The following is a 57,671-nucleotide window of genomic DNA, read 5'->3' as shown; positions in this document are numbered from 1 at the left end:
AGCAGATCGGGCCGCCCGACCGCTCCGACGAACAGCGCGTCACCGGAGAACAGCATCGCGGGCGCAGCCGTATCGGACGTATCGCGCACGAGGAAGCACAGGTGCTCGGGCGTGTGGCCGGGCGTGAGCAGCGCCTCGATCTGCAATTCGCCGACCGTCAGGACATCGCCATCGTTGAGCGGCTGATGCGCGAACTCGGTCTCGCCAACCGCGCTCAGGCAGGCGGTCGCGCCGCTGCGCGCAGCCAGCTCGCGTGCGCCGGAGGCGAAGTCGGCATGGATGTGCGTCTCCAGAACATATCGAATGGTCAACTGGTGAGATTTGGCATATGACAGATAGACATCGACGTCGCGACGCGGGTCAATGACGACAGCCTCATCCGTGGATTCCGACCCCAGCAGGAAGGACGCTTGTGCGAGACCATCGGTATAGATGCGCTGAAACAGCAACTGCCACCTCGCCTTCAATTCAAATTTCGTCCGTGCTGCCGCCATGATACAGGCACTTGCGCGATGATAGGCTTGCAGGAAGATGACAACACCTGAAGTGTCACGATCAGGAATTGAGGACAATCACGGGCCGTTGCCGGTCGGACCGGGCGTCGTGGTTGCGTTTCTTGCCGTCCTGCTGATCGTCGTCGTCGCCATCGGCATCTGGCTGAATGGCCGCGAATCAACCCCGACGAACGCGACCGTCACCATCGCCGACCTGCGCGCCGACCCGACGCGCTTCGACAACGCCATCGTCACGATCGTTGGCCGCGTCGAGGGCGTCCGCTCGCTCCCGATCCTCGAGCAGTACGCACTCTACACGTTCCGCGACGACACCGGCTCGATGTCGGTGCTGACGCAGCGCGGCGCTCCGCCGAGTGGCGATGTCGCCGTCCGCCTCGTCGCGACGTATCACGCCAGCGTCACGCTCGGTGATGAACTGCGTTCGATCGTAACCGATCGGCTGGGCAGCATCCCCGGCGAGCTGGTCCGGCTGATTCCTGACTTCCCGCTGAACGTCGTCTTCCTGGAGCAGGAGCGCTACGAGCTGCCCGAGCCATAGACACAGCGAGGGCGGGGAACAGTCCCCGCCCTCGCCAGCCACACTCGCTCCGGTTGGATGCTAGACAACCTCGTCGCCGACATCGGCGAGCATCTTGAATTCGGTCTGTCCGATCGTCACGAGCAGGTCATCCCCACGCGTCCCGACGATGACGTCAACCGGCAGGCGCTTCGCGTGGCGCCCGAGCAGGCCGTGCTTCACGGTGAACGCCGCGATGGTGCCCTCTGCCGAGACTTCGACCTGGTCAACACTGCCGAGCTTGTCGTCATCAGCGCCAACAACATTCATACCCTGCTCAATGTGGATCGCAGGAGCGGAAGTCGCCTCGTCGGCCGCGGACATCGACTGCAGCGGTCGGGTCGCGGCGTCAGCCTCCACGCCGCGCTTCATGATCGCGGTACGCGGCACTTCGCCGATCAGCACGCCCGAGTCATCCACGACCGGCAGCTGATCGAAATCAACATCCGAGCCAGCCAACATTGTGGCAGCGTCGTCGATCGACATGCTGTCCGTCAGCGCCGGAATGCCGGCCTGCATAACCTGACGGATCTGCGCCGAGCCATCTTCCTGACCCAGGCCGCGCCAGCTGACCAGACCGATCGGTCGATCGCCTTCGACCACCAGCAGCGAGCGGATCGCTTGCGATTCCATGCGGCGTCGAGCTGTCATCACCGTTTCGTCGGGTGAGATCGTCTCAGCCGTCGGGTTGACGAGGTCACGAATCATTGAGCCAGACATGCTTTCCATGTTCAAGTTTTCCTTCCATGTCGGCGGCGGTTCCCCGATCTTGCCGATTCAGGAACCTGCCGCGGCACGACAGTTGGCCGGTATGACGCAAGGGTCGTGCCACTCCGCCGGGCACAGAAAAACCCGGCTCGATAGAGCCGGGCCTGGCAGATCGTGGCGAATTCCGCGCTGAACTAGCGCGATTGCGGTGCCAGAGGGTTCACCGTCATGGCGGCCGGATCGTTGACCTTCTCGCGGAAATAGCCGCGCAGCTCGGCCTCCTTGGCCGCCTTGGCATCCTCACCGGCCAGGCGCGCAGCTTCGAGCCGACCCTTGATCCGGTCGGCGAACCCGGGCTGCGGCTCCGACTGGCCGACGACCGTCGCAACGCCGTCTGCGCGATTGATCTCCAGCTCGACGCCCGTCTGCTGCTCAAGAACGCGCGAGATCGCCACGCCGACACCCGCACCGAGCGCGGTACCGATCAGGACTTTGAACAGGTTGTGCATGAGTCGCTCCTTCGGTTTGGGATGTGTCGAACTCTACCGCGAACGGGACTTGAAGATCAGCAGCAACACCGCCAGCACGGCACCGAACGCACCGCCCAGCGCGGCAGCCGTCACCGGCGTCAGCGCCGCGTTGACCGGCCCCTCGGCAGTGCCGGCGAACAGGAAGATGCGCGAGTCCTCGACAGTCGCGTGGTCGGCGGTCAGCAGCACGACGGCGCTGTCCTTCACCCGGGCCTCGTCGGCCACCACCTGCACGGCGGACGACTTCAGCAGGACCACGTTCTCGGCGCTGATCGTAACTGCGCCGGACTGGTCGAGTTGTGCCGACTTTGTCTCCAGCGACTTCGTGCCGGAGCGGTCCATCGTAACCCGCTCGGCTTTCACGCTCTCGGCCCCCGAGCGATCCAGCATAACGTTGGACGCCGCAATATCACCGACGTCCGTCTTGCTCGCCTGCGTTGCTGGTGCCTGCTCGCGACCGCCCGGCTGCTTCCAGGTAACGTCCCGCACACCGGCGGCGTCATTGCCGTTTGTTGCCTTGTTACTCATACCAGTACTTTCACGACAGCAAGCGCCGCGCAATCGTCCGCCACACCGGGGACAACCCGATCTTACGGAGATAGACCGCCGGGCGTCAACGCGAGGCACGCGTCGAGCCGATGCCTCTCCGGGTCGATAGCGGCAAGCGACGTGCCAGAGCGCGGTATGCTTTGATCGACATTGACGTTAGCCGGCCGGCACGGCTCGGCAAGGAGGAAGCTCGACACATGGCTCGACCGCGAATGCGCGCAATCCCCCTCGGCGGAATCGGCGAGGTAGGGAAGAACATGATGGCCGTCGAATATCGCGGCGACCTGGTCCTGATTGACGCTGGCGCAAAGTTTCCCGAAGAAGAGCAACGCGGGATTGATCTGGTCATCCCCGATGCCAAATACATCACCGACAATCTCTCTCGCTTCCGGGCAATTTTGCTGACCCACGGTCACGAGGACCACATCGGGTCGCTCCCTTACCTTATTCCACAGTTGGAGGAGATTGCGCCGGTACCCCTCTATGGCTCACGCCTGGCGCTGGCGTTTGCACGCAACAAGCTCGAAGAGGCCAAAGCCGCTCACCTCGTCGACTTCATGCCGATCGAAGCGGGCATCGAGTACCGCATCGGCCACCATATGGAAGTCGAGTTCATCCCGGTCACTCACTCGATCCCCGGCTCGATGGCCATCTCGGTCAAGACGCCGGTCGGTCGCATGGTCCACACCGGCGACTTCAAGTTCGATCCCACACCGCCGCTCGGCCCGCACACCGATGAAGATCGGTTGCGCGAGATGGGCGACGAGGGCGTGCTGGCGCTGTTCTCGGACACCGTCCGCGTCGAGCGCGAAGGCAGCACGCCGAGCGAGGCGATCGTCTCCGAAACGCTCGATCGCATCATCGGCGAGGCCAGGGGCCGCGTCATCCTGACCTCGTTCGCCTCGAACATCCTGCGGCTGGAGCAGGCGATCGAGAAGGCCGCCCACCACGGGCGCAAGGTCGCAGTCGTTGGCCGCAGCATGGTGCAGTCGGTCGACGTGGCGCGCGACCTCGGCTATATCAACCCGCCTCCCGGCGTTATGCGCCCGGTCGAGGAAGTCACCAAGCTGCCGAAGAACCAGGTCATGATTCTCACCACCGGCTCGCAGGGCGAAGCGTCGGCGGCACTGGCACGCATGGCCAGCGGCGATCATCCGCAGCTGCGCATCGCCGAAGGTGACACCGTCATCCTCTCGGCCACACCCGTCCCGGGCAACGAGGAGACGGTCTCGCAGACGATCGACAACCTGTTCCGCCGCGGCGCGAACGTGTGCTACTCGGCGATCGAGCCGGATGTCCACGTCTCCGGCCACGCTGGTCGCGACGAGCTGCGCCACATGATCGAGCTGCTGAGGCCGAAGTTCTGCGTGCCGATCCACGGCGAATATCGCCACATGCACCTGTACAAGCAGATGGCGATCCGCAATGGCATCCCCGAGCAGAACATCATCATTCCTGAGTCCGGCGTGCCGATCTCGTTCTCACGCGGCGATGCCCGCAAGGATTCGGCGGTCGCCGGTGGCTCGGTACTGGTTGATGCGCTCGGCAACGACCGCTACCGCAACGTCGTCCTGCGTCGGCGCGAGGAGTTGCCGACCGTGCAGGTCATCATCGCGACCGTCGTCGTCGATCTTGTCAACGGCTCAATCATCGCCGGACCCGAACTGACCGGCATCCGCTTTGATGACGAAGACAGCCGCAAGCTGATCGCCGGTGCGGAAGCCGAGCTGCGCAGCTACCTGGAGCGTCAGCTCCGGCGCGGCGGCATGTCCTACGGCTACATGGTCACCAAGGTAAAGGACATTGTCGCTCGCTACATCTACCAGAAGGCGAAGCTGCGACCGATGATCCTGCCGGTCGTCACTGAGCTATAACCAGCGCGTGGGTTGTCGGGCCATGGCGTCGGCAACCCACGCCAGAACGCGAACCGAGATCAAGGGGCTGAAATCACGATGAGCACGCCACAAACGTTCCTGGTCACCGGCGGTGCCGGCTTCTTCGGCATCAACATGATCCGCTACCTGCTCGAGCACGGCCAGCGCGCCGTCTCGCTCGACCTGGAGCCGTTCGACTATCCCGAGAAGGACGCTGTCCGCGTCATCACCGGCGATGTCCGTCGCCCAAAGGACCTGGATGCGGCACTCGAAGGCGTCGACGTCGTCATCCACGCCGCCATGGCGCTGCCGCTTGCTCCGCCCTCCGAGATCCTCTCGACCGGCATCGGCGGCGCGCGCACCGTCCTCCAGACCGCCATGCAGCACGGCATCAACCGCGTCGTCCACATCTCGTCGACAGCCGTCTATGGCGTGCCGGATCACCACCCTCTGCTCGAAACCGACCCCTTGAAGGGCGTAGGGCCCTACGGCAAGGCCAAGGTCGAGGCCGAGAGCATCTGCCAGGAATTCCGCGACAAGGGCATGGTTGTGCCGATCCTGCGGCCCAAGACCTTCGTTGGCCCGGATCGCCTCGGCGTCTTCGCCATGCTCTGCGAGTGGGCCCAGGAGGGCTATCGCTTCCCGATCATCGGTGCCGGCAACAACCCCTACCAGCTGCTCGACGTCGCCGACCTTTGCGAAGCCGCGTACCTCGCCGCCACGCTGCCGGCCGAGCAGGCCAACGACACCTTCAACATCGGCTCGGCGTCGTTCACGACCCTGCGCGAGGACTTCCAGGCCGTGCTGGATCGGGCGGGACACGGCAAGAAGATCGTCGGCCTGCGACCCACCAGCGCCGTCATCGGCGCGCTCTGGACGCTGGAGAAGCTGCACCTCTCCCCCCTCTACGAGTGGATCTATCGCACGATGGCCGAAGAGAGCTTCGTCTCGACCGACAAGGCCCGTGACAAGCTCGGCTTCCAGGCGCAGTACTCCAACAAGGACGCGCTCATCCGCATGTACGACTGGTACGCCGCCAACTCCGCCAAATTCAGCGGCCAATCCGGCGTCACCCACCGCGTCCCCTGGCAACAGGGAGCATTGCAACTGGGCAAGTTCGTCTTCCGGTAGAGCGCGTTAATTCTTCGATCGGGACTGCAATGTCGGGGCGGTTTGCCATTGCCATGGCCGTGGTGGCCAGCCGGGCGTATGCGATACGCCCCTACACTGGACAAGGCACCGCACGTGTCGTCACGTTCCGCAGGACGGCAGACAACCACGCAAATGCAGGGGCGTATCGCATACGCCCGTTCAGCACCCCGACCTGCCCAAACGGCAACCAGACACTGCATTCACCCGCCCACACGCCCCCAAACCTTGACCTTCCCGCCCATCCCTGATTGAATGCGAACAACAACTGAGACGCTCCGGGGGAGCGACGGGGGCTTGGGGAGCCAGGCTGAGAGGGTGACCATTCCGTCACCGACCGTAGGACCTGACCTGGGTAATGCCAGCGTAGGAATGTCACCATCCGCGATCTCTCGCGGGTGCATGCTTCGGGCACCACTAACGCTGGGCAGCCGCACCGGCGTTTTTTCATCTCCGCCGCTGCGACCGCCCCGGTCCACAATCCGCGTCGCCCCCACGGCATTCGAACCGGAATACACATGGTCGATGACATGTCGCGCGCGGCGGTGACTCTCCGCGCTGTCAGCAAACAATTTGGCGAGACGCAGGCGATCGCACAGGTCAGCCTGTCAGTCGACGATGGCGAGATCCTCGCGCTCGTCGGCCCGTCCGGCTGCGGCAAGAGCACCGTCCTCAACATCATCGCCGGACTCGTCGAGCCGGACAGCGGCGAGGTGCTGATCGGCGGTCTGCCAGCACCGAATCGCCTCGGCACCGCCGCGCTCATGCCGCAGCGCGACGCTCTGCTGCCCTGGCGGACGGTCATCGAGAACGCCATCCTCGGACCCCAGCTGGCCGGTACAAGCAGCAAGGACGCCCGCCAACGAGCGCGCGCACTCCTGCCGCGCTTCGGCCTGGAGGGCTTCGGCAATCACTACCCGTCGGCGCTCTCGGGCGGCATGCGCCAGCGCGCCGCCTTCCTGCGCACGATCTTATCGGAGCGCTCGATGCTGCTACTCGACGAGCCGTTCGGAGCGCTCGATGCCCTCACCCGCCGCTCGATGCAGGAGTGGCTGCTCGACCTGTGGGAGGAGATTCGCGGCACGATCGTGCTGGTCACGCACGACGTCGAGGAGGCACTGCTGCTGGCCGACCGCGTCGCCGTCATGACCGCCCGGCCCGGCACGATCAAGCTCATCGAGCGCGTCGATCTGCCGCGCCCACGCGAGCCGGGCATGGTCGATCTGCCGGTCGCCATCGCCCAGAAAGCCCGCCTGCTCGACGCGCTGCACAACGAGGTCGCGCTATCGATGGGAGTGCTGTCATGACCGGCATCCCGCGTCGACGGACGCTGGCCGAGTCGTCATCTGCTGAGCACCGCAGCTGGTCGTTCTCGTGGCGCTCCCTTCTGAGCTACCTGCTGCCAGTGCTGGTCGTCTGCGCGCTGATCGCCGCCTGGGAGATCGGCGTGCGGATCGACAACACGCCGCGCTGGTTCCTACCGAAACCCAGTGACGTCGCCCGTGAGCTTTTCCACTCCCGCCAGCTGCTCTGGGGGCACACCTGGACGACGCTACAGGAGATGCTGGTCGGGCTGGCGATCGCGTTCGTGCTGGGCATCGTGCTGGCCGTCGCCATTGTCGCCTCGCAGGTCGTCGAGCGCGCCATCTACCCGCTCGTCATCGCCAGCCAGGCGATCCCGATCATCGCGCTCGCCCCGATCCTGCTGGTCTGGTTCGGCTACGGACTGACGCCCAAGGTCATTGTCGTCGTGCTGACCTGCTTCTTCCCGATCGTCGTCGCCACCGTCGGCGGCCTGCGCGCGGTCGATGGCGACGCTATCGCGCTGCTGCGTTCTATGGGTGCGAACCGCTGGCAGGTCATGCGCATCGTCCGCATTCCGTCGGCCCTGCCGTCGCTGCTGGCCGGCACGCGCATCGCGGCGGCATGGTCAGTCATTGGAGCGATCGTTGGCGAGTGGGTCGGCGCGTCGTCGGGCCTCGGCTACCTGATGACCCGCTCGGCGTCGCAGTTCCAGACGCCACGGCTCTACGCCGCCGTCGTCATCGCAGCCTGTCTCGGCATCGGCCTGTTCTGCCTCGTGTCGCTGATCGAGCGCTTCGCGATGCCGTGGCACGCCGCTGCGCAACGCAACCGCTAACGAGTGAACGTTTTTGATCGGATTGGAAGAGTGAGGAAGATGATGATGCAACGAACTCGGTGGGTTTCGATCCTGTTGGTGCTCGCGCTGGTCGGCGCGCTGGCCGCTGCCTGCGGTAGCGACGACGAAACGCCAACCTCTACGACTGCCGCAGCGTCGTCACCGGAAGCGACGACCGACGCCGGCCAATCCGCCACCCCGACGACGACCGACAAGGTCAGCATCGCACTCGACTGGTACCCGTGGTCGAACCACACCGGCCTCTACATGGCGCAGGCCACCGGCGCGTTCGCCGATCAGGGCATCGAAGCGAACATCTACGTCCCGGCTGACCCAACCACCGCGCTCCAGCTCGTCGCTGCCGGGCAGGACGACTTCACCGTCTCCTACCAGACCGACGTGCTGCTGGCCCGTGAACAGGGGCTGGACGTCGTCTCCGTCGCCGCGCTCGTCCAGCACCCGCTCAACTCGATCATGACGCTGCAATCCTCCGGCATCACCGAACCGTCGCAGCTGAAGGGCAAGACGATCGGCATGACCGGCGTGCCCAGCGATGACGCGCTGCTGGCCACCGTGCTCGACTCCGCCGGCCTGACCATCGACGACGTTGAGACGGTGACGGTCGGCTTCGACCTGATGCCTGCCCTGCTCGGCAAGCGCGTCGATGCCATCATCGGTGCCTACTACGTCCACGAAGCGATCCTCGCTGAGCAGCAAGGCCAGCCGGTCAACACGATCGACGTGGTGGATTACGGCGTGCCGGACTACTACGAGCTGGTGCTGGTCACCAGCGGCGAGATGATCCGCGACCATGCCGACGTCGTCCAGCGCACCATCACGGCAATCGTCGCTGGCTATCAGGCCGCAACCGATGATCCAGAGCGCGCCGTCGACGAGCTGGTCAAGGCCTATCCCGAGACGGACGCTGAGGTCGAGCGCAAGGGCATCGAGCTGATCATCCCGCTCTGGACTGCCGATGGCTCCGTCGCATTCGGCACGCAGACCGAAGAGCGCTGGGTCGATTTCGCCGCCTGGATGCGCGATCACGATATCCTGACGACCGACATCGACGCGACCGAAGCGATGACCAACGAGTTCATCGAGCACGCTCACGCCGGTCACTAGCGCTCCGAACCGCGCCTGTCTCCTGTATGTAGGGGCGTATCGCATACGCCCAGCCAGATTGACATCATTTCGGCGCGCGTCTCCGGGCCGGGTCGGCGATTGCGGAGAGTGGACATCCTGATGACGATTTCGATGACAACGACGACCGTAAACGATCTCCCCAACGTCATCCACGCGCTGCGGGCGTGGCAGCTGGACGACACACCGTTCCAGCTGCACCCCGGCGACATCGGCTGGTTCTGGCGCGCCGGTGCCGATCAGACGGCGACAGCGCTCCGCACCTGGCGGCGCGACGGTGAGCTCGTCGCCATCGGTCTCCTCGATGGTCCGGAGGTGCTGCGGCTCGCGATCATGCCCGGTGCAACGCACGATCGCGAGCTGGCGTTGACCATCGCTGGCGACGTGTCGGACCCCGAGCGCGGCGTGCTGACCCAAAGCGAAGCGAACGTCGAAGCTGCAAATGGCACGCTCATCCGGGATGTCTTGATCGACGCCGGCTGGACGACTGGTGAATCGTGGACGCCGCTCGGCTGCGATCTCAGTGAGCCGGTCGAGATCCCCGAGGTCCGCATCGCGGTCATCGACGCCGCGACCGCCGAGGAGCATGTCGCGATCGTGCGCTCCGCATTCGCGCGCTCGACTTTCTCATTCGAGAAGTGGCGCACCATGGCGGCGAGCCCAGCGTTTGACGACGCTCGCTGCCTCGCCGTCTACAACAGCGATGATGACATGGTTGGAACGGTCACCGTCTGGTCAGCAGGTCCCGGCAGACGCGGCCTTATCGAGCCGCTAGGCGTCCACCCCGACCATCGCGGCCACGGGTATGGCCGGGCGATCACGCTCGCCGGCGCAATAGCGCTTCAGCAGCTCGGTGCATCCAGCATCACCGTCGCCACCCAGAGCGCCAACGTCCCGGCCGTGGCAACCTACAAATCCGCAGGCATGCACCCCCTCGGCGTACGCCACGATCTGCATCGGCCAACATGAGTAGATCGTCAACGTCAGCTTCTCAGAAAGGCAGCCACGCGCCATTGCCAGCAATGACGAGTAGTCTGGGCCGACAGCCTACCCCGTCCTCTGTCATTTCACGCCCAGAGGGCACCCGCGCAGCCGAGAAATCTCTCCTGCGTTGGACTCAGTCCAACGGGTGGGAGATCTCTCACTGCGGTTCGAGATGACAGGACAAGAGGGAGGCTGCCAATTCAGCGGGCCGCCATTGCCAGCAATGACGAGTAGTCTGGGCCGACAGCCTACCCCGTCCTCTGTCATTTCACGCCCAGAGGGCACCCGCGCAGCCGAGAAATCTCTCCTGCGTTTGACTCAGCCAACGGGTGGGAGATCTCTCACTGCGGTTCGAGATGACAGGACAAGGGGCAGGCTGCCGATCTGACGACTTGACATTGACAACGTGCTCGGAAACATAGAACAAGAGGGATGCGACCGATCGAGCAGTCACACATTCCAACGTCCAACCATCGCGCTCGCAGACCGGTACCCACGATCCGAATGTAGGGGCGTATCGCATACGCCCGTTTGGCTCCCCGACCCGCACAACCGGCAGCCACAATGCCCCGGCGAACCTACTGGATGGCCGCGTATGTGGCGTATCGCATACGCCCGTTTGGCTCCGCGACCCGCTCAACCGGCAGCCACAATGCCCCGGCGAACCTACTGGATGGCCGCGTATGTGCGAAACACCCCAACATCAATCTGTTCGTCTGAAAGCTCACCCCGCACGCCGAAGCGCGATGCGGTTCGTCGCCGTTTAGCGATCGATCTCGCGCGCTGCGCCATCGAGCAGGGCGATCGCCTCGTCCAGCTCCTCGGCGGTGACGATCGCGAAGTCGCCGGCGATGGTCATCTTGAGCGACGCCAGTGCCACGCCACTGCGCAATGCCGCCGCAAGGTCGTCGCGGTCGTCCAGCCAGCGGTGCAGGAAGCCGGCAGCGAACGCATCGCCCGCCCCGACCGGATCGACTGGCTCGACCGCAGAGGCGTCCTGATACACGACCGCATCCGGCGCATCCCGGCTCACGGCCACCGCGCCGCGCGACCCAGCGGTGACGACAACTACCTGCGCCGCTGAGCGGTCCAGGAACGTGCGCGCGACATCGGCTGGTTCGCCAGTGATCCTCCAAATGGTGGCAGCGTCCTCCATGCCGCAGAACAGCACAGTCGCGCTGGCCAGCAACGGCTCCAGCCCGGCGCGAGCCGCTTCGGGGGTCCAGAGCCGACTCCGATAGTTCACGTCGAGCGTGATCGGCACCTGCGCCGCACGGGCAGCGTTTGCCAGCTTGTAGCAGCAGGCCGCGGCAGCATCCGACAGCGCCGGTGTGATGCCAGTCAGGTGCAGCGCTCGCGCTGAGCGCACGAGCGCCGCGTCGATCAAATCGGGATTGATGCGTGCGATGGCTGAGTCGGTGCGGTCGTAGACGACGCGCGTTGGACGAGGCGTGCTACCGGTATCCACGAAATAGACACCGGCCCGCGTATCGTCGGACCACAGCACCGGCGTCACATCGACGCCGTGCATCGCGATGTCATGCGCGATCCGCAGCCCGAGTGCGTTGCGTGGCAGTGCAGATGCCCAGGCGACCGGGCGACCGAGGCGCGCCAGCGCGACGGCGACGTTCGACTCCGCCCCGCCGATCGTCACAGCGAGCGAGACCGCCGACTCCAGCCGGATACCGACCGGCGTCGACAGCCGCATCATCGACTCGCCAAACGTCAACAGATCCCAAACCGGCCGGTTCGGTGCGTGCTCGCGGTCGCTCAGGCGGACGCCGCCTCTCGCGGTTCCACGCCAGCCAGACCTGCGTCACCGTCGCTGTCGGCAACATTGGACGTGAGGTCCGTGGCCCATTCATGTGATTTTTTCACCACGCGCATGCACACGGACGTCTCGATCCGCGAGATGCCCGGTACGTGCGCCAGCTCGTCGGCGACGAACGTGAACATCTCCTCCTGATTGTGGAACGAGGCGGTCAGGACGAGGTCGCTCGCCCCGGTGGTGATCGCCAGCCACATCACCTGCGGCATCGCGGCGATGGTGTTCGAGGCTTCAACGAAGCGGCGCGGCTCGACTGACACGGAGATGACCGACGTCAGTGCGTAGCCCAGATGCTCAGGATCAACCGACGCGGCGATCTTCAGCACGCCGCTATCAGTCAGGCGACGCACTCGATACCGCACCGTCGCTTCGGGGACGCCGAGCCGTCTGGCTACCTCACGGTTCGATCGGCGACCATCCTCGCGCAACAGGGATATGATCTGGCGATCAAGGTCATCAAGTTGCACGATTGAGCGCGTGCGCGTCGGCGCTTCGGCTGCTTCGTTTGCGCGGCGCTTCGGCGCGCGCCGTCGATCCAATGTCCCCTGCTTCGTGCGCGACGACGCGCGACCCGTTCTGGCCTCACTCATGTTTTTCGCAACCCGCGTTTCTGCATTTTCATGATTGCGTGCGCCACCGAATGCCGCACGCGAGAACACGCCCGACCCCTCACGGACGGATCCTCTTCTGCCGCAAGTCTACCGTGCCAATCAGCAATCGGCAGCCGCCTCTCGACGAATCGCGCCCGATTCATCAAAGCTGCGGGGGTTGCTCTTCTCACCTGCGGTAAATGGATTGTTCCAGCTTACGGTCGGTCCGCTGAAGCGATTCGGATCGAACGGCTGCAGGCCAAATGGCACGGCTTCCCCGGCAATCATTTGCGCAAGCGCTGCGCCGCCGGCCACGGCAAACGAGAATCCACCGCCGTTGAATCCTGCGATGATGTGCAGCCCATCGGCGGCAGCATGTCGACCAATCAGCGGCAGGCCATCGGCGGTGAAGCCCATGATGCCGGCCCAGGTGCGCACAATCCGCACCTGACTGACCGTTGGAGCCAACCCGGCCAGGCAACCTGCAATGCCGTTGATCACGTCGGGCGTCACTCGCTCTTCGTAGTGCCCGAGCCCCTCGTCGAGATCGAGTCGGCGATAGCCGCCGCAGAGTAGCTGGCCGGTGACAGTCTGGCGGCCGTACTCCTTCTCGTAGTTCAGGCCGAACGGCAGCGGCAGCACCGGCCCGACCGGTTGCGTCACCAAAATCTGCCCACGTGCCGGAACGATCGCGCCCTGCGGCAGGTCCGGCACAACTTTCGGCGTCCAGGCGTTCGTCGCAACAACGACACAGTCGGTCGCGACCGACCCTGCCGCCGTCTGTACGCCGCGCACGCGACCCCCAATGATCTCCACCTGCTCAACTGGCGTCCACGGCATCACCCGAGCGCCGTGCTGGCGCGCTCCGCGAGCCAGCCCGTGCACCAGCGCGAACGGCCAGAGGTGACCGCCCATGCGGTTCAGCGACGCACCGCGTACCTCGGGGCCGATGACCGGCATCAGCTCGCGCAGGTCGTCGCGATGTAGCAGCACGACTTCATCACTCGCCGCCACAGCCTGCGCGTGCTGAATGTGCGCCCACTGGTCGTCGGTCGTCGCGATGTCGAGCAGGCCATCGACGCGCAGATCGAAATCTTCGCCCAGCTCGGACGGCAGCTCGTCGCGCAGCAGACGGAGGTTGGCCTGCGACAACGCGTGCACCGCCCGCCCGGTGTCGGTCGGCACGAGCGTCTGGCCGCCGGTCAACCCGCCGTTGCGGCCCGACGCACCCGAGCAGATGCCGCGCATCTCGAAGAGCACCACCGAGAGCCCGCGTTTCGCCAGTTGGTAGGCAGTCGCACATCCTGCAACGCCCCCGCCGATCACGACGACATCTGCGGCGCCTGGCAACGCGCTCCCTGCGTCATACAACGCTCCCTCGCGACGCCGGTTGGCTTGCAGATTCACGCGCCCTCCCTCCGCGACAGGATCAATCGTCGGTTTCAGGGTCCTGAGTCGTGACGAGCACCTTATCGACCCGGAGGCCATCCATGTCGACAACCTCGAACTGGAAGACGCCCCATCTCCAGATATCGCCAGCCGTTGGCACCCGACCAAGTTGCGCCATCATCAGGCCACCGACGGTGTGATATTGCCCCTCAGTTTCGCCCGGCACAACGGGAACGTCCAGCAGGTCGCGAAGCTCAACGATGTCGAGGCTCCCGTCGACGAGCCACGACCCAGCGCCACGCGCGACAACCTCTGGGTCGGCGATACCTGCCAGGACGTCGAGGTCTCCAACGATCGTCTCGAAGACATCGGTGAGCGTGATCAGCCCCTGCACCGAGCCAAACTCATCGATGACGAACAGCCGGTGCGCCCCCGTCTCCGTCATCTGCGTCAGCACACGCAGCAGCGTCGTCGTTTCCGGGACGTAGTTCGGCGGCTCGACCTGCTTCAGATCCGGCGGCAAGCCGCTCGCCAGGCTGGCCGCCAGCGTGCGGATCGTCACCAGCCCGACCATTTTGTCGAACTCACCATCGTAGACTGGGAACGAGTCGAAATGCGCCGCACCGATGATTGCGCGAATCTCCTCCGGATCGGCGTTGATGTCGATCCCAACGACCTCGTGCCGCGGCGTCATCACCTGCCCGGCTGTCAGGTCGCCGAGATCCAGCACGCGATCCAATAGCTCGTGTTCGTCCGCGTCCAGCACGCCAGCCTCGGTCGCCTGATCAATCAGGTGCTCGACCTCTTCCTCTGTCACTTCAGATTCGGTGGACGGCGTCACCCGCAGGATCTTCAGCAGCCCTTCGGTCGAGGCACTCAGCAGCCAGATCACCGGACGCCCGACCATCGAGAGACCTCGCATCGGTCGCGCAACCGCCGAAGCGATTGCTTCCGGAAAGTGCAACGCCAGCCGCTTCGGTACCAGTTCGCCGACGACAAGCGTCATGTAGGTAATCGATGCGACCACCAGCGTCATCGCCGCCGCGTCGCTATGCCCGCCGACCAGCGGCAAGTCAGTCAGATGCGGCGAAATCAGCTTCGCGATGCGAGCGCCGCCGAATGCACCGGCCAGAATGCCGACGAGCGTGATGCCGACCTGCACCGTCGAGAGGAAGCGGTTGGGGTGCTCGGCGAGCTCGATCGCAGCCTCGGCACCGCTATTGCCAGCCTCGGCGCGCTGGCGCAGGCGGAATGGCCGCGCCGAAACGACCGCCAGCTCTGACATGGACAACGCGCCATTGATCAGCACTAGCACCAGCACCAGCAAGATTTCGAGCCAGATCGAGCTCATTCAATGCCCTTCACGAAGTCGATTGCGGGTTCAGGCGATGAAGCCGCCGATAAGCATTGGCAGCACAAAGATGACCAGCACGAACGCGAGGACCAGCAGGGCAAACGCCGCAGCCGCCGAAAGGATCTGGCGCACGGCAGAGTTGTAGGCGCGGCGACGCTCGCGCACGACGTGCGGGGCCGGTGGCTTCGGCGAGGCATGCGCCAGGCCGCTCTGCCCCGGTCGCATCGACGTGTAGCGCTGCATGATCGTGTCGGCCACGACGGTCGATCGCATCTGCTCATCGTATTCGCGGCGGATCTCCGGCTTCGACAGGACACCGTACGCCACGTTGATGAGCTTGGTGCGCTCTTCGGCCTTGGCCCGCTGGCGGGGATCCTGAAACCGATCGGGGTGGGTCATGCGCATGAGCTGCCGATAGGCGCGCACGATCTCATCCGAAGTCGCGCCATAGGCGACATCGAGGATCTGATAGTAATTGACCGTGGGGTCAAATCGCGGTCGTGCCGCCGGCACTTGTTGTCATTCCTCCGCCCGCAGGTGCACAGCACGTTGCCGTAGACGGGCGGAGAAAGTGTAGCGCAAGTTCATCGACGGCTAGTCGAAGACACGCAGCAGTCGGCGGATCAACGCGGTGTCGAATGTGCTCTCGCCGGTCGAGGCGGTGTGTCGCGACGCGTCCCCGGCCTCAACCAGCGGTGTGCCGTAGCGCCACTGATAGTAGTGCTGGCCGACATTGCCCATCTCCACCCGCCATTCGGCATCGTTCGACGGCGTATAAGTCAGGCAGCGACGCTCAAAGCACTGAACGAGAACGTCGGTGTAGACGCCCTTGAGCTTCACCTGCGACCAGAAGGCCTCGGTGATCGGATAGCCGGTCGCGTAGAACCACGGATCGAACAGCAAGCCCTCCTGCGTGCCATCCGGCGTTGCAATCAGCCCGCTGCTGTTGAGGTAGTCCCAGAAAACACCAGCGACGGAGTGCGACGTCGTGTCGATCCACGGGCCGGCGACGACGCCGTATTCCGCATAGCGCTCATCGATTCCAGTCGTGCCGTCGCGCGCCAGCGTGGCGTCAACGACCGTGCCGGTTTCGGCAGCCGCACCATTGAGCAGGTTCGCGAATGACGCGTAGGTTGGGCCGAGGTCGTCGTCCGGGTCACCGGCCACGCCAACCTGCGCCGGTGAATACGGCTGGAACGCCGCGTCACCGATCTGCATCTGGCCGGAGATGAGCTCCTTCACCAGCAGACCGTTGGTGACGTACCAGGGGTTCGAGCGGTCGGACAGCGGATCGGTGATCTCCATGCGGCTCTTGTCGAAGTAATAGACGAGGCGGCTGCCGTGCTGTGTGTCACTGTACGCCTCGTACTCGGACGTCTGCGGCTGATCTCCCCACAGCCAGGTACGGGTCGCTTCGCCGTTGGCGACGACGCTGTCGGTACGATCCCAGGTCGACTGAATCTCGCCGTAGACCGCGGCGCGCAGGGCAGCTTCCAGGTCCAGCAGACCAGCGCCAGTACCTGCCTGCGGCCCCGGATCGCCACTGTCGCTGGCCGTGCTCGTCAGGATCGTGCGCACGTCTTCAGCACCGATCCCCGGCTGGACCGCCTTGATCAACGCAGCAGCGCCCGAGACGATCGCCGACGAGAACGACGTGCCAGAGACCGGCTTGTTGTTCGAATAGAACACATCGGCCCAGTAGTCACCATACAGCGCATCCCACCCCGGTGAGAAGAGCGAGACGCCCGGAGCGGCGATGTCGATCCGCGAGACGCGCGAGGTGAAGTTGGCCGGGTTGCCATCCGGAGCAACGACACCAACCGCGATCGCTTCACTGTAGTTGGCCGGATAGCTGATGACGCTGACGCTGTTGCCACCCGCCGCAACGACGACAACGCCGTTGTCGCGCGCGTAGCGCACGGCGTCGCGCTCGGCCTGGACGTACTCATCCGAGCCGAGGCTCAGGTTGATCACGTCGGCACCATTGTCGACCGCCCAGTAGATCCCGGCGATTTCCAGGGCAACATCAATCGACCCGTCGTCGGATACGACGCGGATCGGCATGATCCGCACGTCCATCGCGACGCCGGCCGTGCCGTAGTCGTTGCCACCCTGAGCAGCAATCAGACCGGCCACATGTGTCCCGTGGCCATCCATATCAGCCGTGTTGCTGGAGCCATCGATAGCGTTGTAGCCCTCGACCAGCCGGTTGACGAGATCGGGTTGTGTCGGACTGACGCCGCTATCGATCACAGCGACGATGACGGGATCGGTGCGATCCGGGTCGTTCGCATCACCGGTGGTGATGTCCCACGCCTGCGGCGCGCGAATCTGCTGCAGCCACTCGCTCTGCTGCGCGTAATCGGGGTCGCTCGGCTCCCACGATAGATAGCGCTTGACGTTCGGCGCGGTGTTCAGCACGCCCGAATTCGCTCGCAGTCGGCGCGTCGCAGCCGCCGCGTCCGCCGCACTGGCGTAGTCAGCAACGACAACTGTGCCGCTCGCATCGAGCGCACGCACCGAACGCGCACCGTCGAGCGCCGCCGCATCCTGTGGCGAGCGAAGCTGGATGACGAGATCGGAAGATGGGAATGACAAATCCGCGGCAGACGCCGATGACGGCGAAACAAGCGAAAGGAATACACCAGCGACAAGGACGGCCACTAGTGCCAGCTGCGATCGCCGGATCAATCCCGGCGCGTAGCGTCGCACGATCAATTGCTCCCTGCCCCGTGTCCGTTTCCACCCCGCACAGCACTCCTCCCCCTGCTGGGAGACGCTGGCAGTGGACGCGGATGATGTACCAAATATCGGCGGTCGATGCTAGCCGGCCCGTTGCTCGCCAGCGTCAAATCGGCGCGCGACGGACTTCTCTTCGCTGATCCAGCACTGATTGTCATAGCAATCAGCAATGACTGCACAAGCCTCGTCAACCGAGTCCGTTACGATCAGGCGCTCAAGGTCTTCCGCGGCGATCTTTCCCTCTGCCAGCATCGTCTTGCCGATCCAGTCCAGCAAACCAGACCAGTAATCCGTGCCGAACAGGACAACCGGGAAATTGTGGATCTTGCCGGTCTGAATCAGAGTCAGCGCTTCAAACAGCTCGTCCATCGTGCCGAAGCCGCCGGGGAAGATGACGAACGCCTCGGCGTACTTCACGAACATGACCTTGCGCACGAAGAAGTAGCGAAAGTTAATCGCGATGTCGACGAACTCGTTCATGCCCTGCTCGAAGGGCAGCTCGATGTTGCAGCCGATCGACTGCCCGCCAACATCGACCGCGCCACGATTGGCCGCTTCCATGATCCCCGGTCCGCCACCAGTGACGATTGCAAAGCCCCTCTCGGCCAGCGCCGACGAGAGCGATCGCGCAGCCTGGTACATCGGATCGTCCTCATCGACGCGCGCCGAACCGAAGATCGTGACCGACTTGCCGACATCCGCCATCGTGTCAAAGCCGTGGACGAACTCACCCATGATCCGCAGCACCCGCCACGGATCGGTATGCACGAACGCCGAAGCGTCCGGCCGACCGGTCTGGCTGGCCAGCAGCAATTCGTCTTCGGTCGCTCGCCCCATTCGCTTCCCACGGTTCAGCGATGGGTTGTCGGTCATACGCGCCATTTGCGCCCACTCGGGCGATGGTTCGGCGTGTCCGGGTCGCGGTCGCTGTCCATCTGCCATTCAGCCGTCCAATCGTTTGTCGCGCTGTTGCTCCGCTTCAACTGTGGTCACAATCATGTCAGAACTATGGAACAACACTCGCTGCTCCGCTGTCGTGACTACTCAGCGCGCCCGAGTCATGGGATACTCCTACTCTGCCGGCCTTCGACGGAATACGAGGTGTCTGCGCGGCGTTCGAGACTGCGGCCGGTATGCTGCGCCAGGGGGTGTGCGGCCGGTCACCTCGACTAACATTGTGACGCAAGTGAGGATGGGCGCGCTGGTGAAGCTTTACGACACGCTGTCCGGCACGAAGGTGGACTTCGAGCCGCTTGACGGACATACCGTGCGAATGTATGTCTGCGGCGTTACGCCATATGACACAACGCACGTCGGTCATGCGATGACCTACCTGACGTTCGATGTCCTGAATCGCTACTGTCAATACCTTGGCTGGCGAGTTAAGTACGTCCAGAACGTGACCGACATCGACGATGACATCCTCAAGCGCGCCGCCCGCGACCACGACCGCTGGGACACCCTCGGCGATCGCCACACCCGCCGCCTCGTCGAGGACCTTTCGGCGCTCAGCGTCCTCTGGCCAAATCATTATCCGAAGGCCAGCGAGGAGGTCGAGCAGATCATCGAGCTCGTCAGCTCGCTGGAGCAGGGCGGCTTCGCCTACAAGGCCGGCAACAACGTCTACTTCCGCACCAGGGCCGACGAGGACTACGGCGCACTCGGCAAGTACAGCCACAGCGAAATGGTCGAGCTCTCGGCCGAACGCGGCGCGAACCCGGACGACCCCAACAAGGAAGACCCGCTCGACTTCATCCTCTGGCAGGGTCAACAGCCGGGCGAGCCGGCGTGGGACAGCCCGTGGGGACCGGGACGACCGGGCTGGCACATCGAGTGCTCGGCGATGGCGACGCGCTACCTCGGACCGCAAATCGACATCCACGGCGGCGGCTCTGACCTGATCTACCCACATCACGAGAGCGAGATCGCGCAGTCGCAGCACGCCTGCGGCGCGGCACCGTTCAGCCAGGTCTGGATGCACATCGGCATGGTGCGCTACCAGGGCGAAAAGATGAGCAAGTCGCTCGGCAACCTCGTCCTCGCCCGCGATGTTCTGCGCGTCCATAGCGCCGACGCCCTGCGCCTCTATCTGCACTCGAACCACTATCGCGACGCCTGGAACTACCGCGACACCGGCCCGGCCGAGTATGAGGGCGTCGCCAGCCTGCTGCGCGAGGCCGCCCGGCTCGACTCCCGCCACGGCGACGATTTCGACGCCTCCGGCTTCAAGTCTCGCTTCCTGGCCGCGCTCGATGACGACCTCGATACGCCGACGGCACTCAAGTGCCTGACTGAGCTGGCCGGCGAGATCATCAACCACGCAGCCGAGGGCGACAACGTCCGTGGAGCGCAGACGATGCTGCGCGAACTGGCCGGCCTCTTCGGCGTCCAGGGAGTCCGCTAGCAGGTATCGCACTCCAGAAGCTCATGTGCCTCAGTGGTACGCTTGCCGTCGGAATCGGTCGTCCTTTGACCGAACTGGCGGCAAGTTCACTATTGGGCAGGACAATGAGCACAGACAGCCAGATCCGGCTTGCACTCCCGCAGGAGCAACGCGATCCACGCATCGTCCGCCGCTGGAAATTCATCATCGCCATCAGCATGATCACGATTCTGATCGTTTCAGCAGTCAACGTCTATCTCATCAACCGGCGCCCGAGCATCCCGGATGAGATCGAGGGCGTGACGCATTACAACAATCTGCCGAATGGGATCGTTGCCGGACCGATCGAGTACGATCACACGCCGCCCGTCGGTGGCATGCACGACCAGTACGCGCAGCTCTGCGGCTATTACCGTGTGCCGGTCGAAGATCGCAATATCGTCGCATCGCTCGCCACCGGCGCGGTCTGGATTGCCTATCGGCCGGACCTCTCAGAGCATGACTTCCAGACTCTGCGCAGCGAGTCGGATGGCGTGCTCGACGTGTTGCTCACGCCGTATCCGGGCCTGCAAGCGCCAGTCGTCCTCACCGCCTGGGGCCGCCAACTGGAGATTCAGGACCCCAGCGACGAACGGGTGAAGCTGTTTGTCTATGTCTACAAGAACCGCGAGTGGGCACCAGAACGAGACAAGTCCTGCTCAATCGGCGTCGGACTCCCCGGCCCGGAGTAGTCGCATCGCCCCGCATCGCGTCCGGCTCGTCCTGGCTCTCGCCTTAGGGGTTGTCTTCCTCGCGCTCTGGTGGGGACTCGTCCCGCAGTCATCGCCCGGCGATCTGGTCCTCTATTTTGATTACGCCAACCACATCAAGGACGGCCACGTTCCCTACCGCGATTTCCAGATAGAGTACCCGCCGCTGGCGCTCGTCCCGATCCTGATCGCGTTCGTCCCCAGCCACATCGTCGGCGGCTTCTTCTCCGGCTTCGCCTTCCTGTTTGCACTGCAGAACTATCTGCTGGCGCTCGGCTGCGGACTGATCGTCTGGTCGCTCATGCCGCAGGTTCTGCCGGATGAGGACGAGGACACACACATCCTCCGTCTGGCCGTCTACGTCCTCGGGTTCCTGCTGCTGGGCCAGATCACGATCGCCCGCTTCGACCTCATGCCGACGTTCCTGACTCTCGCCGCCGTCGCCCTCTGGCTCCGTCGGACACCGCGAGCCGAAGTCAGTGCCTGGCTGGTACTGGCGCTGGCGGTTGGCGTCAAGCTCGTGCCGGCGATCATTGCACCAATCCTGCTGCTCGATCTGCTGGCGCGTCGCGGCCTGCGAACGACAGTCATGCAGGGCGCACTCTTCGGCGGAGTGTTGGCGATCCTGCTCCTGCCGCCGCTATTGATCGATCCTTCGGGCTACATCGCAGCGTACACATATCAAGCAGATCGCGGCATTCAGGTCGAGTCGATTTACGCCAACGTCCTGTTGCTGCTCAGCAAGGCCGGGCTGGTCGATATCGTCACCGCCCACGCCTGGGGATCGTTCGAGTACGTCTCGCGCTGGACAGCGCCGCTGCGCTCACTCTCGTCGGTCATTCAGCTCGCGGCACTCGCTGCATCGTACGTCGTCTATGCGCTCGTGCGGTTACACACACGCGCCGACGAATCCCGCGTCCCTGCTGTCCTGCTGACCGCCACCACCCTCACCCAGCTCGCATTCATCGCCACCGGCAAGGTGTTCTCCCCGCAGTACCTGATCTGGCTGATGCCGTTTATCGTGCTGCTGCCCGGGCATCTGGCGCGTCGCACCATCGGCGTCTTCCTGGCAGCACTGGTCGCGTCGCAACTCATCTTCCCGCTCTTCTATGGCTCGCTTCGCAACCAGACAGCATGGGGCGCACTCATCCTGACTACTCGTAATCTACTGATCGTCGGACTGGTCGTGCTGGTGTTCGCGACGCTTCAACGCCTTCGTCGTAGCCAATCTGCGGATTGCGCGACACAATAAGCAACACAAACGTTGATACAGTCCAGATGACGAAGATCCGAAGCGATCAGGGAGGTCAGATGTCCGCGCCCGTACTCGAATACCCCGGCCAGCAGACACCCGACCCCAGCGCCGATGAAGTGCTGGCGATCTGCCATGATCAAGATGTCCGCTTCGTCAACCTGCAATTCACCGACATCATGGGTGTCGTGAAGATGGTGACCATCCCGATCGAAGTCTTTCCGGACGTGATCGTCAACGGCCAATGGTTCGATGGCTCGTCCATCGCCGGATTCGCGCGCATCGCCGAGAGCGACATGTTCCTGATGCCGGACCTCTCGACCTTCCGCGTGATCCCCTGGGAGCGCGGCGAGAACACGACCGCCCGGGTCATCTGCTGGGTGCATCGCCCGGATGGCGAGCTCTTTCCCGGTGACCCACGCGCCGTCCTGTTGCGCCAGCTGCTGCGACTCGCCGAGCTTGGCTTCGTCTACCACACCGGCCCGGAGGTCGAATTCTTCTTGCTGCGCAAGAACGGAGACGCCCTCGCCGTCCTGCCATCCGACCGCGGCGGCTACTTCGATCTCTCAACCGACATTGCCGCCGAAGTCCGCAAGGACATGGTCCGCGCGCTGCAATCCATGGGCATCGCCGTTGAGGCGACCCACCACGAGACCGCCGTCGGCCAGCACGAGATCGACTTCGAGTATGCCGACGCGATGACGACCGCCGATCAGGCCATCACCTTCAAGTTCACCCTTAAGGCCGTCGCCCAGCGGCACGGGCTCCACGCGACATTCATGCCCAAGCCGTTCGAGGGCATGGCTGGATCGGGCATGCACACGCATCAGTCGCTGGCGCGCCTCGACGCCGACAACTCCGTCGGGGAGAACGTCTTCGTTGACCTCGGTGATCCGTACGGACTGTCGCAGATCGCGCGCCAGTTTCTCGCCGGGCAGTTAGCGCATATACGCGCCATGACCGCGGTGCTCAACCCGCTGGTGAACTCGTACCGCCGCCTCGTCGCAGGGTTCGAAGCGCCGATCTACGTCTCCTGGGCGCGACAGAATCGCTCGGCGCTCATCCGCGTGCCAACTACGCGCACCGGTCGGCACGCCGCGACGCGCATCGAGCTGCGCTGTCCCGATCCATCCTGCAATCCGTACCTCGCGTACGCTGTGATGCTGGCAGCCGGACTCGACGGTATCGAGCAAGGCATGGAGCTGCCCGAGCCGGTCGAAGAGAATCTGTACCTGTTCGGCGACGAGGACCTGGCGCGCCGGAATGTCGGCACGCTCCCGACTACCCTCGGTGAGGCCATCGCGGAACTGGCCAATGACGAGGTCATTAAATCCGCCCTCGGCGAGCATATCTACGAGCGACTGACGGAAGCGCAAACGCGCGAGTGGCGCGCCTTCTGCCACCACGTAACCAACTGGGAGCGCGATCGCTATCTGGAGATCTACTGATCCGCGCTACGCCTGCAATCGCTCGGTGCTCGTCGCCTGCGACGGCTGGATGACGCGGAAGCGCGTGCGGCCTATCTCGTTGCCATCGACGCTGACCGACACGACATAGCCACCGGCCTTCGGAAACGACAGATTCAGTCCGGCCGCCAACTGGACACGCTGCGGGAGTTCCGGGTCAGCATTGGCGACACGCCCCGCCTGAAACTGGATTTCAGCCGTCGCGATCGTGGATGTCCCCTCCTGGTCAAATATCTGGATGCGGGCCATCTTGCGCTGCATCGTCCCTGCGCCCGGCATTCGGAACGCAATCGCCAGCCCGCACGGTCGGTTCACCGGGAATGGGCCATTCACGATCAGCGTGTCCCAGCCGCCGCCGAGCACGTACAGCTTGCCGTTCACGATCTGTGCTGAATCGGCCAGCATTACCCAGTCGATCTGCATCCGCCCCGCCAAATCGTCCATGCGCGCTCCCTCACAACCACCATGCCCGATCATCTTTCCGGTCGACACCATACTCGAATTCGAGTGTGACCCGGTGGAACAGTCTCGCCGCAGCCGTTATGCTTGCGCCTGCGTCCGCACCGTGGGGCAGTGAGCCACCATCCGCAATCGAGGGGAATTCTGGTGCAGAGACTCGCCACCCGTAGTCCATTCACATTCATTGTGCTCTGCGTCCTGTTGCTGGTGAGTGGGCTTCCCGTTTACGCAGCCACTTCAGCGAACGGTTCGGAGTCCAGCAATTTCAGCGCGGAGTCACTGAAAGATCCGGTGCTCGATTCTGAGCTGGTTCGGCTCGCGCGCGCCGCAGATGCTGGCCGTCCGAATGCTGAAGGATTCGGCACGTCTGACGAATCCGGGCGCATCGCCGTTTCTATCACCATCGACGGCAGCGCAACCCAGACAGCGCAGGTGCTGACCGCGCGCGGCATACACGTCGCCAACGTTGGCCAGGAGACCGTCGAGGCGCTCATAGATCCAGCCGATCTCAGTAGTCTGGCGGACATCGCTGGTGTGCAGCAAGCGCGGGTGCTAGAGCGTCCGGTTCCGCTAGCCGTCGTCAGCCAGGGTGCCGAGATTCACGGCTCACCCGAGTGGAATGCTCACGGGCTCACCGGAACCGGCATCAAGGTCGGCGTCATCGACCTCGGCTTCTCCGGCTACAGTTCTCTGATCGGCACTGAACTGCCCAACCCCGTCGTCTACTGCTTCGCATCGCTTGGTCAGGCGTCTGACGAGCTCAGTGCCTGTGAACGCGGCGGCGTGCATGGCACGGCAGTCGCAGAAACGCTGATCGACATCTCGCCGGACGTGACGCTCTACATCTCCAACCCGCAGTCGCTGCTCGACCTGCATAACGCAGTCGACTGGATGATCTCGCAGGGTGTCACGATCATCAATCACTCGGTCGGTTGGACGTGGGAAGGACCCGGCGACGGCACGTCACCCTATGCGGACGGCGCGCTTGCCGCAGTCGATCAGGCCGTCGCAGCCGGCATCACCTGGATCAACGCAGCCGGGAACGAGGGACTCTCGACCTGGACCGGTCCGTGGGCAGATGTCGACGCGAACGGTTATCTCGAGTTCTCGAATGGCAGCGAGCGCAACGCGATCTCCTCGCTTGCCGGCCAGGAAATCATTCTTCAATTGCGCTGGGACGACAGTTGGGCCAACGCCACGACCGACATCGACCTGTACATCGTCTCGGCATCTGGCGAAATCCTGCGCGGCTCCGAAAAGCCCCAGAACGGCCTCGCCGGGCAGAACCCGTTCGAGTTCATCCGCTTCACGCCAAGCACGCCCGGCCCGTACTACGCCGTCGTCCACCTGTATGGCGGCGCTGTGCCTAGCTGGATTCAGATCCAGGAATTCAACGGCTGGCAGCTTAGTTCCAGCACCGCGACCGGCTCGATCGCCAACCCGGCCGAGAGCGCCAATGCCGGCCTGCTCGCTGTCGGGGCGACCGCCTGGAGCCAGCCGACACTGATCGAGCCATACAGCAGCCGTGGTCCAACCCGAGACAATCGCATCAAGCCGGACGTGGTCGGCGTCGACTTCGCCAACACCGCCTCTTACGGATCGTCGGGATTCTCCGGCACCAGCCAGGCCTCGCCACACATTGCAGGACTCGCTGCGCTGGTCAAGCAGCGCTTCCCCGACTACGGTCCAGCCGAGATCGCGGCATTCCTGAAGGCGCACGGTGATCACAGCGCCGCGCCGGATAACACCTGGGGGGCAGGCCTGGTCCGCCTCCCGGAGATTGTTGACGGCGAGAACCCGATCCCGGCGCTCGTCAGCGCATCGCCCACGTCGCTATCGTTCGGCGCATTTCCGATGAACCTGACCATCTCTGGCGCAGGTTTCGCAGCAGACGCAGTCGTACGCGTGAATGGCGATGATCGCGTCACGACGTTCGTCTCGCCAACCGAGCTCACTGTGGCGCTGCTGGAACGCGACACCGCCGACCTCGCGCCACTATCGCTCACCGTCTTCAACCCGAGCCCCGGCGGCGGTGTGTCGAACATCATCAATGTCCCAATCACCGGCCAGCCGGATGTCGACACAACTGCCTTCGGTCGCACCTGGGAACGCACCGATGAGCCGGTGCGCGAGCTGATGGTCACTCGCACCTGGATGTGGGGCGGCGAACCATTTACCGATCCGCTCACCGAGGAGTACGCCGATTCGCCAGGCGGCCAGCGCACCGTCCAGTACTATGACAAGAGCCGGATGGAGATCACCAACCCATCCGACGATCCCATCGAGCTGTGGTACGTCACGAACGGCCTGCTTGTCCGCGAGCTGATCACCGGCGAGATGCAGGTGGGCGACGACGCGTTCCAGACGCGCTCGCCGGCCGACGTCAACGCCGCCGGCGACCCTGACGGCACGAGCGGCCCGACCTACGCGACGTTCGGCCCGACGCTCGACGACCCGGCAGTGCCGGACGGCGCAACGATCGTCCAGCAAATCGACCGTGCCGGCAACATAACGGTCGACATGGACCTCGCGAGCTACGGCGTCACCGCCGCCTATCGCGTGCAGGAGCCGGGACTGAATCACCAGGTCGCGTCCGTCTTCTGGGATTTCATGAACTCAGAGGGACTGATCTACAGCGACGGCGACTACCTCACCGACCGCCTGTTCGAGAACCCGTTCTACGCAACCGGCTTCCCGATCACCGAGGCCTACTGGACATGGGTGCGCGTCGGCGGCGTTGAGCAGAACGTCCTCATCCAGTGCTTCGAACGCCGCTGTCTGACCTACACACCCAGCAATCCGGACGGCTGGCAGGTCGAAGCCGGCAACGTCGGCCGCCACTACTATCAGTGGCGCTACGGGGTGAAGCCGCCGGAGTGAGTAGCAGGATCATTTGAGGTCGGCAGTCACTCACGCGTGCTAGTTGCCAGCCCATGATGCCCCGAAAGCGCTAACTATCCGGCCTGAACTGCCAGGCTTCAGGAGTGGCTACCCGCGTCAAATGCCTCATTCCCGGCGACAACTATGCGATACTGACAATCTGAGATAAATCACTATTTGAAAGGCAGATGCGAATGCGCGCGCGGGCATTGCTCGTAGTGGTGATGATCCTGTCTCTTTCAGTGGGCTCAGCGGCAACGTTCGCCGCCGATTCCACCAATACCGTCAACCGGCTCACGATGTCCTACCCGGAGCTGGATGTACCAGTTGCGAGTGACAGCGGTCCACCGACAGTCGTCGCCGAGGCCACGATTCCGCCCGATATATCAGCCACCGAACTCGCCCAGCATCTGCGTCAGACTCCCGGCACGAAAACAGTATTCTTCCCAGACGAACGCCAGCGCGTTTCACCAGCCTATGTCGAGTTCGCGTTCCTCATCGCGCTCGACAACGTCGGTGATCCGCTCTGGTCCTGCACAGGTACGATGATCGGTCCAGACACTGTCGCGACTGCTGCACACTGCCTCTATAGCCACGACTTTGGTTGGGCGAGCAGCATCCTGGTGGTTCCCGGTGCCGATTCGGACTACGCGCCGCTCGGCTCCTCGTACGCACTGCGATTCGTCGTTTCCAGCGACTGGATCGACTCCGCCGACTTCATCTTCGACTATGGACTGATTCTTCTCGAAGAAGCCATCGGGTACGACACCGGCTGGTTGGAGCTTGGCGCATTGACCACTGCGTCGCTGAACGACCCGAACCTCGGTATCGATACCATCGGCTATCCGGGCGACAAGCCGTTCGGTACGCAATGGTGGACTTCTGGGGCATCTCTTCTGTTTGTCACTGACTGGTACGTCGGCACCGATCTCGATGCGTACGTTGGGCAGAGTGGCTCTGCGCTAATTCGCGCGCACGACGCCCTCGTCTTCGGCATCCTTAGCAACGAGACGCCCAACACCAACTATGCCGTGCGGGTGCATCAGATGTTGATCGAGATGTACTCGAATGCGTGCGCTGAGTGGGGATGCCAGTTCTCGTACTGGATCGAGCCGGAGACTGAAACGCCCGATCCATCATTCCCATGGGATGCGTTCGACCGCACCTGGGCGCGCACGGACTGGCCGATTGCCGATGGCGTTATCAGTCGCACCTGGATGTGGGGGCCGGAGTACCTCGACTGGGGATACGAACCGTACACGGAAGCACCCGGTGGTGAGCGCGCGGTTGCCTACCTCGACAAAAGCCGCATGGAGGTGACCTACCCGGGCAGCGACCAGTCCTCACCATGGTACGTCACTAACGGCCTGCTCGTGATGGAAATGATGAACGGCGTCGTCCAGAACGGTGACTCCACATTTGAACCACGCACGCCATCCCGTGAGAACGTCGCCGGTGATCAGGGCGACCCAAATGGGGTCACCTACTGGTTCATGGGTTTGCTGGATGACCAACCGCCAACGCCAGAGGGCGCAGTCATCGACAAAATACTTACACCAGGTGCCGCCAGCAATCTCTACCTCTATAGCCCCGACCTGGGCGCTCTCGGCGTGACGGGTGCATGGTACGTCCCCGAGACAAACCACACCGTCGCTGCACCGTTCTGGGATTTCATGAACTCCAGCGGCGTCATCTTCGATGGCAACAGCACAACCTGGGCACAGCTCTTCCAGAACCCGTTTTACGCAACCGGCTTACCGGTTACTGAAGCTTATTGGGCGAACGTGAAGCTCGCCGGTGTCCAGACCAGCGTGCTCGTGCAGTGCTTCGAGCGCCGCTGCCTGACCTACACCCCAAGCAATCCGGAAGGCTGGCAGGTCGAGGCTGGCAACGTCGGGCAGCATTACTACATCTGGCGTTACGGGCGCATGCCGTAACCGCGAGCAGAAAGCAGGAGATCGACTCATCAGAGGCGTCATGCACGACGCCTCCGAGGCTTTTTGTTTTCCACCGTGTATCATCACTCTTTACCGTAATCGGCCGTGGGGCCGGTTGGCGATCTCAGGAAGTGATCTGATCCCATGGTGATCTGCCTGTCGTCCTTGTCGAAGCGTTGCTCGATCGAGTGGTGGACCGGTTTCTCCTCCAGTCTTTAGGCCGAGGACCAGACGTTTGTCGATCCTCCGGCCCAACTGGAATGAGAACTTCACCGCGTCTGTTGCAAGCGACGACGACCCGGAAGGCAGGCTCCCCTGATGACTGAACGACCTCGCCAGACAACCAGGCTGGCAATTGACCTTGATGGCGTCCTGACAGAGCATCCAGAAGCACTCGCGCGAGCAGCGAACCAGCACTTCAATCTCTCGCTGCCCGATTCGGCGTTTGTCGATTCGACCGGCCACGCCGTCTCGCTGGCTGTTCGTGAATGGGTCTATGGACCCAATGGTCCCGCGAAAAGGCTCAAGCCGAATCCGCAAGCGCGCGATTTCCTGACGCGCGTCGTCGAGCATTTCGGCTATGAGAATGTCCAGATCGTGACCGCGCGTCCGGCCTCGTCGCACGAAATGACGGCAGACTGGCTCAAGCGGTATGACCTCGACCTGTGCGGCGTCACCTTTGCCGATGACAAGGTCGCGGTCGCTCGCGAGCTGGGGATCACCCACGCCATCGAGGACTCGATCCGCCACGCACGCTCGTATTCAGCGGCAGGCATCACTTGCTATTTTCTGCCGAATGGCCTCGGCGTGCATCCGCGTGGCATCGACCACCCGGCTGTCGACCTGAACGAGATCGCCGAACGGCTGGTAAACGATGTCGAGCGCGAAGCAACCGTCGCCTTGCCGCGCATCGTCATCAGCGATCAGATCGACGCGAACGCGCGCAAGCGTATTGCCGCCGCGGCTGAGATTGTCGACGTGAACGGCACTGACGTCCCGGCGCTGCTGGCCGCAGTTGCCGACGCCGACGCGTTGATCGTGCGCTCCGAATCGCAGGTCAACGAGGCAGTGTTCGCCGCCGCGCCGCGCCTGCGCGTTGTTGCACGTGCGGGTGTTGGCGTTGACAACATCGACGTTGAGGCCGCGACGAAGGCGGGTGTGCTGGTGCTCAATGCGCCCGGCGCAAATAGCACGTCGGCGGCCGATCACACGCTATCGCTTATCCTCACCATCTCACGGCAGATCATCGACGCCAACGCCACCCTCCACGCTGGGCGCTGGGAGCGCAAGCGCTACCGGCCATTTGATCTCGAAGGCAAGACCATCGGGATCGTCGGTCTGGGCCGCGTCGGCAGCAAAGTCGCCAAGCGGCTGGCGGCGTTCGATGCGCGCCTGCTGGGATACGACCCGTTCATCCCCGCCGAGCGCTTCCAGGAGCTGGGCGTTCGGCCCGCCTCCTACAAGGAGCTGCTGGCCGCCAGCGATATCGTCACCTTCCACGTCCCATCGACTGAGTTGACTCGCCACATGCTGGGTCGAGATACGTTCCCCCTGCTACAACGCGGCGCGATCGTCATCAACGCCGCACGCGGCGATGTCGTCGACGATCAGGCGCTGGCCGATGCCCTCGACGCCGGCATCGTCGCCGCCGCCGGTGTCGACGTGTACCCCCACGAGCCGGTGACTTCATCGCCGCTGTGGGGCCGACCGAACGTCGTGCTAACGCCACACATCGGCGGCAGCAGCGGCGCGGCACTGGCAGCTGTCGGTGAGGTCATCTCGCGCTCAACACTGGCTGCGCTGCGCGGCGAGGCGGTCGCAAACGCCGTGAACCTGCCGGCCGCGACGCTGGAGAGCGCCGAGCTGGCACGCCTGACGCGCGTTGCCGGGGCAGCCGGCCACCTCCTCGGCGTCCTGTCATCCTCCATCCCGGAAGCGATGATCATGCGCATTCATGGCGATGTCGCAGCGCCGGTCGCCGAGCACGTCTTCCTGGCCGCGCTGTCCGAAGGTCTGCAGCACTGGACGACAACGCGTGTGACACCGGTGAACGCACGCATCGTCGCCGAGCAGCATCGCATTGCAGCACGGATCGTCTCTGTCGATGAGCGCTTGCCGAATCAACGCGTTGGCGAAGTGGACTTCACCTTCGAGGCGACCGGCGATAGCGCCCACGTCGTCCGTGTGCGCTGGATCGACGACTCGGCCGGCATCGTCGAAGTCGATCGCTTCTCACTCGATCGCCCGCTCGCCGGCGACATGCTGATTACCCACCATCGCGACCGACCCGGCATGATCGGTTACATCGGGATGATCATGGGCAAGCACGATTTCAACATCGCCGGCATGCAGGTCGGGCGGAACTTCCGCGGCGGCGAAGCGATCATGGTGCTGAACGTCGATAACGTCATCCCGCAGGAAGCCCTGCTGGAGATCCTCGCGATCGACGATGTCCACAGCGCCTGGGTCGTGTCGCTGCCCGAGTCGGAAACACCGTGGGTCCAGGAGGAGCTCGCGTCGAGCGTCCTCGTCGGCAAGACCAGCTGACCGAATCTACAGATCAGTCAGGGCTGAGCGGCCTTCTCGGGCGTCGTTGCGCGACGCTGCCGCCGAGAAGGCCGCTTGCCATGCCCTGCGCTTGCCGGCCATCAAGCAACGAAGACACAACGGCCACGCAGAAACCTGAAGCTCAGTGGGCCGCCAGGATGCGCGCTATCGCTTGTCGCAGTGATCCATTGCTGATGAGGGTGTCGCCTGACGGCGAGGACAAGCCAAGTTCTGCCCCGTGGAAACATCGGCGGCGGCTCTCTCGCCCGACATCATCACTACGGTCGAATAGTGAGTCGGTTGTCAATGCCGGATTGTTCGATCGGAAGCCATCTCTATGTTATGTTATCTCGACCCGCAGTGAGAGGTCTCCCACCCGTTCAGCTCATTCCAACCCAGGAGAGCGTTCTTCAATGTGTGCACGATCTGCTGGTGATCTTCAATGCACATATGGGATTTACGATACGATGTCGCGACAAAGAATCCCGACCAGCAGACACGCGACGCGAAGGATTGGTCGATGGACGATCCGGCTGCCCACGCACTCCACAAATCAGCAATTGTCGCCGACGCGCATTCGGACGTGTTCTGCGACGTCGCTCGACGCAGGCTCGTTGGTGAGACTGAAGTCCTGGCGCGCCTCCACGTTCCAGCATGGAGATCCGGTGGCGTTAACCTCGTCGTGACAACCCTGTTCACCGAAGAGGAACACAAGCCAGACCGCGCCTTGCGCCGCGCTGTGACGCTGGTTGGCTCGGCATTGGCCGACATCGACGAGACGCCCGACGTATCGCTCTGCCGCACCCGCGCCGAGATCGACGCCACGATCGCCGATGGTCAGATCGCGTTTGTCCTGGCGATGGAGGGCGGCGAGCCGATTCAGGACGGCGTTGCGTCATTGCGCATGTTCTACGAGCTGGGAATCCGTGTCCTCGGCCTCACCTGGAATCAGCGCAACCTGCTGGCCGAAGGGATTGGCGAAGCGCGCGCGAACGGCGGGCTGACCGAGCTGGGCCGCGAGATCGTCGCGGAAGCCAATCGCCTCGGCATCCTCCTCGATGCCTCGCACCTGTCAGTCCGCTCGTTCTGGGATCTGATCGAGGCGAGCGAGCGTCCCGTCATCGCCTCGCACTCCAACGCGCTGGCGCTCTGCGGCCACCCACGCAACCTGGACGACGACCAGATCAGGGCGATCGCGCAGAGCGGCGGGATTATCGGCATCAACGCTGTCGCGCAGTTCATCGACGACAACCGCGACGCCGCGAGCCTGGAGCGTATGCTCGATCATCTCGACCATGTCGCTTCGATCGCCGGGGTTGAGCATATCGCTCTCGGCCCGGACTTTGTCGACTACATGCGGTCTGGACCCGGTGAGCCACTTTCCCATGCGCCAGACGGCATACCAACTGGATTCTCAACAATCAGCGAGTTCCCGAATGTGACGGCCGGATTGCTGGCTCGTGGTTATGACGAAAATACGATCCGCGGAGTACTCGGCGGGAACCTGCTGCGGCTCCTCGACTCCGTGATGGCTGGCTAGCGAGCGCCTAGCGCGTCGAACAGGAACCCCAAAGGCCACGACCTGCGTCGCGCGCCTCACGCTCAGCTGCGCGGAACTCCGAGAGATGCGCGACATCAGGCGGGAATGTCACCGAGGTTGCGTAGCCCTCTTCGACCAAACGCATGTTGACGAACACCCACTCGCCGGTGCTGTCGTCCTGCACGTAGACATAGCGCAACAGCCGACCGTACTGATCCCGATCGCTCACGTCCTTGACCAGCATGACGTAGCGACCATCGACCAGGCGCTTGTTCTCAGTACTCGCCTCCGGCCCGAAACACTCCACCGGATAGTCCTGTTTCACCGATTCAGGGGCATCGACGCCAATATAGCGCAAACGCTCATCACGACCATCGAGCTCGACGATGATGGTGTCGCCATCGACGACACGATCGACGTGGGCGAGCATGCCATCCGGCGCATCGCCCGTCCCGGATGACGCTGACGCGCCGCCAGACAGTGCTGTCTGCGTCGCGCGTGCACTCAACGACGACGATTGTGACGATGGTGACGGAGTGATTTGCACTCCGCCCGACGGTGTAGAAGTGGCCAGGAATGCCTCGGTATCGCAGCCTGCTGTCAGCAATACCAGCCAAATGAGTAAGACGGTCGGAACAATTCGACGCACCATGATTCCTTCAGCCTGTCTTGCGGCACGATTCTCGCATGACAATCTCGCAGTTGAGTGTATCGGAGACGCGCACAACACCATGAAAGACCGTAAGATGAGCCTGTTCACTCAACTTGACTGGAGCAAATTCGCGATGCAAGCACCGGCCACCACCGCGTTTGATTTACCCCTGTATACCGTGACCGGAGAGACGGTCCAGATGTCGGAAATCTGGCGGCACGGAACCACCGCATTTACGTTTGTCAGGTACCTGTCATGCCTGTTCTGTAAAGAGCAGGTCCGTGAATACAACCGGTCCGTGGAGGCGATCGCGGCCGCCGGTCTCCGCGTGGTCATCGTCACCCCCGCATCTGTCGAAGACACTGTATTCTGGGCGCAGTCACTCGACATTCCCTATCCGATCTATTGTGATCCAGAACAGGCCACTTACGCCGTCTATGGCTTCGTCAAGGGTTCGCCGGGCCAACTCGTCAACCCCCGGATTATCGTCCGCGGCGCTCGCGCAGTGATGCGTGGCAACCTGCCAGCACTGCCGAAGGGTGGCGATCCGCGCCAGCTGCCGGGCACTGCAATCGTCAGCGCCGACGGCAGGCTACTCCACCACCACATCGCACGCGACGCGTCGGACTATCTGGCTCTTGACGAATTGCTGGAGCAGGCCAAGCGCATCGAGGCAATGATCGCGACCTAGCCGCCGGGCGGAGCGCCTGAGTCAAGCACCGGGTCGTCGGCGACGCGGGTCTCCTTCACCAGCAGCGCCAGGATCCCCGACGCGCTAAGGCCGACTGCTGCCAGGATGAACGACGTGTACTCGAAGCCAAGTGCGTCCGTGAGGCTGCCGACTGCCAACGGACCACCTGCGCGGCCGGAATCGCCGATCAGCCGCCAGAGCCCCAGGAACTCACCGGTTGCCCCCGGCGGCGCGAGGTCCGCTCCCAGCGTCATCATCGTGCCGCTGCCGAGGCCATTGCCGACACCGATCAGCGTCGCCGCCGCCATCAACGTCAGGTATCCGGTCGTGAACGGCACCAGCACCATCCCGACCGCCATCACGGCAAACGACGGGACCGCTGCGACCTTGCGCCCGAAGTGGTCCATCAGGTAGCCGGCCGGTATGAACAGGATCATGTCGACACTCGACGACGCGGACTGGATCAGCCCGACCTGCCCGGCATCCAGACCCAGAACCGACAGGCCATAAAACGGGATAATCGTCTGCCGCCCAGCCCGGATCATCTGGGCAAATGTCTGAGCGACGCTCGCAGCGCTCAAATCCCTCCAATTCGCCCGAACCATCTCGCGCACCAGTCCCCAGCGCGCGCCGCGCTCGGAGTGGACGGCAACTTGCGTGTCCTTCACGAAAATGAACGAGATAGCCAGCGCGATGAACCCAAGCACGCCGGCGACAAAGAACGAGGCCGATAGCCCGAATTGATTGCCGATAATCCCGCCGATGGCCGGCCCGCCAAACACACCGATCCGGTTTATGCCGCCGAACACAGAGATCGCCTGCCCACGCTGGCGCGGATCAATCGATTCGGTGATGAATGCGTGGCGCGACAGGCCCCACATCGCAGTGCCGACGCCGGCCAGAAGCCGCAGAGCGATGAGCTGATTCACGCCGGTCGCGAACGTCAGCGCCATCGTGCCGAAAGCGACCAGCGCCGCGCCGAGTACCATCGTCGGCTTCAGGCCCATGCGACCAAGCAGCATACCGGCCGGCAGGTCTGCGACGAGCGTCCCGATGCCGGACGCGGCCAGCACCAGACTGGCGACTGCAAAGCTGACATCGAATGACAGGGCAAAGGCAGGCAGAGTCGGCAGGAGCAGGCCCTCTGCCAGCCCCAGCAACATCGTCGGCACATAGACCGGCATCAGCAGCGCGCGTCGGGTCATCAGCTGCTGTGAACGACGATCGACATCCATCGAAGCGCGATACCCCCCAAACGCCGGTGAGTCGCACCACCGGACAGGCGGGGATCGTAACATGCTCGTGGCACATCGCCGCATTGGTATCTGTACGACGCATGGATGGGAGCCAGACAATGGCGAGCGCATTCCGCCTGGAGCACACCGCAATTCCGGCTGAAGGAGCACTGTTCGACGAGACAGTCACCTTCTACAAGGAGATGTTCGGCATGGAGGTTGTCCGCGAGGTGCGCGGAGATCGCCAGCACTTCGCATTTCTGTCCGACGGCAAGGGCGGAATGATCGAGATGCTCGATGTCCCCGGCGAGCCGTTGACCGCGCCCTCACACCTCGCCTTCATGGTGTCGATGGACGAGTTCGAGACGACCCGCGCGGACCTGGCCGAACGCGGCATCGCCTTCGATCCCGTCTTCCAGACCGACGCCGGCGATCTGCTCGCCTACTTCCGCGATCCAGCCGGCAACTGCGCCCAGCTCATTGGCCGCAAGGATCCATTCGAGAGCTAGGGAGCGTGCTACGATCCGCGACAATGCAGCAACCAGTGAACGGAGCGAGTACGAATGGCAGTAGCAACCACCAGCCAGGGACGAGTGATTCATTATGACGAGTGGGCGGGTGACGGCGACCCGGTCATTCTGGTCAGCGGTCTCGGCGGCTTTCGCGCCAGTTGGCGACCGATTGCCGAACAGCTCGCACCGGAGTTCCGCGTCATCGCTCTCGACAACCGCGACGCCGGTGAGAACGGCGAGGAGACCGCCGACTATTCTGTCTCGGACATGGCCAGCGACGTGGCAGCCCTGATGGATACGCTCGGGATCGAGCGCGCGGCGATTGTCGGGCACTCAATGGGCGGGTTCATCTCGCTCCATCTCGCCACCGAGCACGCGGACCGCGTCGCCAAACTCGTGCTCGTCGGCACCTCACCGGCTGCCGGTGTTGCTATCGGGCAGCCCTTCCCACCACCGCCGCGCGAGAGCTGGATCGTCGATCCGGTCGAGCGCTCGAAGGCCGCATCGCCCGCGTCATATGCTCCCGGATTCTTCGATCGCAATCCGGGGAAGCTCGCTGAAGTCGCTGAGATGGCGCGCGGCAACCGCATCACCCGCGACGGCTATGCCCGCCAGGCCCGCGCGATCAACGAGACTCACGACGTTCGCCCGCGCCTCGGCGAGATCACAGCGCCAACGCTGGTGATCCACGGCGATACCGACCCGAGCGTCTCGGTTAAGGGCGGCAAGCTGCTGCTCGACGGCATCCCGAACGCGACTATGCACGTCTACCCCGGCGTCGGCCACCACCCGATGCGTGAGGAACCGGAGCGCTTCATCGATGACCTGCTGACGTTCCTGCGGTCCGACAGCTAGCGACGATCAGACCAGCGCGCGGTGGGCACCAGTTGCCCGGTGCCGACCACGCGCACGATGAAGGGCACACCCACACATGACAGAGGCACCGCCGCGCCGAACGGGCCACGGCAATCGCATTTCCTACTACGGATTCGGCCGAACAACGATGTTCGCCTGCCAGTATGACCAGCGCTTTTCCTACTGCCTCTACGTGCCGCAGGACTACGACGAAGACGGCGAGACGGCCTACCCGCTCGTGGTTCTGATACATGGGACCAACCGCACGGCGCAGCACTATCGCGATGCGTTCGCAGAGTTCGCCGAACGCGAGCAGTGCATCGTCCTCAGCCCGCTGTTCCCGGTCGGCATCATCGAACCGGGCGAGCTGAGCAGCTACAAGTTCATCAAGTTCCACGACATCCGCTTCGACACCCTGCTGTTGGCCATGATCGACGAGGTTGCCGAGACCTATCGGATCGAGCGCGAGCGCTTCCTGCTGCACGGTTTCTCCGGCGGCGGGCACTTCGCGCACCGCTTCTTCTACCTGCACCCGTCGCGCCTGCTGGGCGTCTCAATCGGCGCTCCCGGCATGGTCACGCTGCTGGACGACCAGCAACTCTGGTGGGTCGGCGTCGCCGATCTGGAGGAGCAATTCGGTGTCGCGCTCAACGTCCCGGCAATGCGCGAGGTACCGGTCCAGATGATCGTCGGCGGGGACGATACCGACACCTGGGAGATCACCATCAGCGAGGGCAGCCGCTACTGGATGCCAAATGTGAACGCCGCCGGTGCGACGCGGATAGATCGCATCACGTCACTGCGTGACAGCTTCGAGCAGCACGACATCGCCGTCCAGCTTGATGTCGTGCCCGGCGTCAGGCATGAGGGCTTCAAACTGCTGGATGGCGTTCAGTCGTTCTTCTCGGCAGTCCTGGCGGCAAGCCGAAGATAGCCGCCACTTAGCCAGCGAGATCGCTCTTCAGCACGTCTGCCGTCCGTAGCGCCAACGCCGCGAGCGTGAGCGTCGGGTTGGCCGTGCCCGCGGTCGGGAACTGGCCGCAGCCCGAGAGAAACAGATTCGGGTGATCGTGCGTTCGGCCGTCCGGGTCGGTCACTGACGTGGCGGGGTCGGTCCCCATCACGTGAGTGCCAATGATATGCCCGGCACCGAAGAACTCAGATTGATGCTCGCGGTACGAAACGCCCAGCGCATCGAAGATCTCGTCGGCCATTTGCTTCGCCTGCTCGATGCCGCTCGTCGTGTAGTCGTCCAGCGCGTACTCGATCCGCGGGGCCGGTATGCCCAGCGCGTCGGTGCGCGTCTCGGAGAGCGTCACGCGGTTGTCAGGGTTTGGCAGTTGCTCGACGAGCGCGGCGAGCCGGATTTGGCGCTGCGCCATCTCGCCGATTCGCGCGCGCAACGCCGGTCCGCGCAAGCCTTCGTTAGCGATCAGCCCCGCAGCGAGGTCGGGCGGAATCTTCCCGCCGAACGACCAGCCATCGTTGCCGATCGGCGTACGGAATGCGGCGTGGGTCGCGCGGAAATCGCCGTCGCGATACGTCTCGATCCCTGACGTCTCCAGCGGACTCCGATACGGCCAGACCGGATCGTTGGTCAGTGCCAGACTCACCAGGGTCGGATGGTCCATCAAGTTACGCCCAACCTGGTCACTCGAATTGGCTACGCCGTTCGGCATGGCATCTGTCTTCGACATCAGCAGTAGCTTCGGCGTCTCGATCGCATGGGCTGCGACGACGTAGAGCTTGCCGACCGCTTCGTGTTCGGCACCGTCCGGCGTCTTATAGTGGATCAGGCTGACCTTGCCCTCAGCACCAACGTCGATCTTGTAAGCAACAGCCGAGTCGATGATCTGCGCGCCCGCGTCCTGCGCCTTGGTGGCATGCACGGCGGCATCGTACTTCGCTCCGATCGGACAGATCGGCACGCAGATGTTGTTGCCGCAGCACGGCGGTCGACCATCCCACGCTTGCGAGTTCTTCGCCTGCGCGTTGATGAACACCTTGTGGCCCAGCGGCGTCGCCGCCTCGGCGATGCGCTGATCCAGCACCGTCATCGGCAGCGGCGGCATCGGGAACGGGCCGCTCCGTGGCATCAGGTCGTTGTCGTATTGCTGCCCCGCCACACCGAGCGCCTGCTCGGCCTGGGCGTACCACGACTCCAGATCGTCATAGGTCAACGGCCAATCCTTGCCGTGTCCGTAGAGCGACTGCATTGTGAAGTCGTTCGGCACGAAGCGCATCGCCGTCCCCTGCCAGTGCCACGTCGTGCCACCGACGCGGCGCTCGTAGGTGCTCTTAAAGAACACTTCGCCGACCTGCTCGTAATACTGATCGAGCGCGATCGTGAGCGGTCGCGGCGCCCACTCGAGATCCTCGTAGGGCGCTTCGGGCGTCTTGGCGACCGCAGCGCGATACTGCTCGACGCCCTTGTGTCGATCGACCCAGGTGCCGGATTCGAGGACGACGACCTGTATCCCCGCAGTCGCCAGTTGCCAGGCAATGAGCGACCCCGCGACACCGGCACCGACTATGACAACATCAGCCTCAACTCGGTCTGCCATCGGTTCTCCTTGCTGTGATGCGGTGCCTATGCGGGAGGCGAGGTCCAGACGCCGGTCTGACCGGTGCAACTGCTGGGTCCAGTAACGCGATAGCCAGTCGCCGGCCACGCCAGGGCGTTGATGAACGTCGCAACGGCATCCTGCCCATCCGGTTGCTGGTACTTACCGCTATACCAGTAAACCGTGATCTTGTCGGCGAGAGCGCTAAGGCGATCGTCGTCGAAGACTCCGGCTGACTCGACCTGGTCAAATGTGAGCGAGACATCCGGCGAGCTCAGACCGACGGCGCTGAACAGATCGACGAGCGCCGAACCTTCTTCGCCGAGATTCCCGAGGTAGGTCTCGGCCAGCTGCTGGTCACTCAGATCGTCGAAGCCGGTCAGCGCCGACGAGAGCGTCAGAAACATCGCTACAGACCGATCAGGCTGTGGCGAGCCATTCGTTTCGGGCGAGGCTTCGCTCGGTTCCGTCGCCACTGGGGAGCCGGTCACCACCGTCTCAGCGACCGCCGTAGGCGTCGTATCGTTGTCGTCGCCGTTCGCGCAGGTAGCCAGTACGGTGGCGGCGATGCCTGAGCTGACGAGCGCGAGAAAAGCGCGGCGACTGAGCACGCGATCCAACTCCGGTTCGCGACCAATGCGGGGTAACTCAGGTCCAGGTGACACGTTTCCCTCCATTCCCGCAGCTGAAATGACCAGACGTAGCCATCGGAGTTGTCACGACAATCTCACTGCGTCAGGCACTCGCAAAGCACAGCCGCGCCCTCTTCGATCTCTTCAAGACTGAGGCCACCGTAACCAAGCAGCAGCCCGTTGGCAGGCTGGCCATCAACGACGTAGCCAGCCAGCGTCGTCACCGCAACGCCGCGCTCGAACGCGCGTTGCCGAACGACCTCAGCATCCAGCGGCGGCTCCAGCTCCAGATAGACATGTAGTCCGGCTTCGAGGCCGCGCATTACCGCTCGGTCTGCAACAGGCTCAAGCGCCCGAGCAAGTGCCGCGCGTTTGTCGGCGTAGTGCCGCCGCATCCTCCGAATGTGGCGCTCCAGGTGCCCGTCGGTGATGAAGGCGGCGAGCGCCCGCTGCACCGGCCAGGCGGTGTGGTAATCCGCCAGCCGCTTCGCCTGAACGACGCGCTCTCGCAGCGGTGCCGGACCTATCAGATACCCAACTCGCAGCGACGGTGCCAGCAATTTCGAGAACGTGCCGATGTAGGCGACCCGACCCTCATCGTCGAGACCAGCCAGCGCCGGAAGTGGCGCGCGGTCGTAGCGATATTCGCTGTCATAGTCATCTTCAACAATCAGCCCGTCCGCCATCCGCGCCCACTCCAGCAGCGCCATCCGTCGCGCCAGAGACATCCGCACTCCGAGCGGGTACTGGTGCGAAGGCGTGACGTAGGCGAGCAACGGCGCGTCGCTGTGTTCGGCAAGCTCGTCGACCAGCAATCCGTCTTCGTCGACGCCGACTGGCACGATCTGCGCGCCGCGTGCCGTCAGAACTGCACGGGCGACCGGATAGCCGGGATCCTCAATCGCCACCGCATCGCCGGGGCGAATCGTCGCGCGAGCGACAAGATCGATCGCCTGCACTGCGCCCGACGTCACGACGACATCCGACGCCTGGCAGATCACACCACGCGAGCGCCGGACATAGGCAGCAATCGCCTCGCAGAGCAGCGGCTCACCGGCAGGATCGCCGTAGCCCGACGGCACCGGCTCGGACGCGACCGTCTGCCAGATGCGCCGCCAGGCGTCGGACGCCAGGTAGCTGGTCGACGGACGCCCCAGTCGGAAGTCGATCCTGGCGGTCGGGTCAGCATCGGTGCTGATCAGCTCGGGGAGGTCTCGTAGCCAACGTGGAGTGCCACTCGGCGCGGGCAAGGTGCGCGCCGATGCTGCCGGCAGATCGTGAGCGACATAGGTGCCGGAGCCGTGGCGACCCTCGACGTAGCCCTGAGCGAAGAGCTCGTCGTAACAAGCCAGCACCACGTTGCGCGACACTCCCACCTCGGCGGCCATCTGTCGCGTCGCCGGCAATCTGTCACCCGCCGCCAGCCGCCCGTCCAGAATGGCACGTCGAAACTGCTCTGCGAGCTGTGCGTGCAGAGCCACGCCGGAATCCCGATCGACCTCAATCGGAATGGCGAGATCGACAGTCATACTGTGGCTCCAAACGTTTCGCCTCAAGTGGCCCTTTACTTAGTGCCACTTGAGCATATGCTGAAATGGATGATTTCGCGACTATCGAAAGGGATGAGAATTCAATGAGCGCACCGGAACGTCCGACGAGTCACCCATTCAACATGCACCAGCACATGTTCGATCAGCCTGATGCAATCGAGCAGGTTGTACCCGCAAACAGCGAGCGAGTCGACCGATTCGCAGCCACGGTCGCCGAACTGGATCGCCTCTGGATCGTTGGCATTGGCACGTCCTACCACGCTGCGCTCATGGGCGAATACTTCTTCAGGGCTTTCGGCGGCGGACTGACCGCCATCGCCTGCCACTCATTCGACTTCTGCCTCTACGGCCCCCCGCTGACCGACCGCGACGCCGTCATCGTCATCAGCCACACCGGCCGCAAGAGCTACAGCGTTGATGCGCTGAACCGTGTCCGCGAGTCGTCGGCGGCGCTGGCGCTGATCACCGGCGAGGAGGGCGCGCAGCGGCACACCGACTTGCAGCACGTCCTGACGACAACCGCGCCGGAAGGCTCTGCGACCTACACGATCTCCTACACGTCGGCGCTCGCCGTTCTCACCGCTATCGCCGGAGCCGTCGGCGAACGCCGAACTGGCGCGCCGGTGGCCGGCATTGATGCACTGACGAGCGAGCTGCCGGCGGCAATGCGTGGCGCGCTGGAAGCCGAGCAGCAGATCCGCTCGCTCGCCGAGGTCCACGCCGGTCATCGCAAAGTCTGGCTCTCCGGAGCCGGTGCCGCAGGTGTGTCGGCGCTGGAGGCAGCGCTGAAGATTAAAGAGGCCAGCTACATCAACGCCGAGGCACTGCCGGTCGAGCAGATGCTGCACGGCCCGTTCACCTCAGTCGAGCCCGAAGATCTGATGATTCTGGTCGCGCCGGAGGGTGCCGGTCAGCCGCGAACGATCCAGCTCGGGCTGGCAGCGCGCGACCTCGGCCTCGATCTGTTCGTCGTCAGCGACGGCACGGCGACCGAGCTCCGCGAGGGTGCTGCCGGCTGGATCACGGTCCCGGCCATCGCCGAGCCGTTCTCGGCGCTAACAACGCTCGTGCCACTGCAGATGCTGGCCTACTGGTATGCCATCACCCGCGGCACGAACCCGGATACCTTCCGCCGCGACGACCCGCGCTTCGCCCGCGCCTACGCGCTCGCCCCACTCTAGATCGCGTACCAATACCATCACACGACCAGCGCGGCGTTGGCCGTCGCGCTGGTCGTGTGGCACGGTTCTCCCTGACCACGATTCTCGACGGCCACGGTACCTGACGTAGAATGGGAAGGGACGACCATATGCTGTCACGGCCCAGACGAGCCATCGCGCTCGCGCTTACGTTCGTGCTGTTACTGGTAGCTGTTGTCCAGACGCAGGTCGCTGCCGAGCAACCGGCCAACGAGGCGTTCCAGCGCACGTGGGCACGAACGGACAAGCCCGTCGCCGATGGCGCGGTCAGCCGAACATGGATGTGGGGACCGCAAGCCAACACCGCTGCGCTCGTTGAAGACTACGCCGAGGCGCCGGACCACGAGCGCACTGTCCAGTACTTCGACAAGTCACGCATGGAAGTCACTAACGACGCGTCGATCGCCGCAGATAGCCCCTGGTACGTTACCAACGGCCTGCTGGTTGTCGAGTTGATGACCGGCGAAATGCAGGTCGGCGACGATACATTCGTCCAGCGCGACCCAGCCGAAGTTCAGGTCGCCGGCGATCCCGGCCCGGACAACGGACCGACCTACGCCGATCTCGCCGACCTGCGCTCAGCGCCAGCGACCGAGGTTGGCGAAGTACTGAGCCAGCGCGTCGATTCCGACGGCAACGTCGGGACCGTCAGTGACTTCGCCGCATATGGCGTCACTGCTGCCGAGCGCGTGCAGGTGCCCGGCATCGACCACACCGTCGCCTCTGTCTTCTGGTCGTTCATGAACTCGACCGGCCTGGTCTCCGACAACGGCAACCTGACCGAGGCCAACCTGTTCGAGAATCCCTACTACGCAACCGGCTACCCGATCACCGAGGCGTACTGGACGATCGTCTCTGTCGGCGGCGTCTCAACTGATGTCCTGCTGCAATGCTTCGAGCGCCGCTGCCTGACCTACACGCCGGGCAACTCCGCTGGCTGGCAGGTCGAGGCGGGCAACGTCGGCCTGCATTACTACGCCTGGCGCTACGACGAGCAGCAGCTTATCGTGACGCCGACTGAGCCAGCGCCGACCCCAACTCCGTCACCAGCACCGACCGCCCCGATCACCGATGGCTACGTTGTCATCATCGAGTCGGTCCAGACACCCGGCCCAACCACCGAGCAGATCATGATCTGGAACAAGACGCCGTTCGAGAGCTCGGTCAACATGCAGGGCTGGACGCTGTCTGACGAGGACGGACACGTCTACACGTTCCCGGACGTGACGGTGAAGGCCGGGTTCTACGTCACCGTCAACGTCTGCAACGGCGAGGATGTCATCAAGTCGCGTTACGCGATCCTGTACTGGGGACTCTGCCAGTCAGTTGCTGACGGCGACACCGTCACGCTGCGTGACGCACAGGGCCGTGTCGCAGACACCTACCCATAGAGCGTCAACTCGTTGACACGCAAAAGCGGGGTGGCCACGTGGCCACCCCGCTTTGTGCTTGCGCTATGCCGTGCGCACAACCGGCTCGAGAACGATCGGTCGGATCGGCTTGAGACCCGCCTCAATCATCGCGCGGCGCGGCTCCAGGAACGGCGGCAGCGCCAGCGACTCGCCGAGATGCTCGGGATCTTCGTCAACCGCGAAGCCCGGCAGATCGGTCGCCAGCTCGAACAGGACACCGCCCGGCTCGCGGAAGTAGGCCGACTTGAAGTAGAAGCGGTCGATCACTGGCGTGATGCCGAGGCCGATGCTGGCCAGACGATCGCGCCAGGCCACGTGCTCCTCGTCGGTCGGGACGCGCAGCGCGATGTGATGCACTCCGCCGCCGCCGACCATCCCGCGCCGCGCCAGATCCGGCCGCTCGATCACTCGGATCTGAGCGCCCGGTCCGCCCGGTCCAACCTCGAAGGTTAGCGCCCGATGGCCGTCCTCGTCATACTCGTCCACCTGCCGGAATCCGAGTGCGTGCGTCAGGATCGCCACCGTCGGTGCCAGCGACTTCAGCGAGAGCGAGACGCCCTCCAGACCACGCACGGCCCAGTCGGCCGATACCGGACCGGCTGCCCAGGGGATGCCCGGCGCAACCGGCGCATCGCCACCATCGACGAGATCGTCGACGATCTCCAGCGGCTGCCCCTCTGGATCGGTGAACCGGATGAACGCTCTGCCATTGCGCTCCTCGATCTCACCAACCGGCACGCCAAACGACAGCAGCCGCTCGCGCCACAGCCCAACAGCCACGCGCCCCGGAACACGCAGCGCCGTCGCCGAGACCATGCCCACCGCCGGCTGATGCTGCCCCGCGAACTCCCAGTCGAAGAACGTCAGGTCGGTCCCGGCATTGCCGTCGTTGTCGGCGTAGAACAGGTGGTAGGCCGACACGTCGTCCTGATTCACCGTCTTCTTGACCAACCGCATTCCCAGAATCTGGGTGTAGAACGCCACGTTCTCCGAAGCGGTCGTCGTCACCGCCGTCACGTGATGAATGCCACCAAGCTGCATCGTCGTTATCCTCTCCATCAGTGCCGCGCCGCCATCATCGGCTCGGCATCGGCGCGTCCCAGCGCCTGGTCCAACTCGCGCAAAATGCGCTGCAGTGTCGTGCGCTTGTCGACGTCGAGCGCTGCGAATTGTTCGGTAATCAATGCCTCGTGGAGCGGCAGTACTGCCTCGCGTATCACGCGACCCTGCTCCGTCAGGCGCAGGCGGCAGATCCGCCCCTCCGGCTCGCGCTCGACCAGCCCTGCCCGGGCCATACGATCGAGCAGTTGCGAGACGTTGCTCTTCGTCACCAGTAAGCGATCAGCGAGTTCCTGCTGCGTGAGCCCTTCATCAGCACCGACCTGCGCAAGAACGTCGAATTGCGACAGGGTCAGCCCATGGTCCCGCAGTTGTGATGCCGCTGCCTGCTGAATACGGTGATGCACCCGCATGAGTCGGAGCCACGTCACTACTGCACTGCCATCATGGTCACTCACCAGCATCTCCTCACTTCACTCATGATAGTTTATATCTAAACCGTTCATATGTCAACTATCGATGTGAGATTGCTCCGCGTATAGTTCGGCCCACGTCACAGTGACACGGTATTGAGCGGGAGACGGCGATGCGAACGGTTCGGATGTTGACGACAATCGAGGCGCACGCGGGTGGCGAACCGCTGCGCATCATCACTTCCGGCGTACCGCCACTGCGCGGCCAGACAATCCTCGAACGCCGTCGCGAGATGCTAGAGCAGCACGACGATGTCCGCCGCGCGCTGATGTGGGAGCCGCGCGGCCACGCCGATATGTACGGCGCGCTGCTGACGCCGCCTGTGACGGCCGATGCAGACTACGGCGTCCTGTTCATGCACAACGAGGGCTACTCGACGATGTGCGGCCACGGCATCATCGCGCTCACCACCGTGCTGATCGAGACCGGCCAGTTCCCGGTCTCCGGCGACACAGCGACGATTGGCTACGACTCCCCGGCCGGTTTCATCCGCGCGACCGCGTCCATCGCCGATGGCCGCGTCGAGACCGTTGCCTTTGAGAACGTCCCATCGTTCGTCTTCAACGATGGGATCGACGTCGAAACCACCCGCGGTATGCACCGCGTTCCGGTCGTGTTCGGCGGCGCGTTCTACGCGCTGATCGACGCAGCCGCGCTCGGTCTTGAAGTCCGCCGCGACGATATTCGCGACCTGATCGACATCGGCATGGAGATCAAGCGCGCCATCGAAGCGCAAGTCGAGGTCGTCCACCCGGACGAGCCGGATCTGCGCGGGATCTACGGTACGATCATCACCGGCACGCCGAGTGTTGGCGCGGACGGTCGCAACGTCACGATCTTCGCTGACGGCGAGGTGGATCGCTCGCCGTGCGGCACCGGCACTGCCGCGCGACTCGCCTGGCTGCATGCCACCGGCGAGGTTGGGCTCAACACCCCGTGGGTCCATGAGAGCATCATCGACACGCGCTTCACTGGCCGCGTGCTGCGCGAAACGATGGTGGCCGGGACGCCGGCGATCGTCCCCGAAATTTCCGGACGCGGTTACCTGACCGGTACATCCACGTTCATGTTAGACCCGGAAGATCCCGTATCCGGCGGCTTTCTGGTCCGCCCGGGATCGCACCAGTGACATGACCACCCTCGCCATCCGGAGCCTGCGCGACATTCCCACGCGCGCGCCCAAGGTTCACGATCGCGTTGATCAGGCCGAGGTGCGAGAACGCCTGCGGGAAGTTGCCCAGGAATCGACCCGTGTGGCTCTCGATCTCCTCTGAGAACAGACCCAGGTCGTTCGCGCGGGCCAGTAGTTTCTGGAGCAGTTCCTCAGCACGATCCAGCTCCCCCTGGCCAACCAGACAGTCAATCAGCCAGCAGCTGCACAGCACGAACGCACCTTCGTGCCCCTCGAGCCCATCGACGTTCGTGTGCTCCTGATGCGAGACGTAGCGCCAGACCAGATCGTCCCGGGTCAGCTCGTCGATGATCCGCTCGATGGTTGCTTTCATCACCGGATGATCGACGTCAATAAAGCCCCGCAGCGGAAACGACAGCGACGAGGCGTCGAGCACATCGTCATCGAACCCCTGGCTGAAGATGCCCTCCGGTGTGACGCCACGCTCCATCACATCCTCGCGAATGCGATCGCGCAGATCGCGCCACGCATCCAGCGGCACATCGCGCTCGTCCTTCTTCGCCAGCCGGATGGCGCGGTCCATCGCCACCCAGCACATGACGTTGGAGTACGTCATCCGTCGCTCGTCGCTGCGCACTTCCCAGATGCTGGCGTCCGGCTGCTGCCAGCGTTCTTCGACAACTTTGGTGACATTGACCAGATAGTTCCAGAGAACGTTATTAATCGCGCCACCAAAGCGCCGGTGAACCCAGGCGGCGTCGAGCACTTCGCCGAAGCGGTCGAGCTGACGCTGAGCGTGCGCGCCATTCCCGATCCGAACCGGCTTCGAGCGCATGTACCCTTCGAGATGGGCGAGCGTTTGTTCATCGAGATTGCCAGTTCCGTCAACGCGGTACATGATCTGGAGCGAAGATGGATCGTCGCGAGTGGTGTCAATGACCCACTGCAGAAACCCTTCGGCTTCGTCGCGATAGCCAATCGAATGGAATGCATGCAGCGCGTAGCTGGAGTCACGGATCCACGCATAGCGATAGTCCCAGTTCCGCTCGCCGCCAATCTCTTCCGGCAGAGAAGTGGTTGCGGCAGCGACCATCCCACCGCTGGACACGCTATCCAGCAGCTTCAGGACGAGCGCGCTGCGCCGCACGTGTTCTGCATACGGACCCGTGTAATTGCAGCGCTGGATCCAGCGTGTCCAGCCTTCGATCTCACGAACCAGGAGCTCTTCGGCCAACTCCCGCGATAGATCGGACCAGACCGCAGTTCCGGAGTCGTGGTAGTTCGCCGAAACAATCTCCTGATCGCCCTCGTTGACCGTGAAGCGCGCGGTGATCCTCGCCTCTCTCTGCACGAGCCAGGCTGTGGAAGCGACACGCAACGCGCCACGGTCGCCGCCGATGAGTGCCCCCTTGTTCGGAACGATCTCCACGGCGGGTACCTCACGCCCATAGTCGAAGCGTGGTGCAAGCTGCATCCGCATAGCCACGCTGCCACGGACGCCGCGCACTACGCGAATAATCATGCCGTCGCGCAGGCGCTGGGAAACGCCGAAATCACTGCCGAACGCGATCGAGGGCATGAAGTCGATCAGCTCCACCGCTCCGCTCGCCGTCTCGAAGCGCGTCACCAGCACATTGGTGTCGTCCAGATAGGAGCGGGTGACTGTCCACGGCTCACGCGGGGCGATTTGCCAGAAGCCGCCAATATTGGCATCGAGGATACGCCCGAACACAGACGGCGAGTCGATGCGTGGCAACGGGCACCAGTCGATCGACCCATCTGCGCCAACCAGCGCCATCGTATGTCCGTTCCCGATAGCACCATACGCCTCGATCGGCAGATAGCCCTGTTCATTCCGCTGCCCGGCGCTCTGCGTCGTCATCGCACCTCCTCGTGATATTGCCGGCGGCAGGTCGCCCGCCACCGATGGTACTGCTCCATGCCCGTGGCAAGCGCCGCGCCACCCGTCGAATCGATTTTCATCGGTTGGACTGATCGAAAGGACAGGATAGAATCGTCCCTTAAACCATACGCAGGCTAGGGAACCTTCCCTATGCTAAGGTCATCAGCCCGGCGTTATTGCCGAAGTGCGCTGCTCATGGCGAATCCTGTCAACCGCCATGAGCCACGACGTAACGCGTTTGGGCCGACGATGTTGTGGGAAATCGCGACCGGAGCGCCGTAGCGCCTGAACGAGTCTGGGGTAGGCAGAGGGTCTTTCTGGAAGACTCAACGGGCCACGCTGTCACCGGGCAGCCGTCCAGACCGTCCAACGGTCACCTGAAAGAGGATTGGATGCAGAGGTCAGCTCGGTTTGCGAGCCTGTTCATGGTTTCGCTGTTGCTTCTCCTCGCGCTCGCCGCCTGCGGCGGAAGTGACAGTGACGACCCGACTCAGGAGGCAGCGGCCTCACCGACAACTGCCGAGGCAACCGCAGAAGCAAGCCCGGCCACGGAACCCACCGAAGAAGCGGAAGTGGCCACTCCGACTGAGGAGCCCGCGACGCCAACGACCGCGCCGGTCGCCAGCGGCCCGGTTGAGGTCGATGCCCTCTGGTTCGCCAGCGATGGCCAATCGGTCATGGGTGGCACCAGCCATGTGAAGGTCCGAGTCGAGCCGAAGACGAGCGAAGACCTGCGCGTCGGCTTCTTCGAGTCTGAAGTGGGCGGGTCGGGCCCGCAGTGGCGCGCTGCCGGCTGGATGGCCGTCATCACCGCCTCGCTCCTGCTGTCTGAAGATCCGTCACAGCACGAATTCTCGTTCGACGTCGCCGGCCGCATCGACGGACCATCCGCCGGTGCGCTGATGACCTCGGCCGTGCTGGCCGCCTACCTGGGCGACGTGATTGATCCCACCGTCACGATGACCGGCACAATCAACCCGGACGGCACGATCGGCCCGGTCGGCGGCATCCCGCACAAGATCGAGGGCGCTGCCGCATCCGGCAAGACCACTGTCCTCGTTCCGGGCGGACAGCGCTATGACTACGACTACGCCGCAGGGCAGTCGGTCGACCTGGTCCAGGTGGGCCAGCAGAACGGCATCACCGTCAAGCTCGTCCCCGACATCTACACCGCCTACCGCGAGCGGACCGGCAGCGAGCTCCCGACGCCAGTCAGCACCGGCCAGGCCGCGTATCCGCCGGCGGCGTACGACAAGTACCGCGCCGCAGCCACGGACTGGTATGCGACCTACGATCAGGAGCGCACCGGCTTCACGGCACTTCCCGCCGACGTTCAGGAGTATCGTCTCGACACGATCAACCTGGCTGATTACTACGCCCAGAAGGCCAACCAGTTCCTCGGCGAGGGCCAGATCGCTGCCGCTTTCGAGCACGCCTTCTCAGCCGCCGCAATGGCCAAGCTGGCCCGCGAAGCAGCGGAGCTGGACAACATCTACCTGTCGCAGGGACTCGACCCGATGTTTGCCCGCCTGAACTCCAGCGCAGCAACCATCACCCGCTTCGACGCGTTGCGTCAGAAGCTGGAAGCGGAGACTCCTCGTACTGCCTCTGACACCATTGCGCTGATGGATGCCTTCTCGAGCCTGTCAATCGCTCAAGGGATGGTCTTCCAGGCGCAGAGCGCCATCTCCACGCTGCAGAACAACCCTGACGCCACCGAGGATGACGTCCTCGACACGATCTATCTGGCCAACTACTACTACGTTTACGCCAACCAGTATCTGAACCTGGCCGAGGATCAGGAGTCAATCGGGCTTGGCTACGGCAACGCTCCGTCTCCGAACCCGGAAGTGCTGAAGGCGATCTCCGAGACGCTGCGCCGTGGTGCGGAAGCGAACGTGACCTACTTCGAGACCCTCATCGTCGAGCCGTTCGCCCAGCAGTACGGCGTCTCGTCTGACATCGCCAAGGTCTACTTCCAGCAGTCCGACAATGGCTACCTGACAGCAGTCGCAGCCATCGCAGGTGCAGACTCGTTAGCCGACGCAGTTAACAAGGAAGACGCGAAGTCGTGGGTTCACCTCGGCTCGGCGTTGACCGCGTACTCGCAGTCTGCCGGCCTGATCGCCAAGTACTACTCACTCGGCGCGCAGGTTGACGACTCCGGCTACATCGTTGGTTACGATCGACAGACGGCACTCGCCAACATGCTCGATCTGGCCGACCAGCGAGCCAAGACACTGCTTGGTGCCGTCGCCACCGAAGACCCGATCCAGGCACTCTATTACTACGACAACGCCCGCCTGTATCGCACCGGCGACGCGACGGATCAGCTGACGGCACTGAACTACTACTGGCAGTCAGCCATCTTGTCATCCACGCTCTCGGCGTTCTCGGCAGAACCGGAGAGCTAGTTCACCCGCAACCCAACGAAGCCGCGGTGGAGAGATCGTCTCCGCTGCGGCTTCGTCCTCTTCCCGCCAAGCCTTCGCGCGATCGGTTACGCTATGATCTCCGTCAAGGAGGCGTCGTGACCGTCGCGCACACACCAAAGGTCGATCTGATCGCCCATAGCCCGGAGCAAACCCGCGCAATCGCCGCCCAGCTGGCTCGGCGTCTTTCGCATGGGCAGACAGTTCTGCTCAGCGGCCCGCTCGGTGCCGGTAAGACGACGTTCGTGCAAGGTTTGGCGCGCGCACTCGGCGCTGGCGAGCAGGTCCAGAGCCCGACATTCACCATCGTCGCCGAGCACGATGGCCAGTTGGCCGACGGCCAACCAGTGCGCCTGTACCATATGGATCTGTACCGTATGTCCGGCCCGGACGATCTCGACTCGATCAGCTTCGATGACTATTTGAGCGACCCGAAGGGCATCGTCATCATCGAGTGGCCCGACCGCGCGGTGAGCAGGCTGCCGGACGAGTACATACTGGTGCAGATGGGCAACATCGCCGACACAAAGCGCTCGATCAGCATCTCGCCGTCGGCGTCTCGGCGCGTAACGCGCGAGCGGCAGGCGATCGAGCTGATGCGGAAGGAGGTTGGTGGTGGCCGAGGATAGACCGGCCGGCTGGCTGCTCGGCATCGACACATCATCCGATATCGCATCAATCGCGCTCGCGCCGACCCAGGGTGGCGGCAGCCTGGCTGAGGTGACCTGGCCCGCGCCACGCAGCCAGACAACAACGCTGCTATCGCAGATCGACCATCTGCTGCGCAGTTGCCATCTGGAACCGGAGCACCTGGGCGGTGTCGTCATCGCAACCGGGCCGGGCGGGTTCAACGCCCTCCGCGTCGGGATGAGCGTGGCCAAGGGCTTTGCCTTCGCGCTGGATCTGCCGATCTTCGGCGTCGGGACGCTCGACATCGCCGCGCAGGCGGTGGCGTCGTGGGGCTTGCCGGTGCGCGCCTTCGTTCCAGCGGGTCGCAATCGCGCCGTCTTCGCCGACTATCTCCATCTCGGTGGGGCGCTCCAGCGCAGCGGCGAGATGGGCAACCGCCCGATCGCGTCGCTGGCCGCCGATCTGATGACGCCGACTGTCCTGACCGGCGACCTCACCATCGACGACCAGGAGGCGCTCCAAGAGCTACCAAACGTCGTCCTGCCATCTGCTGGACTCAGGCAACGGCGCGCAGCATTCATGATTGATCTGGCCCAGCCGCGCTACGTCGCCAACGAGCCGGACGACATCACGCGGCTGGAGCCGCTTTACGTCCATCAGCAGTCAAGCGAATCCGGCACCGCAGCCCGGCAGCGCTCAAACGCGAGAGCACAGCAATGAGCTATTACATCGCACCGATGCAGATCGACGATATCCCCGAGGTATCGCGCGTCGAGCACCTCTGCTTCACCAACCCCTGGCCGCAGTCCGCCTACCGCCGCGAGCTGCGCAATCCGGGCAACAACGCCTACATCGTCCTCTGGCATCACGACGACAACCTGCCGGAGCCGACACCCGAAGAGGGCCGAGGCGGTCGCTCGATCCTGCCGTTCTTTCGCCGCGGCGAACGCGGGGGTGAGGATCAGATCGTCGGCTTCGCCGGCATGTGGATCCTCTACGACGAGGCCCATGTCACAACTATCGGCGTGACACCGGAGCTACGCGGGCAGGGTCTCGGCGAGCTCCTCCTGCTGCGCCTGTTCGAGATCGCCTACGAACGAGACTCCGAATGGGTCACGCTCGAGGTGCGCGTCTCAAACGCCGGTGCACAGGCGCTCTACCACAAGTATGGATTCAGCCAGCAGGGTCTCCGCCGCCGCTATTACAGCGACAACGGCGAAGATGCCTACATCATGTGGTCACCGGCGATTCGCACGCCCGAATATCGTCAGCGGTTCGCCGAGTTGCGCAGCAGCGCGCTCGCCCGGCTCGGCGACAAGCTCAGCGATGATCGGCACGCGAACGGAACAGGCGAAGGCCGGATGGAGTCGTCGTCGTGAACATCCTCGCAATTGAAACCTCGTGCGATGAGACTGCCGTCGCCGTCGTCCGGAGCGGCCGGACCGTGCTGGCGAACGTCGTCGCATCCCAGATCGCGCTCCACGAAGCATACGGCGGCATCGTCCCCGAGCTGGCGTCCCGTCAGCATGTGACCGCGATCGTGCCGGTGCTGAAAGACGCGCTCGAAACAGCCGGCGTCACCCGCGACGAGATCGACGCCATCGCCGTCACCGAGGGACCCGGACTGGCCGGATCGCTGCTAGTCGGCATTAATGTCGCCAAGACGCTGGCGTTCGTCTGGAAAAAGCCGCTCGTACCCGTCAACCACCTGGAGGGACATCTCTACGCCAACTGGCTGATCCCTCCCGGTGAGGCAGTCGAGGACCATCCCGCGCCGCAGCTCCCGGCCATCTGCCTGATCGTCTCCGGCGGGCACACCGACCTGCTGCTCATCCATCGCCACGGCGTCTACGAAATCCTCGGCCGCACGCTCGATGACGCGGCTGGTGAGGCGTTCGACAAGGGCGCGCGTATCCTCGGCCTCGGCTATCCAGGCGGACCGGCGATTCAGAATGCTGCCGAGGGCTGTCGTCCGCTGGAGCAGCTACCGCGCGCCTGGCTCGGCGACAGCTACGACTTCTCGTTCTCCGGCGTCAAGACGGCGTTGCTCCGAGCCGCAGAGCCATATCGCAAGCAGGAACCGCCACCCGGCCGAGGCGCACGCAAGACACCCACGCAGGACGAGCCGTTCGTCCGCCATGAGCCGCCGACCTATTCGCCGAATATGCCGGTTGGCGAGCTCGCCGCCGCCTATCAGGACGCCATCGTCGATGTGCTGGTCGAAAAGACGATCACCGCCGCCCAGCAGGAAAACGTCCAGAGCGTGCTGCTCTCCGGTGGCGTATCGGCCAACGCGCTCCTGCGCCGCCGCATGGCATCGCGGCTCCGCACGACCGGCATCCCGCTCTACGTTCCCGAGATGCAGTTCTGCACCGACAACGCCGCGATGATCGCCGCCGCCGCATATCAGGTGCTGCGACGCGGCGCGCTGGCCGGTTGGGAACTGGATGTCCGCGCGCAACTCCCGTGGGGCGCGATCCCCGGCGTCACGATCATCGACCGCGCGCATGGCTGACCACTATCTCCAGCACGAACTTGAGATCGCAACCGCGACAGCCAGAGAGGCCGGGGCGCTGCTGCTCAGCCGTCTCGGTGAAGTCGGCAAGGTCGAATTCAAGAGCAGCCTCGTCGATCCGGTGACGAGCGCCGACCGCGATAGTCAGGCCCTGGTCACGAAGCAGCTTCACGACGCGTTCCCCGACGACGACATCTTCGGCGAGGAGAGCGAATCGCACGAGCGGCCAACCGACACCCGCCGAGCCTGGATCATCGACCCGCTGGACGGCACGGTGAACTTTCTGCACGGTTACCCGACCTTCGCCGTCTCGATCGCGCTCTACGCCGAGGGCCGATCCCAACTGGGCCTGCTCTACGATCCGTCTCGCGACGAGCTGTTCCACGCCATCGACGGCCACGGCGCGTACCTGAACGGCGCTCCGATCCATGTCTCGAACACCTCGACCCTCATCGCCGCCATGGTCGCGTCCGGCTTCCCCTACGATCTCGATGCCCGCCGCAAGGTCATGCCGCTGTTCAACTGGATGGTCCAGGAGACGCAGGGCGCCCGGCGCGGTGGATCCGCCGCGCTCGACCTTGCCTACGTCGCCTGCGGCCGATTCGACGCATACTGGGAAGGCAACCTGCAGGCGTGGGATGTCGCTGCTGCCGCGCTCCTCGTCCAGGAGGCAGGAGGCAGGCTATCGCGGTATGATGGCGCACCGTTCGACATCTGGGCCGGTGAGGTGCTGGCGTCGAACAGGTTGATCCACGATGCCATGCTGCACGGCATCTGTCAGGCGAACACACAGTGACACGACACGATGACACCAGAACATCGACGCGGAGCGGGAGTCATGGATAACGCGTTTGAGCTGTATCACGACCGGATCATCGAGGCGATCGAGCAGGGCGAAGTCGTTTGCCTGTTCTTCCCGCGCCTCGGCAAGACGCTGATCCTCGACCCGCGCCACACCGACGACGTACCGCCTGCGATCTTCGTCGAGGGCATGGTCCGCTCGGCCCGCGAACGACTCGATAGCCTGCGCCGCCTGCGTCCGGAGTTCCCGCTGCCCGAGGAAATGCGGCTGGTGCCGTGGTTCGGCTTCATCGGCTCACTCGACGACGCTGGCGTGACGAAGGCGCTGCTGCGCCGCTGCCACGAAGCCGGCGACCTGCGCATGGCTCGCGCCTGCACCGCCGCGCTGCGTGAGCTCCGCAAGATCGAGCACGCCTTCATGCGCTCGATCATCCGCGGCGAAAGCAGCCGCACCCTCTGGGAGCGCCCGCGCGCCTGACCGGCTAGTGCAACTGCCGAATGCGCGGCACCCGCAGCCAGGCATACAGCGCCAGCAGCACGACACCGGAGCCCATGATCGCGACCGTCGTCTGCACGCCGATCCACTCGCTGGCGAATCCGGCCGCAACCGTGCCCAGCGGCACCATGCCGCGGTTCAGATAGAAGATGCTCATCACCCGCCCGCGCATCTCGTCTGACGCATGTGTCTGCAGCAACGTCGTGTTCAGCGCCATAAAGCCGGTCTGGCCCATGCCGACGCCGAAGAGCAGCGCGAACGACAGCAGTGGGATCGCCGACCAGCTGAACAGCACCAGCATGACGCCGAAGAGCATCATGACCAGCAGCATGATCTTGCCGAGGCTGCCGCCCTCACGCAGCGCCGCGACGATCAGTGCGCCACACAGCGCGCCAATGCCGGTGAACGCGACGAGGATGCCGTAGCCCTCGTTCCCGATGCCCAGCACCTTGTCGGCGAAGATCGGCAGCAGCGTCATGTAGGGCATACCCAGCAGCATCGGCACCAGTGCCAGCACGACCAGCGTCCGCAGCACCTCGTGACCGCGCAGGTACGACAACCCCTCAGCAATCGACGCCAGGATGTTCTTCTGCATGCGCGAAACGAACGGTGGGATCGTCATCATCGCCAGTGTGACGATCAGGATGATGAACGACAACCCATTCAGGAAGAACACTCCGGCGGTGCCAACCAGCGTAATCAGCACGCCGCCCAGCGAGCCGCCGAGGATGCGCGTGAGGTTCAGCGTCGCCGAGTTCAGCGCGATCGCGTTCGCCAGATGCTCGCGATCGACGATGTCGGACAGCAGCGCCTGTCGCGTCGGCAGATTCACACTCAGCATTACGCCCCGCAGCGCCGCGATTGCCAGCACGTGCCAGACAGCGACGACGCCGAACCAGACCAGCCCTGCCAGCAGCAGCGCCAGCAGCATCGCGAACGTCTGTGTGATCTGCATCAGCCGCCGACGCTCCATGCGATCGGCCATCGCTCCGCCAAAGAGGGTGAAGATCAGGATCGGGAAGGCGCGGCAGAACGACATGATGCCGAGGTAGCCGCCGCTCTCGGTCAACTCCCACATCAACCAGCCAATAGCGATCTGGTCCATCCAGTCGCCGGTGTTGGCGACCAGCGAGCCGATCCAGTAGAGCCGGTAGTTGCGGTGGCGCAACGAGGCGAACATCTCGGGGCTGAAGTGGGGCATGCTGACGCCGGTGGACTTTCGCCCGGCCCGCCCACGCAACTTCAACCAGCCCGGTCGCAAACGCTCACCCGACACTCTGCCCCCCTCAGGACGTAACGCGCAGCGTAGCGCGCTCGAAGAGTGTGGGTCAAGTGCGGGAAACGCGTCAGGAAGTTGGTGAAGCGTCCGGTGCGGAGCGACCAGGAGCGTTCACATCCTCACACGGCACGAATGGCGGAACAGCGTCAGGAACCGTCATGTCGGACGCAGGGAGAGACTCATCGCCCAGCGCAGTGCGAAACGCGCCGCCATCCGGGCTCAGGATCGTGGCCATAATGTCTCCTGGATCGCCATGCCGACGATCAAAGACAAACCCGACGAATCGAGCGGGCTGTGCCCCGCGCGCTACTCCCGGCGCTACGATCAGATTCCGCCCATCAATGTCGCCTTCAAAGATCACCAGACTCATCGGACGAGCACAAG

Annotated in this window: 50 protein-coding genes and 1 riboswitch (1 of these 51 running past the window's edge); of the genes, 29 read left to right on the top strand and 21 right to left on the bottom strand. The window is 64.0% G+C overall.

What is annotated here, in order from left to right:
- Positions 1-449: the start of a rhodanese-like domain-containing protein gene (locus M9890_02960; protein MCO5175921.1), read on the bottom strand. 931 nt of this gene lie to the left of the window's left edge; 449 of the gene's 1,380 nt are visible here — the first part of the coding sequence; the start codon lies at positions 447-449; its stop codon lies beyond the left edge, outside the window.
- Positions 450-531: 82 nt separating this feature from the next.
- On the opposite strand from M9890_02960, the gene M9890_02955 reads away from it, so the two are divergent.
- Positions 532-1,053 (top strand): hypothetical protein, encoded by a 522-nt coding sequence (locus M9890_02955; protein MCO5175920.1) that lies wholly within the window; start codon positions 532-534, stop codon positions 1,051-1,053.
- A 60-nt stretch (positions 1,054-1,113) separates the two neighbouring features.
- On the opposite strand, the gene M9890_02950 is transcribed toward M9890_02955, so the two are convergent.
- The 3 genes from M9890_02950 to M9890_02940 form a co-directional block, all read right to left on the bottom strand.
- Positions 1,114-1,800: a CBS domain-containing protein gene (locus tag M9890_02950; GenBank protein MCO5175919.1), complete on the bottom strand. Its 687-nt coding sequence runs from the start codon at positions 1,798-1,800 to the stop codon at positions 1,114-1,116.
- Between the two features lie 173 nt (positions 1,801-1,973).
- Complete coding sequence (locus tag M9890_02945) at positions 1,974-2,288, bottom strand: hypothetical protein (protein MCO5175918.1); 315 nt, start codon at positions 2,286-2,288, stop codon at positions 1,974-1,976.
- Between the two features lie 33 nt (positions 2,289-2,321).
- The gene (locus tag M9890_02940; GenBank protein ID MCO5175917.1) at positions 2,322-2,837 is read right to left on the bottom strand and encodes a hypothetical protein; all 516 of its coding nucleotides are present in this window, start codon (positions 2,835-2,837) and stop codon (positions 2,322-2,324) included.
- A 218-nt stretch (positions 2,838-3,055) separates the two neighbouring features.
- Here M9890_02940 and M9890_02935 point away from each other — a divergent pair, with 218 nt between their 5' ends.
- The 6 genes from M9890_02935 to M9890_02910 all read left to right on the top strand — a co-directional run bounded on the left by M9890_02935 (position 3,056) and on the right by M9890_02910 (position 10,133).
- Positions 3,056-4,732, top strand: a complete 1,677-nt coding sequence (locus tag M9890_02935; GenBank protein MCO5175916.1) for a ribonuclease J — start codon at positions 3,056-3,058, stop codon at positions 4,730-4,732.
- Between the two features lie 78 nt (positions 4,733-4,810).
- Positions 4,811-5,863 carry an NAD-dependent epimerase/dehydratase family protein gene (locus tag M9890_02930; protein MCO5175915.1) on the top strand — a complete coding sequence of 351 codons (1,053 nt, stop codon included), beginning with the start codon at positions 4,811-4,813 and terminating at the stop codon, positions 5,861-5,863.
- A 297-nt stretch (positions 5,864-6,160) separates the two neighbouring features.
- Positions 6,161-6,271: riboswitch (TPP riboswitch) on the top strand.
- A gap of 128 nt (positions 6,272-6,399) precedes the next feature.
- Positions 6,400-7,188 (top strand): ABC transporter ATP-binding protein, encoded by a 789-nt coding sequence (locus tag M9890_02925; GenBank protein MCO5175914.1) that lies wholly within the window; start codon positions 6,400-6,402, stop codon positions 7,186-7,188.
- Positions 7,185-8,021 carry an ABC transporter permease gene (locus M9890_02920; GenBank protein MCO5175913.1) on the top strand — a complete coding sequence of 279 codons (837 nt, stop codon included), beginning with the start codon at positions 7,185-7,187 and terminating at the stop codon, positions 8,019-8,021. Before M9890_02925 ends, M9890_02920 begins: the two co-directional genes overlap by 4 nt.
- Positions 8,022-8,066: 45 nt before the next feature.
- Positions 8,067-9,146, top strand: coding sequence for an ABC transporter substrate-binding protein (locus M9890_02915; protein ID MCO5175912.1), 1,080 nt, complete (start codon positions 8,067-8,069; stop codon positions 9,144-9,146).
- Positions 9,147-9,266: 120 nt separating this feature from the next.
- A complete protein-coding gene (locus M9890_02910) occupies positions 9,267-10,133 on the top strand; it encodes a GNAT family N-acetyltransferase (protein ID MCO5175911.1) in 867 nt (288 codons plus the stop codon).
- A 778-nt stretch (positions 10,134-10,911) separates the two neighbouring features.
- On the opposite strand, the gene M9890_02905 is transcribed toward M9890_02910, so the two are convergent.
- The 7 genes from M9890_02905 to M9890_02875 form a co-directional block, all read right to left on the bottom strand.
- On the bottom strand, positions 10,912-11,856 hold the full coding sequence (locus tag M9890_02905) for a sugar kinase (GenBank protein MCO5175910.1): 945 nt from the start codon (positions 11,854-11,856) through the stop codon (positions 10,912-10,914).
- 62 nt (positions 11,857-11,918) lie between these two features.
- Entirely contained in the window at positions 11,919-12,515 is a 597-nt protein-coding gene (locus tag M9890_02900) for an Lrp/AsnC family transcriptional regulator (GenBank protein ID MCO5175909.1), read from the bottom strand.
- 171 nt (positions 12,516-12,686) lie between these two features.
- A complete protein-coding gene (locus M9890_02895; GenBank protein ID MCO5175908.1) occupies positions 12,687-13,916 on the bottom strand; it encodes an FAD-binding oxidoreductase in 1,230 nt (409 codons plus the stop codon).
- Between the two features lie 79 nt (positions 13,917-13,995).
- Complete coding sequence (locus M9890_02890; protein ID MCO5175907.1) at positions 13,996-15,306, bottom strand: hemolysin family protein; 1,311 nt, start codon at positions 15,304-15,306, stop codon at positions 13,996-13,998.
- A gap of 30 nt (positions 15,307-15,336) precedes the next feature.
- Positions 15,337-15,822, bottom strand: a complete 486-nt coding sequence (locus tag M9890_02885) for a J domain-containing protein (protein MCO5175906.1) — start codon at positions 15,820-15,822, stop codon at positions 15,337-15,339.
- Between the two features lie 81 nt (positions 15,823-15,903).
- Complete coding sequence (locus M9890_02880; protein MCO5175905.1) at positions 15,904-18,021, bottom strand: S8 family serine peptidase; 2,118 nt, start codon at positions 18,019-18,021, stop codon at positions 15,904-15,906.
- Between the two features lie 111 nt (positions 18,022-18,132).
- The gene (locus M9890_02875) at positions 18,133-18,993 is read right to left on the bottom strand and encodes a TIGR00730 family Rossman fold protein (protein ID MCO5175904.1); all 861 of its coding nucleotides are present in this window, start codon (positions 18,991-18,993) and stop codon (positions 18,133-18,135) included.
- Positions 18,994-19,255: 262 nt separating this feature from the next.
- Here M9890_02875 and cysS point away from each other — a divergent pair, with 262 nt between their 5' ends.
- From cysS to glnA, 4 genes are all read left to right on the top strand, one after another.
- Positions 19,256-20,455, top strand: a complete 1,200-nt coding sequence (cysS, locus tag M9890_02870) for a cysteine--tRNA ligase (protein ID MCO5175903.1) — start codon at positions 19,256-19,258, stop codon at positions 20,453-20,455.
- A gap of 104 nt (positions 20,456-20,559) precedes the next feature.
- Complete coding sequence (locus tag M9890_02865; protein ID MCO5175902.1) at positions 20,560-21,165, top strand: DUF3105 domain-containing protein; 606 nt, start codon at positions 20,560-20,562, stop codon at positions 21,163-21,165.
- Positions 21,086-22,435, top strand: coding sequence for a hypothetical protein (locus M9890_02860; protein MCO5175901.1), 1,350 nt, complete (start codon positions 21,086-21,088; stop codon positions 22,433-22,435). The genes M9890_02865 and M9890_02860 overlap by 80 nt, the downstream gene beginning before the upstream one ends.
- 59 nt (positions 22,436-22,494) lie before the next feature.
- A complete protein-coding gene (glnA, locus tag M9890_02855; GenBank protein MCO5175900.1) occupies positions 22,495-23,883 on the top strand; it encodes a type I glutamate--ammonia ligase in 1,389 nt (462 codons plus the stop codon).
- A 6-nt stretch (positions 23,884-23,889) separates the two neighbouring features.
- Here the strand turns inward: glnA and M9890_02850 are convergent, their stop codons facing one another.
- Entirely contained in the window at positions 23,890-24,345 is a 456-nt protein-coding gene (locus M9890_02850; GenBank protein MCO5175899.1) for a hypothetical protein, read from the bottom strand.
- A gap of 162 nt (positions 24,346-24,507) precedes the next feature.
- On the opposite strand from M9890_02850, the gene M9890_02845 reads away from it, so the two are divergent.
- The 4 genes from M9890_02845 to M9890_02830 all read left to right on the top strand — a co-directional run bounded on the left by M9890_02845 (position 24,508) and on the right by M9890_02830 (position 33,264).
- Positions 24,508-27,240, top strand: a complete 2,733-nt coding sequence (locus tag M9890_02845) for a S8 family serine peptidase (GenBank protein MCO5175898.1) — start codon at positions 24,508-24,510, stop codon at positions 27,238-27,240.
- Positions 27,241-27,434: 194 nt separating this feature from the next.
- Positions 27,435-29,177, top strand: coding sequence for a trypsin-like serine protease (locus M9890_02840; protein ID MCO5175897.1), 1,743 nt, complete (start codon positions 27,435-27,437; stop codon positions 29,175-29,177).
- Between the two features lie 318 nt (positions 29,178-29,495).
- Complete coding sequence (serA, locus tag M9890_02835) at positions 29,496-31,724, top strand: phosphoglycerate dehydrogenase (GenBank protein MCO5175896.1); 2,229 nt, start codon at positions 29,496-29,498, stop codon at positions 31,722-31,724.
- A gap of 520 nt (positions 31,725-32,244) precedes the next feature.
- Positions 32,245-33,264 carry a dipeptidase gene (locus tag M9890_02830; protein MCO5175895.1) on the top strand — a complete coding sequence of 340 codons (1,020 nt, stop codon included), beginning with the start codon at positions 32,245-32,247 and terminating at the stop codon, positions 33,262-33,264.
- Positions 33,265-33,271: 7 nt separating this feature from the next.
- Here the strand turns inward: M9890_02830 and M9890_02825 are convergent, their stop codons facing one another.
- Positions 33,272-33,772, bottom strand: coding sequence for a thermonuclease family protein (locus M9890_02825; GenBank protein MCO5175894.1), 501 nt, complete (start codon positions 33,770-33,772; stop codon positions 33,272-33,274).
- Positions 33,773-33,881: 109 nt separating this feature from the next.
- On the opposite strand from M9890_02825, the gene M9890_02820 reads away from it, so the two are divergent.
- Complete coding sequence (locus M9890_02820) at positions 33,882-34,607, top strand: AhpC/TSA family protein (protein MCO5175893.1); 726 nt, start codon at positions 33,882-33,884, stop codon at positions 34,605-34,607.
- Here the strand turns inward: M9890_02820 and M9890_02815 are convergent.
- The gene (locus M9890_02815; GenBank protein ID MCO5175892.1) at positions 34,604-35,812 is read right to left on the bottom strand and encodes an MFS transporter; all 1,209 of its coding nucleotides are present in this window, start codon (positions 35,810-35,812) and stop codon (positions 34,604-34,606) included. The genes M9890_02820 and M9890_02815 overlap by 4 nt on opposite strands.
- Before the next feature lie 149 nt (positions 35,813-35,961).
- On the opposite strand from M9890_02815, the gene M9890_02810 reads away from it, so the two are divergent.
- The 3 genes from M9890_02810 (at position 35,962) to M9890_02800 (ending at position 38,143) form a co-directional block, all read left to right on the top strand.
- Positions 35,962-36,351, top strand: a complete 390-nt coding sequence (locus M9890_02810; protein MCO5175891.1) for a VOC family protein — start codon at positions 35,962-35,964, stop codon at positions 36,349-36,351.
- 54 nt (positions 36,352-36,405) lie between these two features.
- A complete protein-coding gene (locus M9890_02805) occupies positions 36,406-37,209 on the top strand; it encodes an alpha/beta hydrolase (GenBank protein ID MCO5175890.1) in 804 nt (267 codons plus the stop codon).
- 76 nt (positions 37,210-37,285) lie between these two features.
- The gene (locus tag M9890_02800) at positions 37,286-38,143 is read left to right on the top strand and encodes a hypothetical protein (GenBank protein MCO5175889.1); all 858 of its coding nucleotides are present in this window, start codon (positions 37,286-37,288) and stop codon (positions 38,141-38,143) included.
- Positions 38,144-38,150: 7 nt separating this feature from the next.
- Here M9890_02800 and M9890_02795 read toward each other — a convergent pair whose 3' ends face one another.
- From M9890_02795 to M9890_02785, 3 genes are all read right to left on the bottom strand, one after another.
- Positions 38,151-39,773: a GMC family oxidoreductase gene (locus M9890_02795; GenBank protein ID MCO5175888.1), complete on the bottom strand. Its 1,623-nt coding sequence runs from the start codon at positions 39,771-39,773 to the stop codon at positions 38,151-38,153.
- Positions 39,774-39,799: 26 nt separating this feature from the next.
- A complete protein-coding gene (locus M9890_02790; GenBank protein ID MCO5175887.1) occupies positions 39,800-40,438 on the bottom strand; it encodes a sorbitol dehydrogenase family protein in 639 nt (212 codons plus the stop codon).
- Positions 40,439-40,500: 62 nt separating this feature from the next.
- A complete protein-coding gene (locus tag M9890_02785; protein ID MCO5175886.1) occupies positions 40,501-41,934 on the bottom strand; it encodes a PLP-dependent aminotransferase family protein in 1,434 nt (477 codons plus the stop codon).
- Between the two features lie 104 nt (positions 41,935-42,038).
- Between M9890_02785 and M9890_02780 the strand changes: the two genes are divergently transcribed.
- Together M9890_02780 and M9890_02775 are read left to right on the top strand one after the other, a co-directional pair.
- Positions 42,039-43,136: an SIS domain-containing protein gene (locus M9890_02780; protein ID MCO5175885.1), complete on the top strand. Its 1,098-nt coding sequence runs from the start codon at positions 42,039-42,041 to the stop codon at positions 43,134-43,136.
- Positions 43,137-43,264: 128 nt separating this feature from the next.
- Positions 43,265-44,545: a lamin tail domain-containing protein gene (locus M9890_02775; GenBank protein MCO5175884.1), complete on the top strand. Its 1,281-nt coding sequence runs from the start codon at positions 43,265-43,267 to the stop codon at positions 44,543-44,545.
- A 63-nt stretch (positions 44,546-44,608) separates the two neighbouring features.
- Here the strand turns inward: M9890_02775 and M9890_02770 are convergent, their stop codons facing one another.
- Positions 44,609-45,607: a ring-cleaving dioxygenase gene (locus tag M9890_02770; protein ID MCO5175883.1), complete on the bottom strand. Its 999-nt coding sequence runs from the start codon at positions 45,605-45,607 to the stop codon at positions 44,609-44,611.
- A 17-nt stretch (positions 45,608-45,624) separates the two neighbouring features.
- Positions 45,625-46,083, bottom strand: coding sequence for a MarR family transcriptional regulator (locus M9890_02765; GenBank protein ID MCO5175882.1), 459 nt, complete (start codon positions 46,081-46,083; stop codon positions 45,625-45,627).
- Positions 46,084-46,211: 128 nt separating this feature from the next.
- Here M9890_02765 and M9890_02760 point away from each other — a divergent pair, with 128 nt between their 5' ends.
- Positions 46,212-47,228 (top strand): proline racemase family protein, encoded by a 1,017-nt coding sequence (locus M9890_02760; GenBank protein ID MCO5175881.1) that lies wholly within the window; start codon positions 46,212-46,214, stop codon positions 47,226-47,228.
- On the opposite strand, the gene M9890_02755 is transcribed toward M9890_02760, so the two are convergent.
- A complete protein-coding gene (locus tag M9890_02755; GenBank protein ID MCO5175880.1) occupies positions 47,164-49,113 on the bottom strand; it encodes a glycoside hydrolase family 15 protein in 1,950 nt (649 codons plus the stop codon). The two genes, M9890_02760 and M9890_02755, sit on opposite strands and share 65 nt — an antisense overlap.
- Positions 49,114-49,526: 413 nt before the next feature.
- On the opposite strand from M9890_02755, the gene M9890_02750 reads away from it, so the two are divergent.
- From M9890_02750 to M9890_02720, 7 genes are all read left to right on the top strand, one after another.
- Positions 49,527-51,548: a hypothetical protein gene (locus M9890_02750; GenBank protein MCO5175879.1), complete on the top strand. Its 2,022-nt coding sequence runs from the start codon at positions 49,527-49,529 to the stop codon at positions 51,546-51,548.
- 116 nt (positions 51,549-51,664) lie between these two features.
- Positions 51,665-52,195, top strand: coding sequence for a tRNA (adenosine(37)-N6)-threonylcarbamoyltransferase complex ATPase subunit type 1 TsaE (tsaE, locus tag M9890_02745; GenBank protein MCO5175878.1), 531 nt, complete (start codon positions 51,665-51,667; stop codon positions 52,193-52,195).
- Positions 52,182-52,916, top strand: a complete 735-nt coding sequence (gene tsaB, locus M9890_02740) for a tRNA (adenosine(37)-N6)-threonylcarbamoyltransferase complex dimerization subunit type 1 TsaB (GenBank protein ID MCO5175877.1) — start codon at positions 52,182-52,184, stop codon at positions 52,914-52,916. Before tsaE ends, tsaB begins: the two co-directional genes overlap by 14 nt.
- On the top strand, positions 52,913-53,575 hold the full coding sequence (gene rimI / locus M9890_02735; GenBank protein ID MCO5175876.1) for a ribosomal protein S18-alanine N-acetyltransferase: 663 nt from the start codon (positions 52,913-52,915) through the stop codon (positions 53,573-53,575). The genes tsaB and rimI overlap by 4 nt, the downstream gene beginning before the upstream one ends.
- Positions 53,572-54,711, top strand: a complete 1,140-nt coding sequence (tsaD, locus tag M9890_02730) for a tRNA (adenosine(37)-N6)-threonylcarbamoyltransferase complex transferase subunit TsaD (GenBank protein ID MCO5175875.1) — start codon at positions 53,572-53,574, stop codon at positions 54,709-54,711. Before rimI ends, tsaD begins: the two co-directional genes overlap by 4 nt.
- On the top strand, positions 54,704-55,507 hold the full coding sequence (locus tag M9890_02725; protein MCO5175874.1) for an inositol monophosphatase: 804 nt from the start codon (positions 54,704-54,706) through the stop codon (positions 55,505-55,507). Before tsaD ends, M9890_02725 begins: the two co-directional genes overlap by 8 nt.
- A 42-nt stretch (positions 55,508-55,549) precedes the next feature.
- Complete coding sequence (locus tag M9890_02720; protein ID MCO5175873.1) at positions 55,550-55,990, top strand: hypothetical protein; 441 nt, start codon at positions 55,550-55,552, stop codon at positions 55,988-55,990.
- 4 nt (positions 55,991-55,994) lie between these two features.
- Here M9890_02720 and M9890_02715 read toward each other — a convergent pair whose 3' ends face one another.
- The gene (locus M9890_02715) at positions 55,995-57,284 is read right to left on the bottom strand and encodes an MFS transporter (protein MCO5175872.1); all 1,290 of its coding nucleotides are present in this window, start codon (positions 57,282-57,284) and stop codon (positions 55,995-55,997) included.
- Between the last annotated feature and the right edge of the window lie 387 nt (positions 57,285-57,671).

The sequence above is a fragment of the Thermomicrobiales bacterium genome, from assembly GCA_023954495.1.
GTDB lineage: Bacteria > Chloroflexota > Chloroflexia > Thermomicrobiales > CFX8 > JAMLIA01.
Note: the sequence above shows the minus strand (reverse complement) of the source record. Positions and strands in the feature narration are given on the sequence as shown.

What these genes read in the sequence shown, in the direction of transcription:
- M9890_02955 (MCO5175920.1), top strand. Translation starts at nt 532, where the DNA reads ATGACAACACCTGAAGTGTCACGATCAGGAATTGAGGACAATCACGGG.
- M9890_02950 (MCO5175919.1), bottom strand. Translation starts at nt 1,800, where the DNA reads ATGGAAAGCATGTCTGGCTCAATGATTCGTGACCTCGTCAACCCGACG.
- M9890_02945 (MCO5175918.1), bottom strand. Translation starts at nt 2,288, where the DNA reads ATGCACAACCTGTTCAAAGTCCTGATCGGTACCGCGCTCGGTGCGGGT.
- M9890_02940 (MCO5175917.1), bottom strand. Translation starts at nt 2,837, where the DNA reads ATGAGTAACAAGGCAACAAACGGCAATGACGCCGCCGGTGTGCGGGAC.
- M9890_02935 (MCO5175916.1), top strand. Translation starts at nt 3,056, where the DNA reads ATGGCTCGACCGCGAATGCGCGCAATCCCCCTCGGCGGAATCGGCGAG.
- M9890_02930 (MCO5175915.1), top strand. Translation starts at nt 4,811, where the DNA reads ATGAGCACGCCACAAACGTTCCTGGTCACCGGCGGTGCCGGCTTCTTC.
- M9890_02925 (MCO5175914.1), top strand. Translation starts at nt 6,400, where the DNA reads ATGGTCGATGACATGTCGCGCGCGGCGGTGACTCTCCGCGCTGTCAGC.
- M9890_02920 (MCO5175913.1), top strand. Translation starts at nt 7,185, where the DNA reads ATGACCGGCATCCCGCGTCGACGGACGCTGGCCGAGTCGTCATCTGCT.
- M9890_02915 (MCO5175912.1), top strand. Translation starts at nt 8,067, where the DNA reads ATGCAACGAACTCGGTGGGTTTCGATCCTGTTGGTGCTCGCGCTGGTC.
- M9890_02910 (MCO5175911.1), top strand. Translation starts at nt 9,267, where the DNA reads ATGACGATTTCGATGACAACGACGACCGTAAACGATCTCCCCAACGTC.
- M9890_02905 (MCO5175910.1), bottom strand. Translation starts at nt 11,856, where the DNA reads ATGCGGCTGTCGACGCCGGTCGGTATCCGGCTGGAGTCGGCGGTCTCG.
- M9890_02890 (MCO5175907.1), bottom strand. Translation starts at nt 15,306, where the DNA reads ATGAGCTCGATCTGGCTCGAAATCTTGCTGGTGCTGGTGCTAGTGCTG.
- M9890_02875 (MCO5175904.1), bottom strand. Translation starts at nt 18,993, where the DNA reads ATGGCAGATGGACAGCGACCGCGACCCGGACACGCCGAACCATCGCCC.
- M9890_02865 (MCO5175902.1), top strand. Translation starts at nt 20,560, where the DNA reads ATGAGCACAGACAGCCAGATCCGGCTTGCACTCCCGCAGGAGCAACGC.
- M9890_02860 (MCO5175901.1), top strand. Translation starts at nt 21,086, where the DNA reads ATGTCTACAAGAACCGCGAGTGGGCACCAGAACGAGACAAGTCCTGCT.
- glnA (MCO5175900.1), top strand. Translation starts at nt 22,495, where the DNA reads ATGTCCGCGCCCGTACTCGAATACCCCGGCCAGCAGACACCCGACCCC.
- M9890_02850 (MCO5175899.1), bottom strand. Translation starts at nt 24,345, where the DNA reads ATGGACGATTTGGCGGGGCGGATGCAGATCGACTGGGTAATGCTGGCC.
- M9890_02840 (MCO5175897.1), top strand. Translation starts at nt 27,435, where the DNA reads ATGCGCGCGCGGGCATTGCTCGTAGTGGTGATGATCCTGTCTCTTTCA.
- serA (MCO5175896.1), top strand. Translation starts at nt 29,496, where the DNA reads ATGACTGAACGACCTCGCCAGACAACCAGGCTGGCAATTGACCTTGAT.
- M9890_02830 (MCO5175895.1), top strand. Translation starts at nt 32,245, where the DNA reads ATGGACGATCCGGCTGCCCACGCACTCCACAAATCAGCAATTGTCGCC.
- M9890_02820 (MCO5175893.1), top strand. Translation starts at nt 33,882, where the DNA reads ATGAGTAAGACGGTCGGAACAATTCGACGCACCATGATTCCTTCAGCC.
- M9890_02815 (MCO5175892.1), bottom strand. Translation starts at nt 35,812, where the DNA reads ATGACCCGACGCGCGCTGCTGATGCCGGTCTATGTGCCGACGATGTTG.
- M9890_02810 (MCO5175891.1), top strand. Translation starts at nt 35,962, where the DNA reads ATGGCGAGCGCATTCCGCCTGGAGCACACCGCAATTCCGGCTGAAGGA.
- M9890_02805 (MCO5175890.1), top strand. Translation starts at nt 36,406, where the DNA reads ATGGCAGTAGCAACCACCAGCCAGGGACGAGTGATTCATTATGACGAG.
- M9890_02800 (MCO5175889.1), top strand. Translation starts at nt 37,286, where the DNA reads ATGACAGAGGCACCGCCGCGCCGAACGGGCCACGGCAATCGCATTTCC.
- M9890_02795 (MCO5175888.1), bottom strand. Translation starts at nt 39,773, where the DNA reads ATGGCAGACCGAGTTGAGGCTGATGTTGTCATAGTCGGTGCCGGTGTC.
- M9890_02785 (MCO5175886.1), bottom strand. Translation starts at nt 41,934, where the DNA reads ATGACTGTCGATCTCGCCATTCCGATTGAGGTCGATCGGGATTCCGGC.
- M9890_02780 (MCO5175885.1), top strand. Translation starts at nt 42,039, where the DNA reads ATGAGCGCACCGGAACGTCCGACGAGTCACCCATTCAACATGCACCAG.
- M9890_02775 (MCO5175884.1), top strand. Translation starts at nt 43,265, where the DNA reads ATGCTGTCACGGCCCAGACGAGCCATCGCGCTCGCGCTTACGTTCGTG.
- M9890_02770 (MCO5175883.1), bottom strand. Translation starts at nt 45,607, where the DNA reads ATGCAGCTTGGTGGCATTCATCACGTGACGGCGGTGACGACGACCGCT.
- M9890_02760 (MCO5175881.1), top strand. Translation starts at nt 46,212, where the DNA reads ATGCGAACGGTTCGGATGTTGACGACAATCGAGGCGCACGCGGGTGGC.
- M9890_02755 (MCO5175880.1), bottom strand. Translation starts at nt 49,113, where the DNA reads ATGACGACGCAGAGCGCCGGGCAGCGGAATGAACAGGGCTATCTGCCG.
- M9890_02750 (MCO5175879.1), top strand. Translation starts at nt 49,527, where the DNA reads ATGCAGAGGTCAGCTCGGTTTGCGAGCCTGTTCATGGTTTCGCTGTTG.
- rimI (MCO5175876.1), top strand. Translation starts at nt 52,913, where the DNA reads ATGAGCTATTACATCGCACCGATGCAGATCGACGATATCCCCGAGGTA.
- M9890_02725 (MCO5175874.1), top strand. Translation starts at nt 54,704, where the DNA reads ATGGCTGACCACTATCTCCAGCACGAACTTGAGATCGCAACCGCGACA.
- M9890_02720 (MCO5175873.1), top strand. Translation starts at nt 55,550, where the DNA reads ATGGATAACGCGTTTGAGCTGTATCACGACCGGATCATCGAGGCGATC.